Annotated in this window: 48 protein-coding genes (1 of these 48 cut by a window edge); 27 read left to right on the top strand and 21 right to left on the bottom strand. The window is 46.1% G+C overall.

Going from position 1 to position 47,931, the window contains the following annotated elements; all coding sequences use genetic code 11:
• Window positions 1-135 precede the first annotated feature (135 nt).
• Window positions 136-465, bottom strand: a complete 330-nt coding sequence (locus IEW88_RS15635; protein WP_147904855.1) for an EscU/YscU/HrcU family type III secretion system export apparatus switch protein — start codon at window positions 463-465, stop codon at window positions 136-138.
• A 5-nt stretch (window positions 466-470) separates the two neighbouring features.
• Window positions 471-2,399, bottom strand: coding sequence for a hypothetical protein (locus IEW88_RS15630; protein WP_188713514.1), 1,929 nt, complete (start codon window positions 2,397-2,399; stop codon window positions 471-473).
• Between the two features lie 159 nt (window positions 2,400-2,558).
• On the opposite strand from IEW88_RS15630, the gene ccmA reads away from it, so the two are divergent.
• The 12 genes from ccmA to IEW88_RS15570 all read left to right on the top strand — a co-directional run bounded on the left by ccmA (window position 2,559) and on the right by IEW88_RS15570 (window position 13,481).
• The gene (gene ccmA, locus IEW88_RS15625; RefSeq protein WP_221411438.1) at window positions 2,559-3,185 is read left to right on the top strand and encodes a cytochrome c biogenesis heme-transporting ATPase CcmA; all 627 of its coding nucleotides are present in this window, start codon (window positions 2,559-2,561) and stop codon (window positions 3,183-3,185) included.
• Entirely contained in the window at window positions 3,179-3,844 is a 666-nt protein-coding gene (gene ccmB, locus IEW88_RS15620) for a heme exporter protein CcmB (protein ID WP_053424669.1), read from the top strand. Before ccmA ends, ccmB begins: the two co-directional genes overlap by 7 nt.
• A gap of 1 nt (window position 3,845) precedes the next feature.
• Window positions 3,846-4,598 carry a heme ABC transporter permease gene (locus tag IEW88_RS15615; RefSeq protein WP_053424670.1) on the top strand — a complete coding sequence of 251 codons (753 nt, stop codon included), beginning with the start codon at window positions 3,846-3,848 and terminating at the stop codon, window positions 4,596-4,598.
• Window positions 4,598-4,798 (top strand): heme exporter protein CcmD, encoded by a 201-nt coding sequence (gene ccmD / locus IEW88_RS15610; RefSeq protein WP_147904852.1) that lies wholly within the window; start codon window positions 4,598-4,600, stop codon window positions 4,796-4,798. The genes IEW88_RS15615 and ccmD overlap by 1 nt, the downstream gene beginning before the upstream one ends.
• Window positions 4,799-5,341: a cytochrome c maturation protein CcmE gene (gene ccmE / locus IEW88_RS15605; protein ID WP_147904851.1), complete on the top strand. Its 543-nt coding sequence runs from the start codon at window positions 4,799-4,801 to the stop codon at window positions 5,339-5,341.
• The gene (locus tag IEW88_RS15600; protein ID WP_147904850.1) at window positions 5,338-7,305 is read left to right on the top strand and encodes a heme lyase CcmF/NrfE family subunit; all 1,968 of its coding nucleotides are present in this window, start codon (window positions 5,338-5,340) and stop codon (window positions 7,303-7,305) included. Before ccmE ends, IEW88_RS15600 begins: the two co-directional genes overlap by 4 nt.
• Window positions 7,298-7,867 carry a DsbE family thiol:disulfide interchange protein gene (locus IEW88_RS15595; protein WP_053424673.1) on the top strand — a complete coding sequence of 190 codons (570 nt, stop codon included), beginning with the start codon at window positions 7,298-7,300 and terminating at the stop codon, window positions 7,865-7,867. Before IEW88_RS15600 ends, IEW88_RS15595 begins: the two co-directional genes overlap by 8 nt.
• A 3-nt stretch (window positions 7,868-7,870) precedes the next feature.
• A complete protein-coding gene (locus IEW88_RS15590; RefSeq protein WP_053424674.1) occupies window positions 7,871-8,353 on the top strand; it encodes a cytochrome c-type biogenesis protein in 483 nt (160 codons plus the stop codon).
• Window positions 8,353-9,570 carry a c-type cytochrome biogenesis protein CcmI gene (ccmI, locus tag IEW88_RS15585; protein WP_147904849.1) on the top strand — a complete coding sequence of 406 codons (1,218 nt, stop codon included), beginning with the start codon at window positions 8,353-8,355 and terminating at the stop codon, window positions 9,568-9,570. The genes IEW88_RS15590 and ccmI overlap by 1 nt, the downstream gene beginning before the upstream one ends.
• Window positions 9,571-9,813: 243 nt before the next feature.
• Window positions 9,814-11,232, top strand: a complete 1,419-nt coding sequence (locus IEW88_RS15580; protein ID WP_147904848.1) for a peptide MFS transporter — start codon at window positions 9,814-9,816, stop codon at window positions 11,230-11,232.
• 65 nt (window positions 11,233-11,297) lie between these two features.
• Entirely contained in the window at window positions 11,298-12,284 is a 987-nt protein-coding gene (locus IEW88_RS15575) for a Kelch repeat-containing protein (protein ID WP_185148627.1), read from the top strand.
• Between the two features lie 132 nt (window positions 12,285-12,416).
• Window positions 12,417-13,481, top strand: coding sequence for a linear amide C-N hydrolase (locus tag IEW88_RS15570; protein ID WP_147904847.1), 1,065 nt, complete (start codon window positions 12,417-12,419; stop codon window positions 13,479-13,481).
• 68 nt (window positions 13,482-13,549) lie between these two features.
• Here IEW88_RS15570 and IEW88_RS15565 read toward each other — a convergent pair whose 3' ends face one another.
• The 6 genes from IEW88_RS15565 to tsaA form a co-directional block, all read right to left on the bottom strand.
• Window positions 13,550-14,299 carry an MlaA family lipoprotein gene (locus IEW88_RS15565; protein WP_229670541.1) on the bottom strand — a complete coding sequence of 250 codons (750 nt, stop codon included), beginning with the start codon at window positions 14,297-14,299 and terminating at the stop codon, window positions 13,550-13,552.
• 157 nt (window positions 14,300-14,456) lie between these two features.
• The gene (locus tag IEW88_RS15560; protein WP_082335753.1) at window positions 14,457-15,260 is read right to left on the bottom strand and encodes a TetR/AcrR family transcriptional regulator; all 804 of its coding nucleotides are present in this window, start codon (window positions 15,258-15,260) and stop codon (window positions 14,457-14,459) included.
• A gap of 9 nt (window positions 15,261-15,269) precedes the next feature.
• Window positions 15,270-15,563: a DUF6170 family protein gene (locus IEW88_RS15555; protein WP_082335754.1), complete on the bottom strand. Its 294-nt coding sequence runs from the start codon at window positions 15,561-15,563 to the stop codon at window positions 15,270-15,272.
• A gap of 61 nt (window positions 15,564-15,624) precedes the next feature.
• Window positions 15,625-17,397 (bottom strand): proline--tRNA ligase, encoded by a 1,773-nt coding sequence (locus IEW88_RS15550; RefSeq protein WP_147904845.1) that lies wholly within the window; start codon window positions 17,395-17,397, stop codon window positions 15,625-15,627.
• Window positions 17,398-17,462: 65 nt separating this feature from the next.
• On the bottom strand, window positions 17,463-18,557 hold the full coding sequence (locus IEW88_RS15545; protein WP_147904844.1) for a Kelch repeat-containing protein: 1,095 nt from the start codon (window positions 18,555-18,557) through the stop codon (window positions 17,463-17,465).
• Window positions 18,487-19,236: a tRNA (N6-threonylcarbamoyladenosine(37)-N6)-methyltransferase TrmO gene (tsaA, locus tag IEW88_RS15540; protein WP_053424719.1), complete on the bottom strand. Its 750-nt coding sequence runs from the start codon at window positions 19,234-19,236 to the stop codon at window positions 18,487-18,489. The genes IEW88_RS15545 and tsaA overlap by 71 nt, the downstream gene beginning before the upstream one ends.
• A 282-nt stretch (window positions 19,237-19,518) precedes the next feature.
• Here tsaA and purU point away from each other — a divergent pair, with 282 nt between their 5' ends.
• The 3 genes from purU to IEW88_RS15525 all read left to right on the top strand — a co-directional run bounded on the left by purU (window position 19,519) and on the right by IEW88_RS15525 (window position 21,443).
• Window positions 19,519-20,352, top strand: coding sequence for a formyltetrahydrofolate deformylase (gene purU, locus IEW88_RS15535; RefSeq protein ID WP_147904843.1), 834 nt, complete (start codon window positions 19,519-19,521; stop codon window positions 20,350-20,352).
• 81 nt (window positions 20,353-20,433) lie between these two features.
• Window positions 20,434-20,916: an acyl-CoA thioesterase gene (locus IEW88_RS15530; protein ID WP_147904842.1), complete on the top strand. Its 483-nt coding sequence runs from the start codon at window positions 20,434-20,436 to the stop codon at window positions 20,914-20,916.
• Complete coding sequence (locus tag IEW88_RS15525) at window positions 20,913-21,443, top strand: hypothetical protein (protein ID WP_147904841.1); 531 nt, start codon at window positions 20,913-20,915, stop codon at window positions 21,441-21,443. The genes IEW88_RS15530 and IEW88_RS15525 overlap by 4 nt, the downstream gene beginning before the upstream one ends.
• A gap of 6 nt (window positions 21,444-21,449) precedes the next feature.
• Here the strand turns inward: IEW88_RS15525 and can are convergent, their stop codons facing one another.
• On the bottom strand, window positions 21,450-22,106 hold the full coding sequence (can, locus tag IEW88_RS15520; protein ID WP_053424685.1) for a carbonate dehydratase: 657 nt from the start codon (window positions 22,104-22,106) through the stop codon (window positions 21,450-21,452).
• 187 nt (window positions 22,107-22,293) lie between these two features.
• Between can and galU the strand changes: the two genes are divergently transcribed.
• Entirely contained in the window at window positions 22,294-23,196 is a 903-nt protein-coding gene (gene galU, locus IEW88_RS15515) for a UTP--glucose-1-phosphate uridylyltransferase GalU (RefSeq protein WP_053424686.1), read from the top strand.
• Between the two features lie 191 nt (window positions 23,197-23,387).
• A complete protein-coding gene (locus IEW88_RS15510; protein WP_053424687.1) occupies window positions 23,388-23,915 on the top strand; it encodes an H-NS family histone-like protein in 528 nt (175 codons plus the stop codon).
• 62 nt (window positions 23,916-23,977) lie between these two features.
• Here the strand turns inward: IEW88_RS15510 and IEW88_RS15505 are convergent, their stop codons facing one another.
• Window positions 23,978-24,721: a YciK family oxidoreductase gene (locus tag IEW88_RS15505; protein WP_185148626.1), complete on the bottom strand. Its 744-nt coding sequence runs from the start codon at window positions 24,719-24,721 to the stop codon at window positions 23,978-23,980.
• 220 nt (window positions 24,722-24,941) lie between these two features.
• On the opposite strand from IEW88_RS15505, the gene IEW88_RS15500 reads away from it, so the two are divergent.
• From IEW88_RS15500 to IEW88_RS15490, 3 genes are all read left to right on the top strand, one after another.
• Window positions 24,942-27,329 carry a VolA/Pla-1 family phospholipase gene (locus IEW88_RS15500; RefSeq protein WP_147904840.1) on the top strand — a complete coding sequence of 796 codons (2,388 nt, stop codon included), beginning with the start codon at window positions 24,942-24,944 and terminating at the stop codon, window positions 27,327-27,329.
• A 193-nt stretch (window positions 27,330-27,522) separates the two neighbouring features.
• The gene (sohB, locus tag IEW88_RS15495) at window positions 27,523-28,512 is read left to right on the top strand and encodes a protease SohB (protein WP_221411440.1); all 990 of its coding nucleotides are present in this window, start codon (window positions 27,523-27,525) and stop codon (window positions 28,510-28,512) included.
• 2 nt (window positions 28,513-28,514) lie between these two features.
• A complete protein-coding gene (locus IEW88_RS15490) occupies window positions 28,515-29,165 on the top strand; it encodes a thiopurine S-methyltransferase (RefSeq protein ID WP_147904839.1) in 651 nt (216 codons plus the stop codon).
• 99 nt (window positions 29,166-29,264) lie between these two features.
• Here IEW88_RS15490 and IEW88_RS15485 read toward each other — a convergent pair whose 3' ends face one another.
• Window positions 29,265-30,572 (bottom strand): dicarboxylate/amino acid:cation symporter, encoded by a 1,308-nt coding sequence (locus tag IEW88_RS15485; RefSeq protein ID WP_147904838.1) that lies wholly within the window; start codon window positions 30,570-30,572, stop codon window positions 29,265-29,267.
• A 168-nt stretch (window positions 30,573-30,740) separates the two neighbouring features.
• Here IEW88_RS15485 and IEW88_RS15480 point away from each other — a divergent pair, with 168 nt between their 5' ends.
• On the top strand, window positions 30,741-32,945 hold the full coding sequence (locus IEW88_RS15480) for an Ig-like domain-containing protein (RefSeq protein WP_147904837.1): 2,205 nt from the start codon (window positions 30,741-30,743) through the stop codon (window positions 32,943-32,945).
• A 91-nt stretch (window positions 32,946-33,036) separates the two neighbouring features.
• Here IEW88_RS15480 and astB read toward each other — a convergent pair whose 3' ends face one another.
• The gene (gene astB / locus IEW88_RS15475; RefSeq protein WP_147904836.1) at window positions 33,037-34,380 is read right to left on the bottom strand and encodes an N-succinylarginine dihydrolase; all 1,344 of its coding nucleotides are present in this window, start codon (window positions 34,378-34,380) and stop codon (window positions 33,037-33,039) included.
• Window positions 34,381-34,743: 363 nt separating this feature from the next.
• On the opposite strand from astB, the gene topA reads away from it, so the two are divergent.
• On the top strand, window positions 34,744-37,341 hold the full coding sequence (gene topA, locus IEW88_RS15470; RefSeq protein WP_147904835.1) for a type I DNA topoisomerase: 2,598 nt from the start codon (window positions 34,744-34,746) through the stop codon (window positions 37,339-37,341).
• Between the two features lie 302 nt (window positions 37,342-37,643).
• Here topA and IEW88_RS15465 read toward each other — a convergent pair whose 3' ends face one another.
• Both IEW88_RS15465 and IEW88_RS15460 read right to left on the bottom strand, forming a co-directional pair.
• Complete coding sequence (locus tag IEW88_RS15465; RefSeq protein WP_147904834.1) at window positions 37,644-38,405, bottom strand: hypothetical protein; 762 nt, start codon at window positions 38,403-38,405, stop codon at window positions 37,644-37,646.
• A 105-nt stretch (window positions 38,406-38,510) separates the two neighbouring features.
• On the bottom strand, window positions 38,511-39,203 hold the full coding sequence (locus tag IEW88_RS15460; protein ID WP_147904833.1) for a sensor histidine kinase: 693 nt from the start codon (window positions 39,201-39,203) through the stop codon (window positions 38,511-38,513).
• A gap of 158 nt (window positions 39,204-39,361) precedes the next feature.
• Here IEW88_RS15460 and cysB point away from each other — a divergent pair, with 158 nt between their 5' ends.
• Both cysB and IEW88_RS15450 read left to right on the top strand, forming a co-directional pair.
• Window positions 39,362-40,339 carry an HTH-type transcriptional regulator CysB gene (gene cysB, locus IEW88_RS15455; RefSeq protein ID WP_053424697.1) on the top strand — a complete coding sequence of 326 codons (978 nt, stop codon included), beginning with the start codon at window positions 39,362-39,364 and terminating at the stop codon, window positions 40,337-40,339.
• Window positions 40,340-40,604: 265 nt separating this feature from the next.
• Window positions 40,605-41,483 (top strand): LysR substrate-binding domain-containing protein, encoded by an 879-nt coding sequence (locus IEW88_RS15450; RefSeq protein ID WP_147904832.1) that lies wholly within the window; start codon window positions 40,605-40,607, stop codon window positions 41,481-41,483.
• On the opposite strand, the gene queC is transcribed toward IEW88_RS15450, so the two are convergent.
• A complete protein-coding gene (gene queC / locus IEW88_RS15445; protein WP_053424780.1) occupies window positions 41,471-42,148 on the bottom strand; it encodes a 7-cyano-7-deazaguanine synthase QueC in 678 nt (225 codons plus the stop codon). The genes IEW88_RS15450 and queC overlap by 13 nt on opposite strands.
• 87 nt (window positions 42,149-42,235) lie before the next feature.
• On the opposite strand from queC, the gene queE reads away from it, so the two are divergent.
• From queE to IEW88_RS15430, 3 genes are all read left to right on the top strand, one after another.
• The gene (queE, locus tag IEW88_RS15440; protein ID WP_147904831.1) at window positions 42,236-42,901 is read left to right on the top strand and encodes a 7-carboxy-7-deazaguanine synthase QueE; all 666 of its coding nucleotides are present in this window, start codon (window positions 42,236-42,238) and stop codon (window positions 42,899-42,901) included.
• Between the two features lie 414 nt (window positions 42,902-43,315).
• Window positions 43,316-43,453, top strand: a complete 138-nt coding sequence (locus IEW88_RS15435; protein WP_185148625.1) for a hypothetical protein — start codon at window positions 43,316-43,318, stop codon at window positions 43,451-43,453.
• An 11-nt stretch (window positions 43,454-43,464) separates the two neighbouring features.
• The gene (locus tag IEW88_RS15430; protein ID WP_185148624.1) at window positions 43,465-43,614 is read left to right on the top strand and encodes a hypothetical protein; all 150 of its coding nucleotides are present in this window, start codon (window positions 43,465-43,467) and stop codon (window positions 43,612-43,614) included.
• Between the two features lie 189 nt (window positions 43,615-43,803).
• On the opposite strand, the gene IEW88_RS15425 is transcribed toward IEW88_RS15430, so the two are convergent.
• The 6 genes from IEW88_RS15425 to IEW88_RS15400 all read right to left on the bottom strand — a co-directional run.
• A complete protein-coding gene (locus IEW88_RS15425; protein WP_147904830.1) occupies window positions 43,804-44,394 on the bottom strand; it encodes an LON peptidase substrate-binding domain-containing protein in 591 nt (196 codons plus the stop codon).
• A gap of 55 nt (window positions 44,395-44,449) precedes the next feature.
• Window positions 44,450-44,878, bottom strand: coding sequence for a DUF2069 domain-containing protein (locus IEW88_RS15420; protein ID WP_147904829.1), 429 nt, complete (start codon window positions 44,876-44,878; stop codon window positions 44,450-44,452).
• Window positions 44,875-45,462: an NAD(P)H:quinone oxidoreductase gene (gene wrbA / locus IEW88_RS15415; protein WP_147904828.1), complete on the bottom strand. Its 588-nt coding sequence runs from the start codon at window positions 45,460-45,462 to the stop codon at window positions 44,875-44,877. The genes IEW88_RS15420 and wrbA overlap by 4 nt, the downstream gene beginning before the upstream one ends.
• Complete coding sequence (gene arsC / locus IEW88_RS15410; protein ID WP_147904827.1) at window positions 45,459-45,806, bottom strand: arsenate reductase (glutaredoxin); 348 nt, start codon at window positions 45,804-45,806, stop codon at window positions 45,459-45,461. The genes wrbA and arsC overlap by 4 nt, the downstream gene beginning before the upstream one ends.
• 19 nt (window positions 45,807-45,825) lie before the next feature.
• The gene (gene bepA, locus IEW88_RS15405; RefSeq protein ID WP_229670539.1) at window positions 45,826-47,247 is read right to left on the bottom strand and encodes a beta-barrel assembly-enhancing protease; all 1,422 of its coding nucleotides are present in this window, start codon (window positions 47,245-47,247) and stop codon (window positions 45,826-45,828) included.
• Between the two features lie 329 nt (window positions 47,248-47,576).
• Window positions 47,577-47,931, bottom strand: the 3' end of a protein-coding gene (locus IEW88_RS15400) for a TonB-dependent receptor family protein (RefSeq protein WP_147904825.1). It continues 1,676 nt past the right edge of the window; the window shows 355 of its 2,031 coding nt (coding positions 1,677-2,031); its start codon lies off the right edge, out of view; the stop codon is at window positions 47,577-47,579.

Raw genomic sequence — 47,931 nt, 5'->3', positions numbered from 1 at the left:
CGAACACCATGAATGTTCTCACTTACTTAATTTTTTGTATCACCTCTATGATTTTACTCATATTTTTGTGGGGATACCTCAGGGTCAGATCACATTGTTAACTGTTAACAATGTGATCTGACCCCATTTTTAGAGTTAGCTTTTTAAATCGATACGCTGGTGAATATTGTGCCACTCGTCCGGGAATTTGCCCTGTAACACATAAGAGAAGGCGATGAGCTCGGCGATGATGATGTAGAGCTCTTTGGGGATATCCGTACCAAGTTCGATACGTTGCAATACTTTGACCAGCTCTTCATCTTCATGCACCAACACCCCATGCTCTTTGGCTGTGGCAATAATATCCTGCGCCAGTTCGCCATGGCCTTTGGCAACTATTTGGGGGGCATTTTTGCCATCATAAGCCAGGGCTACAGCACTGGCGCCCAGGTCTATCGCATCGGAATTTTTCGTCACGTCTTTCATTGGTTCTACACCCGAATGGCCAGCAAGCTGGTGGTTTTTGGCATTAAGCTATCCGGAATTTTGCCGAGCTGACAATGGGCTTCTTTCACATCAATGCCCTGAGCTTTGCATCTGTCTTTTAATAGTGGCAGGTATTTTTCTGCCAGCAGTTTTAGCATGCTGGTGTCGGTATACAACTGCAACGACAAGGACGAGCCGGATAACTTACTGATCGCCAACAATTGTCCCAGCTGTTTTAAATCAAATTTCATCGACAACTGCCAGGCCACAGACTTACCTTTGCCATTTTCCTGCTCTTCTTCCTGCTGGTTGATGGCTATCTGACAAAAGTCTGAGACTTGCTGGTTTTGGATCGGTAAGGTCAAGAAAATCTGCTGCAACGGATCTTTACTTTGTTGCTCCAGGGTCGCGAGCTGGGCATGTTGCATTGAAGAGCTGTGGCTGGAGAGTTGTTTAAGCAGTTGACTACTTTGGGTTTGATCGAGCTGTGCGACAAACTCTTTGAGCTTATGATCTTTATTCGGCCCTTTGTCATTTTGCGGCAAAGTCTGCCCCAGACGGCCTAACAATAACTGAATAGCGACCGCCAGAGTACCAGCTGCGGTTTGCGGCATAGTGACGTTTTGCAGTGGATTAAACTGCAACAAGGCCTGTAACTGAGCCGGTAGCTGCGCCAGATTGCTTAGTTTGCTGGCATCCGGCTGGCTTTGCCGTACTAACTGCAAAATTGCTTTGACTGCTTCAGGCAACTCCGGTACGTCAGCCAGATTTTCCCACTGCGGATCCAGCATAGGCAATAACTGGCGCCAGGCCTGATTTAGCACTGCAGGTTCTACCTGAGGTTTTACAAACTTTGTGGCTTCGATAGGGCCTGACACAGCCTGATTTGCTTCTGTTTTTGAACTTTGCAGTTGCAGCACTTTAGGCTGAGCTTCAATCACTATGGTTTTTTGTTCAGGGATAGCTTTGAGTTGTAGCTGACCTTGAGGCGTGAGTTGCAGCTGATAGTGCGGATCGGCCAGTTGCTGTTTGGTCGCTGCGGGCAAGGGCAGTTGTTTTAACTCATTTAAACTCAATACTGTGCCTGATACTGCATGGGTTAACTGCGGTACGACCAAAGGCAAAATGCGCTGCTGCACTGGGGCAGGCAACGGAATAATAGTTTGCTGTTGTGCTAAAGCTGGTGTTTTTATCTGTGCCTGAGTTTGTACCGCTGCTACTGGCTGACTTTTCTGGGGGATCGATGTAGATCCAGTTTTAAGCGGTACCGTAAGCAATTCAGGCGCAGCTTTTGGATCCACAGTCGTTGGCAGTAAGGCCGCTTTGGGCAACACCAGACTGAGCTGGCCAGCTTTTAGCTGTAACTTAGCGTCCAGCCATTGGCTTGCGGGCAAAGCCTGTAAAGCAGCAGGTAAAGGCAACTGCACTTTAGTTTGTCCCAATTGCAATATCAGTTGCTGATCCTGGCGCTGAATTTGTACCTGCACTTGTATAACTTTTGCCAGATGAGTACTTGATTGTGTTTGCAGCTGGGCCGTTAATTGTGAATTAAGTTGAGCACTGAGTTGCGAATTGGTTTGCGTTGAAATGTGCGCACTGAGTTGGGTTACCAATTGTTGCAATTGCGGCTGAGTCAGTTGTACTGGCATGGGCTGGGGCCCATTTTGGCTCAGTTTTAATTGCAACTGACCTGACAAAGCCTGAGTTAATTGCACCATTAGCTGCCCTTGTAAGGCAGGTAAATTCAGTTTTGCATCCTGGATCAGTACCATACCAGACGGGCCTTGCAGCTTTAATTGGCCTATACCATCTTTGCCAATATTCAGCAGCGCCTGATAGTTATGTTCTTCTACCAGCACAGCAGCAGGTACTGACCCTTTGGTTTGGGCGCTTAACGCACTATCTAGAGTGATCTGGTTCACTGGGCTGTACATCCATTGGTTGCCATCAGGGCTTCGCTCAATTATATCGGCGCTTGTGGTTTTGATCTAAAACATTAATTTCTATAAAGCCCGCTGTTTCAAGGTTATAGCGCATTCGTATTCTATTGCCAATATGCTAAGATGCCGCGACTTTTTTTGGGAGTTTGCCCTTTGTCGATAATTTTGGCCGCCGAAGCATTAAGCTGTGTCCGCCAGGACAGAGTGTTGTTTGAAAACTTAAATTTTCAGTTGAGTGCAGGGCAAGTGCTTTATATACAAGGAAAAAACGGTGCCGGTAAAAGTTCGCTGTTGCGACTGCTGGCGGGTTTAACTTTGCCTGAAGACGGTCAGATTTTATTCCGCGGTAAACCTCTGTCCGGGCAATCCGAAGAGTTTGCCGAGCAGTTGCTGTTTATTGGCCACCACAGCGGTATTCATCCGCAGCTCACAGCCTTACAAAACTTAGCCTTCTGGTCGGCGTTATCTGAACAAGCTGTGGCAGATCCTTACCAGTTATTGGGCTCTCTGGGCTTGGCCGGTCTTGAAGATATTCCTTGTTTTATGCTCTCTGCCGGTCAGCAGCGTCGCGTCTCTTTAGCTCGTTTGTGGTTTAGCACGAAACCTGTGTGGATATTGGATGAGCCTTTTACTTCTTTGGATCAGCAGTTGATCGCTACACTGGAACAGCATTTTTTACAGCATCTTGCCAAAGGTGGTCTTATTGTATTGACCAGCCACCAGAGCTTGTCAGCTGATTATCCGGCACTTCAGGCGATAGAACTGGAGTACAGATGGTGATGTGGCGCGCTTTAGTCCAACGTGAGTTACAGCTGTTGGGGCGGCAAAAGGCCGACTGGCTGAATCCATTGGTGTTTTTTTTATTGGTCTTAAGCTTGTTTCCGCTTGGGATAGGTCCTGAACCCGGCATGTTAAAACAAATAGCGCCAGGTTTGGTCTGGATAGCGGCGCTGTTAAGTGTGTTGTTATCGGCTGAACGTTTGTTTAAAGATGACTACCGTTATGGGGTGATTGAGCAGTTAGTGGCAGGTCGTCAGGGATTGTTTAGTTATGTTACGGCCAAAATTTGTTGTCACTGGTTATCGACCGGTGTGCCCTTAGTGTTGGTCTCTCCGCTTATTGCGGTGTTATTGGGGCTCGATTGGCAAAGTTGGCAGGTTTTAGTAGTGACCCTATTACTGGGTACGCCCGTATTAAGCCTGCTGAGTGTGCTGGGGGCGGCGCTGACTATGGCTGCAGATAAAGGCGGTATTCTGCAGGCGCTGATTATTTTACCTTTGTATATTCCACTGCTGATTTTTGCCAGCGGTGCTATGGAAGCCGCAGCCACAGCGTTGCCTTACACAGGGCAGTTGGCTGTATTATTAGCTTTTTTATTGTTTGCCTTAGCGCTGGTGCCTCTGGCCGTGCGTCAGGCGCTTCGAATGAATGTGGGGTAGTATGTTCCGTTGGTTAGATCCTTATGCTAAACCTGAAACTTTGTACCATCTGTGTGGCCGCTTATTGCCTTATTTGATGGGACTGGCTTTGTTTACATTGCTGCTCGGTAATATTTGGGGCTTAGCCTTTAGCCCTTCGGATTATCAGCAAGGAGATAGTTACCGCATTATTTACATTCATGTGCCTGCAGCCATTTGGTCCATGGGGGCTTATAGCAGCATGGCCATTGCTGCTTTTATAGGTCTGGTCTGGCAAATACGTGTTGCACAATGGGCCGTATTGGCGATTGCACCTATAGGCGCTGTCTACACCGTCATCGCATTATTGACTGGCGCTGCCTGGGGCAAGCCGATGTGGGGCACCTGGTGGGTCTGGGATGCACGTTTAACTTCCGAGTTAGTGTTGTTGTTTTTATATCTGGGTGTGATTGCGCTTGCCGGCGCCTTTTCAGAAGCAGCGCGCGGTATCAAAGTCGCCTCCTTACTGGCGATAGTGGGCGTGGTTAATCTGCCTATCATTCATTACTCTGTTGAGTGGTGGAACACCCTACATCAAGGCGCCACTATTACTAAATTTGCTAAACCTTCGATTGATCCCTCGATGTTATGGCCACTTTTGATCAGCCTTTTAGGTTTTGCCTTGCTGTTAGCGGCTTTAACCTGTTTACGTTTACGCAGTCAGATTTTAATTTTTGAACAGCACAGACCTTGGGTCCGGCAGTGGGTGGATCAACAACAAGGGGAGCGAGGCTAATGGCTTTTACATCCTGGGCAGACTTTTGGTTTATGGGCGGTTACGCGCTTTTTGTCTGGTTATCTTTTGGTTCTACCTATCTGTTGTTGCTGGGCTTGTGGTGGTACAGCAAGCGACAACATAAACAAATACAACAACAAATCCGCGCCAAAGCAGCGCGGGAGCAACGGGTGCGGCAACATCAGGAGAGAGAGAAGTAGATGAATCCGAGACGTCAAAAACGCTTAGTGGCTGTCGTGGCCTTTGTGTTGTTGTTAGGTGGTGCCATTGGCGCCATGTTGTATGCATTGCAGCAAAATATTGATTTGTTTTACACGCCAAGCCAATTGATTGAAGGTATGGGCGATGACAAAGTAAAACCTGAAATTGGCCAGCGGCTTCGGATTGGTGGCATGGTGGTGAAAGGCTCGGTAAGGCGCGACCCGAATTCACTCAAAGTCAGCTTCGATTTAGTCGACACAGGCCCGATAGTCACTGTGGAATACGAAGGCATATTGCCGGATTTATTCCGTGAAGGGCAGGGCATTGTGGCTCAGGGCGTATTAGTGGATGCAAAGACCATATTGGCTTCTGAAGTGTTAGCCAAACACGACGAAGAATATATGCCGCCTGAAGTAGCTGAAGCCGTTAAAGGTATTAAACACGTGGCGCCAAAAAATATGCAGTCTTATGGTCAGCCTAAAGTTTCTGAGCCTGAGACTACCACGCCAGAACAAGGCAAACCTGCAGGTCAACAGCCATGATCGCAGAATATGGTCAATTGGCGCTGACCTTTGCGCTTTGTATTTCTTTGGCTTTGGCCATAGTGCCTTTGTATGGCAGCTTTAAAGGTCATCAGACTGCACTACAGTTAGGTAATCCACTGTCTTATGCCTTGTTTTTACTGACCGCCTTTTCATTTTGGGCTTTGTCTTACGCCTTTTGGTCGAATGATTTTACTGTGGTCTATGTCGCGACCAACTCCAACTCCTTATTGCCCTGGTATTACCGTCTGACTGCAGTCTGGGGTGGGCATGAAGGTTCGATGTTGTTGTGGTTATTAACCTTGTCCGGCTGGATTGCTGCCGTGGCGCTGTTTTCCCGCAGTTTGCCTTTACAGTTTCAGGGCAGAATTTTAGGTGTAATGGGCTTAATAGCTGTAGGTTTTTATGCCTTTGTGCTCTTTATGTCTAATCCTTTTATGCGCAGTCTGCCGTATTTCCCGGTCGATGGTCGTGACTTAAATCCGTTGTTGCAAGACTTTGGCATGATCATTCATCCGCCTATGTTGTATATGGGCTATGTTGGTTTTGCTGTGTCTTTTGCTTTTGCCATAGCAGCCTTGATGGGCGGCAAGTTTGACAGTACCTGGGCGCGCTGGGCCAGACCCTGGACTTTAGCAGCCTGGATGTTTTTGACTCTTGGTATCATGCTTGGCAGCTGGTGGGCTTATGCTGAATTAGGCTGGGGGGGCTGGTGGTTCTGGGACCCGGTAGAAAACGCCTCCTTTATGCCATGGTTGGTCGGCACTGCGCTTATTCACTCGTTAGCTGTGACTGAAAAACGTGGCACCTTCAAATCCTGGACAGTGCTTTTGGCTATAGCTGCATTTTCGTTAAGTTTATTGGGCGCCTTTTTAGTTCGTTCAGGCGTGTTGGTATCAGTGCATTCTTTTGCTGCTGATCCGGATCGAGGCTTGTATTTACTGGCGTTTTTACTGGTGGTGGTCGGTGGCTCATTACTGCTGTATGCACTACGGATGCACTCAGTACGCAGTCAGGCCCGCTATGAATTGTTCTCCCGCGAAGTACTGTTGTGGGGCAATAACATTTTCCTGCTCACCGCGACTTTAGTGGTGCTGCTTGGTACTTTATTTCCGCTGGTACATAAAGAACTTGGCTTAGGCTCAATCTCTATTGGCGAGCCGTTTTTTAATCAGCTGTTTTATTATCTGGTGATCCCTTTTGCCTTGTTGCTGGGTTTAGGCCCCTGGGTGCGCTGGAAACAACAGCAAGTGCAACCTTTACTGAAGCCAATGAGTTTAGTGGCGATAGCGACTTTGATTCTGGCGCTGGGCACTTTGGCGGCGACACAAAGTATTCAGGCCAATTTAGCCTTGTTAGGTTTATTACTCGGTGCCTGGGTCGGTTCTTCCGCTATTTTTGAATTGTTGCAGCGCTTGCAGCAGTTCGGCTCAGTCAAACAAGGCTTAACTAAGCTCAACGCCAGCCATTTTGGCATGACGCTGGCGCATATTGGCTTTGCGGTGCTGGTGGTCGGTGTGGCTATGACCAAAACCTATAGTGTCGAAACTCAGGTCAGAATGAAAGCAGGTGAGCAAGTGGAGTTGGCTGGTTATCAGTTTAAGCTAGTCGAAGTCTATCCACTGAATGGCCCCAATTACACAGGCGAAGCGGCTGAGCTGGATGTTAGCTACCAGGGCGACTATGTCACTCACTTACATGCAGAGAAACGTTTTTATACAGTGCAGCGTACTGTGATGACAGAAGCTGCTGTGCATGCCCGTTTAAGTCGTGACTTGTATGTGGCGTTGGGTGAATCCTTGTCTGATGACAGCTGGGCCTTAAGTTTGTATGTGAAACCTTTTGTACGCTGGATTTGGCTGGGTGGCTTATTAATGGCGCTGGGCGGTTTGATTGCATTGTGCGATAAACGCTACCGTCGTAAAACTGCACCTGGGGAACTGAAGGAGACCGCAGATGCGTAAACTTGCATTTTTTATCCCATTTGCACTCTTTATTGGTTTGTCAGTGTTTTTGTTCAGTGGTTTATTCTCTAATCCTATGGAGCGAGAGTCTTCAGTGATTGACAAGCCATTGCCTGCATTTGCCTTACCGGATTTACAGCAGCCGGAAAAGATTTGGACGCCTGACAGTGTCAAGGGCAAGCCGTTTTTACTTAATGTTTGGGGCACTTGGTGTGTGACCTGTAATGCCGAGCTTGCCTATTTAACGGAGCTGCGCGAACAGGGGGTGATGATTGTCGGTTTGTATTATCAACAGCCGGTCGACGCTGCGTTTGGTGAGGTGTTTAACCTTGCCGCTTTGCAGCAGGAAGTGGCATTAAAACTGGAGCAACAAGGCAACCCTTATCAGTGGAATATTCTGGATAAAGACCGCACACTGATTTTTGATTTAGGCGTCACTGGTGCGCCGGAAACCTTCTTAGTGGATGCCCAGGGTATTATTCGTCAGCACCATATTGGTGATATTAACCCGCAGGTCTGGCAGCAAAAGCTGGCTGCTGCTTATCAAAGCTTGCAGGAGTAGGGTATGAAGTACTTTTTTCTAAGCCTGCTGTTTCTTATCAGTGCAGCACAGGCGACCCAAGTCTTAATAGAGTTTAAAAGCCCGGAGCAGCAAGCTTTATTTAAGGAGCTGACGCACGAATTGCGTTGCCCTAAATGTCAGAACCAGAATATTGCTGACTCTAATGCTGTTGTTGCCGTAGATATGCGCAATAAAACATTGGAGCTGGTGCAGCAGGGACAAGACAAAGCACAAGTGCTGGAGTATATGAAAAGCCGTTACGGCGATTTTGTGCATTACCAGCCGCCGCTGAATAAATTCACCTTGATTTTATGGTTATTGCCAGCGCTGATGGTGGTCGGACTGATGGTATTACTTTTGGTACGTCGTAAAGCCCAAGGCAAAGCTGTGGTGTCAGAAGCCGCAGATCAGGCTCAGATGCAGTCAGAGCCAGAACTGGAACAGCAACTGGATCAACTGATTGAGCAGTACAGGAGAAAAAGCTGATGCTGATGTCGTTAAGTTTTGCCGCAGCTTTGATGCTGGCGCTTGTTCTGATATTGCTGTTATTTTTCCGCCGCCAGGGGGAAGAAGTACAGTTAAATCCGGTGGTGCAGTTCGAAGATAAACTACGTTTGTTGTCACAAGCTCGTGACAATGGCGAACTAGCAGAGCAGGATTTCACTCAGGCCGCTACGGAATTAAAAGCTCAGTATTTGCAATCACAGCAAAGTCAGCAAACGACTTCAAGCTCTGCAACTGCCTGGGTGCTGGGCACTTCGTTGCTTGTGGTTGTGGGCACAGTAGCACTGTATAGCCAGACAGGCCATTATACGCAACTGAATAACTGGCAGACTGCGCAGCAGCAGCTCCCGGCTTATGGCGAGCGCGCCTTGTTAAATAAGGGAGAACCCTTAACAAACGAAGAAATAGAGTTATTTGCGTTGGCGCTGCGGACAAAAATCAGCAAAGAAGGTGATGATGCAGTGGCCTGGTTTGTAATTGGCCGCATTTGGTTGTCTAAAGGCATGCTGGATGATGCTATTGAAGCTTTTGAAAAAGCATTGGCTTTAACCCCGAACCGCGTCAATGTGTTGATTAGTTACAGTCAGGCACTGTTGGTCGGCGGCAGCGAGGAACATCTTGCTAAAGCGGTTCGGAGTTTAGCCAAAGTGCTGCAACAGGACCCTGAAAATACCGACGCCCTGTCTATGCTGGGTATGGTGGCTGAAGAGCGTGGCGATAAAGAACAAGCTCAAAAGGCCTGGCAGTTGTTATTACCGAAACTGGATAAAGCCGATCCACGCTATGCCCTGGTGCAGCAGAAACTTGGGCTGACTTCAACACCAGAACAAGCCGAAGCGCCGAATACAGCCGCTGTATCTGGTCGTCAGATTTCAGTCCAGCTGAGTATCAGTCCAGAGTTAGCGGAGCAATACAAAACAGGTACTCTTTTTGTATTTGCTAAAGCTGTGGATGGTCCGCCTTTGCCTTTAGCAGTGCAAAAGCTGGCTGTGTTTAATGGCACTCAAAGCATTGAACTGAGTGAAGCTCAGGCCATGCAAGCTGGCTGGACTTTGGCTAACGCAGAACGTATCCAAATCAGTGCCCGTTTGTCTTTATCAGGACAAGTACTGAATGACGAAAATGGACCCCAAGTGCAGTCTGAAGTGCTTAGTTTTACTGAGCCAAAGCTGAAGCTGAGTCTGGAGCTAAAGCCTTAACTCAGGCTGAAGTCTTGCTTAAATATCTGCTGAAACTGTCGATTAAATAAGCAAAAGGTCAGGCTCTGGCCTTTTGCGTCGGCGTTCTGCCCCTTTGCCTCTTTTCATTTGCTGGCCAATAGGCTATAACACGGCAACTTTGAGAAGTCTGTCCGGTGTTTGGACCTGCACATTGCAGTCTGCACCTGACAGTCAAGTCGCTTCAACCATAATTAAAATAAACCCACAATCTAGGATCACGTTATGAATCAACCGCCAGCTTCGGGGACTTTATTCGGTCATCCGAAAGGACTCTTCCTGCTTTTTTCCACAGAAATGTGGGAGCGTTTTTCCTACTATGGGATGCGCGCTTTACTTATTCTGACTTTAGTTGCCGCCACTGAATCGACCAACCCAGGTTTTGGCCTGAGTCACGGCGATGCCTTGTTGTTATACGGGTACTACACAGGCCTAGTGTACGCCGCCACTTTATTTGGTGGTTTGATTGCAGACAATCTGTTAGGCCAGCGTAAATCTATTATTCTCGGTGGTGCTTTAATGGCCATAGGCCAGTACACCTTGTTTGCGGCGACACCTCACAGCATGTCGCTGTTTTATGTGGGTTTAGGTTTTATTATTGCTGGTAACGGTTTATTTAAACCGAATATCTCTGCGATAGTGGGTGACTTGTATCCACAAGGTGATGCCCGTCGTGACGGTGGCTTCACTATTTTCTATATGGGTATCAACTTAGGTGCCTTTATCGCGCCATTAGTAACCTCGTCTTTAGGTGAAAGCGATGCATTCGGCTGGCGTTATGGCTATTTAGCTGCTGGTATTGGTATGACTTTATCTGTGGTGATCCAATTATTGTTTGCACAAAAATACTTAGGTGATTTAGGTAAAGTGCCGGGTCGTATTTTGTCACGCAGCTCATCAGGTACTCCGACTCCTTTAACTAAAGTTGAGTTTGATCGTCTGCGCGTGGTGTTATTCCTGTTTATTTTCGTGACTATGTTCTGGCTGGCTTTTGAGCAAGCGGGTGGTTTAATGAGTTTGTTTGCTTCTGAACACACAGACCGTATGGTAGGCACTTTTGAAGTTCCTGCAGGTTGGTTCCAATCGTTAAACCCGCTGTTTATTCTGATGTTTGCTCCTGTATTTGCCTGGTTATGGGTGAAACTCAATGCAATGAATAAACAACCTGACGCCCCTATCAAAATTTTATTTGGTATGTTGTTAACTTCTATCGGCTTCCTGTTCCTGATCGCAGGTATATTTGAGATGCAGGTCAACCCTTCTGCTAAATCCAGCATGATGTGGTTAACTTTAGCGTTTTTATTCCACACTTTAGGTGAGTTGTGTATTTCTCCTGTGGGCTTGTCCTTAATGACTAAACTGGCTCCGGTGAAACTGGCGTCGCTGATTATGGGCGTCTGGTTCCTGATGCCTGCAGTAGCTCATTATCTGGCTGGCTTTGTGGGGGCTTATTCTGATACTGCTGGTGATAACCCTGCTGTCGTTGAATTTGCCGCATCCTTTGGTGTACAGGCCGCTCACGCTGGTTTACTGGTAGTGTTTGGTGGTATAGCTGTAGCGCTGGTCGTTTTTGCTGCTGTGCTTTGGATGTTGTCCGGTACTTTAGTACGTTGGATGCATGGCGCTGAGCGTATGCAAAGCTAAGCTTTTAAGTAGCTTTAGAAGGCCAGCAGGAGCAATCCGCTGGCCTTTTTTTATTGGAGTTTCTTATGAAGATTGTTGGTATTTTGTTGATGGTGTTTAGTGCGCAGCTGCTGGCTGCTAGTTTGAACTGGCAGAGGCAGGCCGATATGCTTTTGCCTGTGCAGGAGATTTACCCTGCCGTATTTAAGGGCGAAATCTATGTCGCCGGTGGCTTAAGTTCTGAATTACCAAAACAACAAGGCCAAATGACGGCACTAGTGCAGATCTACAATCCAAAAACCAACACATGGCGTTATGGGCCAGCTTTACCTGAAGGGCGCCACCATGGTCAGTTAGTGGCTGTGCTCGACCAGCTGTTTTTATTTGGTGGTTTTATTCAGGCGAATGGTGGGCACTGGAGTGCCAGTGCTGACGTATTGCAGTTAAATCTGAAGCAGCAACGTTGGCTAAAAGTTGCGACCTTGCCTGCACCTTTGAGTGAAACCGTTAGTTTTGTGCTGAGTGATAAAGTACATCTTGTATCCGGACGTTCTCCTGCAACAGAGGCAAATGCCCAGTGGCACGATCAGACTGATGTAGCCATCCACTGGATTTTTGACCCAAAGTCATTAAAAACTGAAATGGGGCCAGTTTTGCCGGAAGCTAAAAATAGTGCCGCAGCTGTGGTATGGAATGATATGGCTTATCTGATGGGGGGGCGGCAAGTCAAAGCTGGCAACAAAGCTGGCGTTCATAGGTTTAATCCAAAAAACCAGCAGTGGGCTTTGGAAAAAGCTATGCCTGAAGCACAAGGCGGTTTAGCCGCTGCGGTACTTCATCAACAGCTCTGGGTATTTGGAGGGGAGTTTTTTGAGCAGGGCGGCGGAGTGTTCAGTAAAGTCTGGGCTTATTCTGCTGCAGAAAATAACTGGCAGCAGCATGGAGAAATGCCGCTACCCCGTCATGGTTTGGGTGCTGTTGTACTGGATGAGGCTATTTACGTTATAGGCGGGGCTACAGCTGTGGGTTTAAAGCAGACCAGCGCTGTGTTAGAGAAAGTATCTGTAAAATAAAAATGATCTGCCTCCTTTATTCTTAACTATTTTTAATGCATCACAAAGCCGAAGTGACTGTTAAATCGTAGATTTTTCAACGGAAAAACGGTCCCATGGATACTCATATAAAAATAGCGAAAGGAGAGGGTGATGAAATATTCGATTTCTATACTGTTCGGTTTAATCCTGGCATGTCTTGGTGCCAGTTTTTATCCCGTCCAGGCTTGTACCCGATTAGTTTATATTGGTCCACAAGATACGGTATTAACAGGCCGAAGTATGGATTTCTCCATAGATATTCCCGCTAATTTGTGGATATTTCCCCGGGGAATGCAGCGCAGTGGACAGGTAGGGCCTAATTCTATTTCATGGCGCTCCAAATATGGCAGTATCGCGGCCAGTTCCTGGGACATCGCAACCCCTGATGGCATGAATGAAAAAGGTCTGGTGGCAAATCTGCTGTGGCTGGTTGCTTCTGAGTATCCCAAATTTGAGTACCATGGTGACAAGCCAGGCTTAACCATAGCGGCCTGGGCTCAATATGCTCTTGATAACTTTGCCACAGTAGAGCAGGCTGTGGCGTTCTTCCGTAAGGAAACTTTTGCTATTGTCTCCGACTTTATTCCTGGTACAGATAAATTTACTACGGTGCATTTGTCCTTGTCTGATGCGACAGGGGACAGTGCGATCTTCGAATATATAGGCGGTAAACTGGTGATCCACCACGATAAAAGCTATCAGGTGATGACTAATGATCCGCCGTATGAACAACAACTTGCGGTGAAAAGTTATTGGGATTCTGTGTCAGGACAGGCCTTTTTGCCAGGAACAGCAAGAGCGTCCGATCGTCTGGTCCGAGCCTGGTATTACTTGAACATGATCCCACAAACCAGTGATGCGAAAATTGCGGTGGCCAGCGTCTTTAGCATTGTTCGGAATGTGTCTGTGCCTTATGGTATAGGCACAGCGGACCAGCCTCATTTATCCAATACCAGATGGCGTGTGGTGGCCGATCAGCGCAATCTTGTTTACTATTTTGAGAATGTGCTGTCACCTAACGTGGTGTGGGTAGATTTTCGTAACATAGATTTTAGAGAGAGTGCTCAGGTTAAGAAGTTGAATCTGGATGCTGGTCAAATTTATGCGGGGGAAAGCAGTGCATCTTTTGTTAATGCTAAACCTTTTGATTTTAAAGGGTTAGAACTGGAAAATTAGAATAAGTCTGAGCTTTGAACAACAAAAAAGGCCAGCTGATGCTGGCCTTATTGATCAGTAATACAAGGTTATGGCAAATACTCGTCTAAATACTCTTCGTCTTCTTCTTTCTGTGGTGGATTGCCATCGTGAATCTTAAACTCGATCCGCTGGAAATAGGCTTCTTTGATAAAGGCATAAGGATCAACAGATTCGTTGAGTAATTGTTCCATCGACATCAGTTGCTCTCGTCCATCCAGTGCTGAGACAGTAAAACGGGTGATCGTCAGATTCGAATTTAACAAACCCAGAGGGAAATAAAGGCCGTCGACAACTCCGGCGACCAGACCTCTTGTGGTGGTAGGGCCCAGCGCAGGAACCATCAGATACCCCCCATCACCCAGTCCCCATACCGCCAGAGTCTGGTTAAAATCTTCATCCTGTGCTTTAAGATCAATGCGGGTTGCAACATCAAATAAGCCGAACAACCCCAGTGTGCTGTTCAGCACAAAACGTCCAAGACTAATAGCTGCGCTTCTGGGTTTCGCTTGTAACAAGGCGTTGACGAAACTTGCTGGTTCACTCAGGTTGTTGACCATATTCGCTACACCAGTACGGGCAGGCTTAGGTACTACCGTCATATAACCTACAGTAACAGGACGCAGCACATAAGCATCCAGTACGTCGTAGTTAAAATCCCAGATATCCCGGTTCACCGATTCAATAGGGTCTCGTGGGTCCTGATAATTAGTTTGAGCTTGTTGCTCATCCGCTGCTTTTTTGCTGGCACAGCCAGTGACCGCCAGTAACAACAGGCACGACATTAAAACAGGCTTCATGCGTAAGACCATAAATTTGCATCCGTTAGGGGAAATAACATCTTGATTATTATACTGGTAAAGCATGATCTGGATCATCAGCTTTGCTGCATTGATTTGTGTTAAATAGTTGAAAAAAGTTGCATCGCTACAGAAATATAGCCGATCTATGCTTTAGTTAACTTAATGTCAGTGGTAAGCCTGTGGCGAGCTGCTGTTGTTCGGCACTAAAGATTTCTTTCTCAATCCTCAGCCAGCTCTGGCAATAATCCCAGTCCGTGCTCAGTGGCAACCAGTTCATGCCATCGAGCATGCAGTTTAGGTTGAACAAAAATGGATGGGTTCCCTGCAGACGTTCTATGCTGTACGTTTCGCTGGCACTACTTAAAAGTGCTATGCCACCAAAAGAAATTGCCCAATTGGCAAAGGCCATCAGATCTATGGTTGCTGCGTTTTTCGGCTGCAACTCGTTGGCATCTATGGCTTGCTGCAGCAACAGATCGACCATCTGTGTCACTTCCTTTTCAAGCTCTTGTTGCACAGTTAAGCGCGCAGGCGAGCTTTTTTCCTGCACCCAGGGCGACTTAGCCGTCAATAAACAACTAAACAAAATGGGCTGCATTTTTGCCGACAATAAATAGGCCTGATGCAAAGCTAAGGCTTTTTCCCTGCTGCTGCCATTAAATAATTCTGCTTTTTTAAACAAGCTGATTTCATGGCGTAAAGCAGAATTACAAAGGGCAGTGATCACATCTTCTTTACTGGAAAAATGATTGTAGATGGTGCCTTTGGAATAAGGGCTGGCCGCTGTCAGTTTATCCATCGTCAAATTAGCGTAACCTTCGGCCTTCACCAATTGATGGGCGATGTGCAGTAATTCCTGCTCACGGTCCGCTATGGCTTGCTGTTTTTTGCTAAACCTTTGCTCCAGAGGACAGCTGCGGCCTTCTTTGTTGGTTATGTCACATAAAAATTTCAGCATGAGGCGTTACTAGAGCCGCAGTTTAGTGCGGGCTTGCTGTAAGTAGGGGCGACACAAGGCAAAGGTCAGAGGCCTTGTCAACAAAGGGTAGGCAGCCAGCAATACAATGATAGTGACAGTACTTTGCCATGATTCCCATTGAGCTATGACTAAAAACAGCGGAATTAAAATGGCCAGTTTGAGCAGGTTCAATAAAAGTTTTTGTGGAGTAGGGACTTGCTCAGTGGCTGCGCGGATCACTTGCATCCGCTGTGCAAATTTAAGTCCAGCGAGCTCAGGAATGGAATGACTACCAAAATACATCAAAGACTCCTTAAAAAAACAGGCCCCGTCAGAACAGGGCCTTGTAGATGACTGACTGTAATCAGAGCGATTTTATCTGAGCTACCACATCAGATAAGGCCAGCATCAGCTTTTCACCAGTCAGACGATTTTTCAGCTCTACTTTCTGCTCATCCAGATTACGTTCGCCTACAATAATGTGATAAGGCACACCTAACAGCTCCATATCAGCAAACATCACACCAGGACGCTCTTTTCTATCGTCAAATAAAACTTCAAAGCCAGCTGCGCTCAGTTCTTTATACAGCTGCTCAGCCGCTTCCTGAATACGTACTGATTTGTGCATATTCATCGGCACTATCGCCACCTGAAATGGTGCTATAGCCACTGGCCATTTAATACCGTATTCGTCATGGTTTTGCTCAATAGCAGCCGCAACAATGCGAGATACGCCGACACCGTAACAACCCATGGTCATAATCTGGTGTTTGCCTTCTTCGTTTAGTACACCGGCTTTCATGGCAGATGAATAACGATCACCCAACTGGAAAATATGACCTACCTCAATACCGCGGCGTATGACTAACTTGCCTTTACCGCATGGGCTTGGATCACCTTCAACCACATTTCGTAAATCAGCCACTTGATACGTGGTGATATCCCGGTCGAAGTTCACGCCTGTGAAGTGGAAACCGTCTTTATTGGCGCCAGTAACAAAGTCTGCTAAATGCGCTGCAGCATGGTCGACAACCACAGGGATAGTTAAACCCACAGGACCGACAGAACCTGGTTTAGCACCAGTGACAGCCAATACATCTTCTTCACTGGCAAATTGCAGCGGAGAAGCCACTAGTGGGTGTTTTTCAGCTTTGATTTCGTTTAACTCATGGTCGCCACGTATTACCAAGGCAACGACTTTAGATCGCCAGGTGTTTTCAAGAACGTCGGCATCTGCATTCGCCAGCAGCGCTTTTACTTCATCAAAGCTTAATTCCGGGTTCAGTTGCACCAGTAAGGTTTTAGCAATAGCCGCGGCATCTCGCTTTAAAAAGGCTGCCACCTCATCAATGCTTTTCGCGTTGGGTGTTGCCACTTCAGTTTTGGGTTGAGTTGCAGCAGGGCGCTGACCTTGTGGTGGCAGTGCTTCTGCTTTTTCGATGTTAGCGGCATAATCGCTCTCATCAGAGAATACAATCGCATCTTCACCAGAAGCGGCCAGCACATGGAATTCGTGCGACATGCTGCCGCCAATAGCGCCTGTATCGGCTAACACAGGGCGGAAATCTAAACCTAAGCGGGTGAAGATATTGCAGTACGCCTGATACATAGCATCATAAGTTTGCTGCAAACTTTCCTGACTTAAATGAAAAGAGTAGGCATCTTTCATTAAAAATTCGCGCGCACGCATCACACCAAAACGTGGACGACGTTCATCACGGAACTTAGTTTGAATTTGATACAAATTAATCGGCAGCTGTTTGTAGCTGCTGATTTCTTTACGCACTAAATCGGTGATCACCTCTTCGTGCGTAGGACCCAACACAAAATCGCGCTGGTGACGGTCTTTAAAACGCAGCAATTCAGCGTCCATCTTTTCCCAACGCCCGGATTCCTGCCACAGCTCGGCATGCTGCACAACCGGCATTAACACTTCAATAGCACCGGCTTTGTTAATTTCTTCACGGACAATTTGCTCTACTTTACGTAAAACCCGCAGGCCACTGGGCAACCAAGTGTACAAACCTGACGCCAGACGACGCACCATACCGGCGCGTAACATCAATTGATGGCTAATAATTTCGGCATCAGCCGGGGTTTCTTTCATCGTAGAGAGTAAATACTGACTTGTCCGCATAAATAGTTCCGTGAGTTTTAAGTTTAATAATTCTGTGAATGGCCGCTATTCTACCAAGCCTGTTATTAGGGCAGTAGCTTAATCTGATGTTTTATCCATTCTGTGGTCAGATTTTGCCCTGCAACCATGCCACCTAAGCTGTAAAGCTCGTTGTTCATGCTCACCAGTGTGCGTAAATCCATCACAGCTCTGGTGTTTTCTGCTTTTAACCAACTTTTGTCTGTTAATGAATACACCCAGACTTCAGCAGAAGGTTGTGCTGGTGTACCGTTGTAGCCAATACCATTGTAGTTATAAGCGGTTTCACTGCCGCCTATAAAGACAATCAAGTCTTTACCGTCCTGTTGGACAGCAGCTGCCGCCATACGATAACGGGCTTTACCTGTTGGATGCTGGATTTGTTGCCAGCTGATACGGTTGGCGTCTGATTTACTGATTTCACCTAACCAGCACTGAGCTTGCGTCTGATACTGACGCGGTAAGGTTTGATAGCTGACTTTGACCCCATCACAAAGCAGCATACTACTCCCGGACAAGGCACCAGCCAAACCAAAAGTCGGAGTGCCGGGAAAAGGAGTTGCCTGACTCCATTTCTGCGTAAAATTATCAAAGACTTGCACCAGATTAACATTGCCATCTTGCGACCAGCCGCTGGCCAGATAAATGTATCTGTTGTTATAAGCCAAAGCCACACTGTCGTCGACAGCGACCGGCATGTCCGGCAGCTTGTTATAGGCTTTGGTGACCGGGCTGTAGCGGTAGCCCTCTGCGCTTGATACTTCTGTGCCATTGGCGGCCACTGTATAACCACCAAAGATAAAAAAGTGGTTTTGCAAGGTGACGCCAGAGCTTGCAAGTCGGCCACTTAAGCGCTGACGACTAGGTACGGCTGGAGCTTTTAGCCAGGTAGGTTCACCCACAGTCCATTGCCAGACTCTGTTATGCACATCGGCATGGGTCTTTCCTGAAGCCAATCCCATAAAGCTGGCGACATAAGTGCGGCCAGCCACAGTGGTGGTCATGACCAGATTGTTACTGACCGGTTCCGGTAAGGGGGGGAGCTCAGCGGCATAAAGCCATAAAGGAGCGCTAAGCGTCAGACAGAGGCTGAACGTCATGCTCCTGTTGTTTTTCTTTAACATGCCTGATCTCTGTAACATGATTGTGTACTCCATTCACTGTCCATTTGATATTAAAGTGATACAGCGTCATGCCATAGCTCTGTTGCTCCGCTTTTTGTTTTTTGTACTGGGGGCGCGGATCTTGTTTTAACACCTTTTCTATCAATACTGCTAATTCAGGCTGATCTTTTTGCCGCTGACAAAACTGCAGAACAGCAGGTTCAAAACTGACTGTCATATCGGTTTCAGGCGCCGCGTCAGCAAAACCACCGGCAGCATTTGGTAAAGCGTCGGCGTAGGGCAGGTAAGGTTTAATATCCAATATTGGTGTACCGTCCAGCAGATCGACTCCGGAGAGCTGAATAATCAAACGGCCTTGTTTACGTACCACACCTTCAAGTTTTACGACAGAAAGTCCAATTGGGTTTGGTCGAAAGGTCGCCCTGGTAGCAAAAACCCCTTTTTTTTCATTGCCACCTAATCGTGGTGGCCGCACTAGCGGTGACCAGCCTTTGTTGGCTGTTTCATGAAAAACAAACACCAGCCATAAATGGCTAAAAGCTTCAATGCCACGGACAATAGCGTCATCGTCATAACCGGGTTCCAACACCAGTTCAGCTTTGGCTTCAGCTATCAGGCCTGGCTGGCGGGGAATAGCAAACTTTTGTTTATAGGGTGAGCGGATGGTGCCCAGCACCTGCATTTGATAAGAGGGCATCAGTTCCTCAAAATACCAACAGAAAAAAATGAGGACCATTATGGCGTCCGCATGCACAAAGGACAAGCAAGGCCCAAAAAGCACTCTGATAGAAAATCACTTTACAATAGTGTTAAAACTTGGGATTAATAGCAGACAGTTGTTCGATGCAATCTACAGCCAACACCCAAGAGCGGTTTAAACCGCCGTTTATAGAAAAACAACCAAACCACCTGAATCCACTTGATTGACACATCACCTTAGTGCTGTGTTTGTTTTTGCTATGGCGTGACGAGAGTTGATATGGAAAAGAAAGTTTTATTAATTGAATGCCCGGATTCAAAAGGTTTAATTGCCCAAATTACCAACATTTGCTACAAGCATCAGTTGAATATCATTCGGAACACCGAATATGTTGACCCGGAATCAGGTCAGTTTTTTATGCGCACTCAGCTGGAGGGGATTTTCAATGACAAAACCCTGATGCTGGATTTAGACAGAGCTTTACCGCCAGGTAGTACTCGGCAGCTGGTGGCTGCAGGACGAAAAAAAGTAGTGATACTGGTGACCAAAGAGGCGCATTGCCTGGGTGATATTTTAATGAAGGTGTACGACGGCTCATTAAAACTGGATATTGCAGCTGTTGTTGGCAATCATCCGGATTTACAAAGCCTGGCCGAAAAGTTTGATATTCCCTACCACCTGGTCAGTCACATCAACTTAAGTCGTGAGCAGCATGAAACCGAGCTTCGACAGGTGATAGACCCTTATCAGGCCGATTATTTAGTGCTGGCAAAGTTCATGCGTGTATTAAGCCCGGCTTTTGTCGCGCATTACAAAGAGCGCATTATCAACATTCATCATAGTTTTTTACCGGCTTTTATCGGTGCTAATCCATACCATCAGGCGCATAAAAGAGGCGTGAAAATTATTGGCGCTACCGCCCATTTTGTCACGGACGATCTGGATGAAGGCCCTATTATTAAGCAACTGGTGACCCCTGTGGATCATACCTACAGCGCTATGGATATGGTAAAAGCGGGTCGGGATGTCGAGAAAAACGTGTTAAGCAAAGCCTTGCAACTGGTGCTGGAAGACCGGGTTTTTGTGCATGGCAATAAAACAGTGATCCTATAAAAAATCATTTATATCAGTGGTTTGGTTCGTTTTTTTCGAAAAACAAACTATGCTGATAAAAAACAATAAGGATAAGATTTTATGTCGGGTAAAAGGACAGTTGAATTCCGATTTTTAGCCGAGCCTACTCATGTCAACTTTGGCGGTAAAGTGCATGGCGGTATGGTGATGAAGTGGATTGACCAAGTGGCCTATGCCTGCGCAGCCGGTTGGAGTGGATTGTATTGTGTGACTGTGTCTGTCGGCACTATCCGCTTTCGCAGACCCATCTTAGTTGGGCATCAGGTCGAACTAATAGCCCGCATCGTCTATACCGGTACTACCAGTATGCATGTGCTGGTACAGGTACGCTCTGGTGACACCAAAGGCGGTGAAATGCTGGAAACCAATCATTGTATTATCAGCTTTGTCGCTTTAGATGCAGAGGGCAATACAGCGGCAGTGCCAGCCTGGGTTCCGCAAACGGAAGAAGACAAATTTTTGCAGCACTATGCTATTAAAACCAAGGCCTTTTCGCAGGAGGTTGAGCAGGATATGCTGGATTATTATCAGGAGAAATCATGATAAAAATATTTTGGTTCATAGCCGCAGTCTTTGCTTGTACAGCGGTCGCAGCACCACCTGTATTACATCCTGAACTGGAAATTTTCCGGCCCTTTTTAGACAGCCACTGGGAAGGGGATTTGACTGAACCAGGTAAAGAGAAAAAACTGATTGACCGCTCCATATGGAGCAGGGCGTTAAATGGTCAGGCGATTAAAACTGTGCATTCCATCAATGATGGCGAATACGGCGGTGAGACTATGATTTTCTGGGATCAACAGCAGAAAAAAATTGCATATTATTATTTTACTACCGCAGGTTTTTATACCCACGGCACTATGACCTACAATCCTGATACAAAAAGTATTGAAGCATTGGAAAAAGTAGAAAACAATGCTCAAGGCATCACGCAAGTGCGCTCCCATTCGGTACTGGATCCAACGGGGATGCTTCAGATCAGTTCGGAGTATTTACAGAATGGAGAGTGGGTAAAAGGGCACAGCGCTACTTATAAGCGAGTGCCCAAAACCGAAGTCGTTTTTCATTGAAGGTTGTTATTTTTCAGTACTAAACTCTTCCGTTGGCTCCAGTGCATAAATATTGTCTATCTGTGTCGCACTGGAGTGGCTGACTCTTAAATCTTTTATATGACCGTTACGTAAGCTATAGACCCAGCCATGTACAGTCAGTTGCTGGCCACGCTCCCATGCGTCCTGAACAAAGCTGGTATGACAGACATTGCGTACCTGTTCCATCACGTTCAGTTCACACAAACGATTGACTCGTTGGCCATCGTCTTCAAAGCTGTCCAGCTCATCTCTGTGCAGTGCATAGACATCTTTAATATTGCGTAACCAGTTATCAACAAAACCAATACGTTGTTTGTTCATCGCAGCGGCTACACCGCCACAGCCATAATGGCCACAGACAATAATATGTTTGATTTTTAAGATATCGATAGCGTACTGAAGCACAGACAAGCAATTAATGTCGGAGTGTAATACCAGATTAGCCACATTGCGATGAACAAATAGTTCACCCGGCAATAAGCCCACTATTTCATTGGCAGGAACCCTGCTATCGGAGCAACCGATCCATAAGTATTCAGGAGCTTGTTGCTCTGACAGTTGTTTAAAAAACCCGGGAGCTTCCTGCTCAACCCGCTCAGCCCACGCCGTGTTATTGGCAAATAAGTGTTTTAAGGAACGCATGGAATCACCTTGTAGAAAACTGGCGCTACGATAACAGATCTGACCTAAGGTGGAACACCGACCAGCAATCTCTTTGTTAAATGAGCAGAGCAACAAATTCAGCAGAGGTAAATCTGTTTGGCTGCTTACTGACGCTCAGGTTATGATAGAACAATAAGTTAAGATTTTTCTGAAGGAACCATAGTCTATGGTGAAGTTAAAAAAAGCAGTGATCCCTGTGGCAGGTTTAGGCACCAGAATGTTGCCGGCGACTAAAGCTATCCCAAAAGAAATGTTGCCTGTAGTGGACAAGCCGTTAATTCAGTATGTGGTGGAAGAAGCTGCAGCTGCTGGTATTACCGAGATTGTGCTGGTGACTCATTCCAGTAAAAACTCGATAGAAAACCACTTTGATACCAGTTTTGAGTTGGAGAACCAGCTGGAAAAGCGGGTAAAGCGCTCCTTGCTGGAGGACGTGCGTTCTATTAACCCAAAAAATGTTACTGTTATTTCAGTGCGTCAGCCTGTGGCTCTGGGGTTGGGTCATGCGGTACTTTGTGCTGCTCCTGTGGTTGGCAATGAACCTTTTGCGGTGATACTGCCGGATGTTTTGATTGATAAGTATCATGCAGACGCCCGTATTCATAACTTAAAAGCCATGATCCAACGTTTTGAAACCACAGGTGCAAGCCAAATCATGGTAGAACCTGTGCCAGCGCTTGAAGTAAATAAATACGGCATAGTAGATATTTCAGGTGAACAGTTAGTGCAGGGGCAATCGGCTTTAATTCGTACTATGGTCGAAAAGCCAGAGATTGAAGATGCACCGTCTAATCTGGCTATTACCGGACGCTATGTGTTGTCAGCTAAAGTATGGGATTTATTACGTCACACAGCTCCTGGCGCTGGTGGCGAGATTCAACTGACAGATGCTTTACATCATTTATTATTAGTTGAACAAATCGAAGCCTATCATTTACAAGGTAAGTCGCATGACTGCGGTAGTAAAATAGGTTATCTGAAGGCTGTTGTTGAATATGCGCTCCAGGATAAAAAGTTATCAGACGAGTTTCGCAGTTACTTGAAAAATCTTCATCTATTAAAAGACTAAAGACTATAAAACGCTGATTTTTATTGGCCTGATCATTTTTTCATTCCCAGTAAGTAAGGAGTGAATAAAGTCAAAATCAGGCTAAAACAGGCATTTTTTATTTTATTTACTAAATAAGATTATGTTTGAGCTTTAATTTGTAAGAATGATTCTGTACTATCATTCTTAGTATTTATCCACGGGAGATTTTCATGTCATTGTTACTTGATAAAAAAGAACTGAAAAAAGCCGCTAAAGAAATCACGACTGTTAAATTACATGAAGTAATTGAAACGTTAAATTCTGTATTGGCCGAACGTCAAAAAGAAACTGAAGTGTTGTCTCAAATCCGTGCTTTAGCTAAAGCTCAGGGTTTTACTCTGGAACAACTGGGTTATCAGCTCAATGCAGATGTTGTCGTTAGTCATGATGATGATACTGAGTCAAAAGGCAAACGTCCGGTTAAACCAAAATTTAAAACGATCAATAAAGAAAGTCAGTTCTTTTATGTTGATGCCGGTAAATTACATTTGCTGAAAACTCATACCATGAAAAAGTCTCTTGTAGACCGCGGTATTAAAGTTGTGCCATTCCATAAAGTAGATGGTAAGTACAGCAAAGATATCGAGGCTTTGTTAGCTGAAGCAGGTACTCAGGCTATAGAAAACTTCAATAGCAAAGTCGATGTATGGAACGCTTACGCTCAGGCAAACGGCGAAGAGATACTGTCGAAGAAGTAATCATCTGTGAATATAAAAAAACCGCCAGTTTCAGTAGTGAAGTGGCGGTTTTTTTTTAGCCTTTATTTCTGCTGCGCATCCAGCGACTGGCCATTCACAGCTTTGCTGTCATCACTCATTAAATACAGATACAGCGGCATAATTTGCTCAGCTGTTGGCAAACTTAACTGGTCTTCGCCCGGATAAGCTTTGCTACGCATTTTGGTACGGGTGGCACCAGGGTTAATCGCATTGACCCGCAGCGAGGTCCCTTCGTATTCAGCCGCCATCACCTGCATCAAACCTTCGGTAGCGAACTTAGATACTGCATAGCCTCCCCAGTAGGCTCTGCCCTGACGTCCAACACCAGAGGAGGTAAATACAACAGAAGCTTGTGGCGCTAGCTTTAATACCGGAATGAGAGCCTGACTCATCAACATTGCCGCCGTTACATTGACCTGCATAATGTCCTGCCAGGTCGGTAAATCCAGATGCTCAAATGGACTTAATACGCCAAGCAGACCCGCGTTGTGTAATACACCGTCCAGCTTGCCAAACTCTGCTTTAATAGTGGCTGCCATGTCTTTATAGTGCTTCGCTGTTGCCCCTTTTAAATCCAGCGGCACAATAGCGGGTTCAGGCCAGCCTGCTGCGACTATTTCATCGTAAACTGCGGTTAACTTGTTAGTGGTTTTACCTAACAATATAACGGTAGCACCATGTTTGGCATAACACAGTGCTGCTGCTTTACCTATGCCGTCACCAGCTCCTGTGACCAGAATAACTTTATCTGCCAGAGCCTGAGGGGTTGCTTGATAGTTGAACATAAATAGGAGTCCCAGCCGTTTAAAAACGGCGGCAGCATACCTGCTCTGTATTAATTTTGCACCTTTCTTCAACAAGCTTGATTTTGAGCTAGCGAATTTTTTCTGATTGGGTTAAGTTTAACTGGTCGTAGCTGTTAAACGCTAACATCACAAAAACGAATGACCTCTTTAGGTAACTATCGGGGCAGAATAAGAAAAATACAGGACACGGGGAGAAGATATGAACAAGCTTTTGCTTAGCTTTGCCATTGCCAGTGCATTAGGTTTAGCCGGTTGCGGTGGTGAAACACTGGACGAAATTAAAGACAATACTCAAACAGGTGGTGAGGTTCAAATCCCTTTATCACGTGTAGTTTATGACCCTGCTAATGGTGTGTTATCACCTCCAAACGATTTGTTATTACAAGGTACTAATGATGGTACCTTGTTTATGCCCGGCGAAAAAAATGCAGCTGGTGCACATATTGATGCACCGAATTATGCAGACCCTTCTACTGCTTTAGGTGCATTAGATGGCTGGTCAACTCAGAACCCATTTACTATTGCACTTAATCTCAGTTCTGGCGTGACCTTAGATGCTGCCAGTGTGCAGCAAGCAGGTGCTGTGTACTTAGTGGAGACCCTGATGGGCGACCCTGCGTCACCTGATGCAGATTGTCGCGCAGTGCCTCGTGGTGCCGCTTGTAAAGCAGTTGGCAGTCTTACTTTTGGTGTGGACTTTATCACTCGTGCCAGTGGCAACAGCATTGCGGTTATTCCATTAAAACCATTAAAAGCTGCCACCACTTATATTCTGGTGTTCACTGATGCGTTAAAAGACAGTGAAGGCCGTTCAATTGCTCCTTCTGCCACCTATGAGTTGGTGAAACAGGACATTACCACTAAGCCATTAGGTACCGCTGCTCAGCTGGCTTTACAAGGCGTGATCAATAGCTTTGAAAACGCAGTGTCTGCAGAGTCGATAAATAAAGACGGCATTATTTACACTGCAGCTATTACTACGCAGTCTACAGCGCCGGTATTTGCTGCGGTGAAGAGTTTATTAGGGGCGAAGTTACAAGCTGCATCGGCCACAAGCACGCCACTGCTGACATTAGCTAATTCAGGCGAAACAGCTCAGGATCGTCTTCCAGCTCCTGCTAATACGGATCCTCGTTTTCAGGCTGCGCTGGTTTACGAAGGCAGTATCAAATTGCCTTACTACTCAGCAATTCCCACCACTGCTGATCCAAGAGCGCCGTTAAACCAAAGTTGGAAAGCGCGCTGTGACTCAGGTGCTATTATCGCGGCATTAACGGATGCTGAAAAAACTGCACTCGAGGGCAGAATCACTGACCCTGCTCAGGCGGCTAATGATGCATTTTGTAAGGCTGCATCCAATGGTGCTTTACGTGACTTTGGCTTAGATAAACAACGTCATTTAACTAAATTTAATACGCTACCAAAAGAAACTGCAGTACTTTCGGTGCCTGTATTGGTGACTGTGCCTAACGAAGCGCTAACAGGCAAAACCAAACCTGCCGCAGGTTGGCCTGTTGTGATTATGCAGCATGGTATTACTTCGAAAAAAGAAGATATGTTAGCAGTGACTGCATCTTTAGCCGGTCAAGGTTTTGCCACTATAGCTATTGATCATCCACTGCATGGTGAGCGTGGTTTCGGGCCGATCAATGCGTCTTCCTCAGCGACAGCTACTGTGTATATGAACCTGTCTAATTTACTGGTCACTCGTGATAACCTGCGTCAGAGTATTGCCGATATTTTAGCTGTTCGTATTGGTTTACACGCGACCAATTTACCTGGCTTATTAAATAGAAACGATGTGCAATTTTTAGGCATATCTTTAGGGTCTATTACTGGTATATCCGCTGTTGCATTAGCAAATACCCCAGTGGGTATTGATACTTTAGACCCATTGTTCCCGATGCGTTCTGCTGCTTTCTCAGTGCCAGGCGGTGCGGTAGCTAACTTCTTATTAGACTCTGTTGCTTTTGGTGACACTATCAAAGCCAGCGTTTTACTTGGCGCTGGTGGTACTACAGCGCAGTCGTATACTAACTTTGCTACAACTCAAAATGGTTGTGGTGGCAGTGCAACGGCGCCTTTTGCTAGTTGTTTCAAACCTTTCCTTCAGTATTTAACCAGCATCGACAGGGGCGCTGATGTCGCCGCTATTAATGCCGCTTTATCACAGTTTGTTTTTGCAGCACAAACGATCACTGATGCAGGGGATCCAAACAACTTTGCAGCTAGTTTTGTGGCTACAGAAACACCAGCTTATATCGCAGAAGTGGTAGGGGATGGTGGTAGCAATCTGCCTGATCAGGTGATTCCTAACGGTAAACCTGGTACTTCAACTATGCCTTTGGCTGGTACAGAACCATTAGCACGTCTGTTGGGCGCTGTAGCTGTGAATAATGTAGCAGGAAGTTATCCTGTAACAGGTACTGCACTGAGCCGCTTTATCGCCGGTGAGCACGCGTCCCTGTTAAGACCTACAGTACCAGCTGTGACTACTGAGATGCAGACACAAGCTGTAAGCTTCTTTACCACCCGAGGTGCAGGCCTGCAGGTTGCAAACGGTGCTGTAATGGCTCCAGCTAACTAAGATTCAATACCTATCAAAAGCCCGGCTAAGTGCCGGGCTTTTTTATATCCATGGACGGATGGTATGTCGAAAATGCAGGAAGCATAGTTTCGACGATATCCATGGACGGATGGTATGTCGAAAATGCAGGAGCATAGTTTCGACTTATTTATTAGCATCAGGCTACAATGCCAATAAATTTTCTTAAAAAGGAATAGAAGTGGAATTCTTATATCAATACGGCTTATTTTTAGCAAAAACAGCCACAGTAGTGATAGCTGTTGCTGTGATTATCGCCCTGATTGTCTCTGCTAAACAAAAGGCAAAAAAAGGTGAGCTGGAGTTTAGCGATTTGTCGCTAGATTACCGTGAGCTGACTGACGATTTACAGCAACAGCTCTTGGATAAAAAAGCTTACAAAGCCTGGTCAAAAAAACAAAAACAACAGGACGAGCCAAAAGAGCGGCTTTTTGTACTGGATTTTAATGGCAGTATGGATGCACATGAAGTGGAGGCCTTACGTGAAGAAATCACTGCTGTACTGGCTGTCGCGACAGCGACAGATGAAGTACTAATCCGACTAGAAAGCCCTGGTGGGGTAGTGCATGGGTATGGTCTGGCGGCGTCTCAGCTTGACCGGATCAAACAACAGCATATTCGTCTGACGGTCGCTGTCGATAAAGTAGCCGCCAGTGGCGGTTATATGATGGCTTGTATTGCCGATCGTATTTTAGCTGCACCTTTTGCCATTGTTGGCTCTATTGGCGTGGTTGCTCAGTTGCCTAACTTCCATAAGCTGTTAAAGAAAAACCATATAGATGTTGAGCAATTCACTGCAGGTGAATTTAAACGCACAGTTACCGTTTTTGCTGAAAATACCGAAAAAGGCCGCGAAAAATTTCAACAGGAACTGGAACAGACTCATGTTCTGTTCAAAAACTTTGTTCATAAACACAGGCCTGTCCTTCAAATCGATCAAGTGGCAACCGGTGAGCATTGGTTCGGTTACCAGGCGCTGGAATTAAACCTGGTTGATCAGTTACAAACCAGTGACGATTATCTGGTGCAGCAATTTAGCAGTAAAAAAGTTGTGCAGGTGAAGTATCAGATCAAACGTAAACTGGCAGAAAAAGTAGGTTTGGCTGCAAGTACGGCCTTAACAACAAGTCTGAACACCTTATCTAACCTAAGCTTTTGGCGTTAAGTATGGAGTCTGAATTCTGGCACAATTGTTGGCAACAACAACGTATTGGTTTCCATCAACAGGACATTCACCCGCTGTTGCCAATAGTGTTTTCACAACTGAATTGGCAACCGTCTGGCGCAATTTTTGCGCCTTTATGTGGTAAAAGTCTGGATTTGTGGTGGTTATCTCAGCACAGCAAGGTTATAGGGGCTGAACTTTCTGCATTGGCCTGTCAGCAGTTTTATCAGGATCAGGCTCAGTCATTTGCAGTCTCAACACAAGGCCAGTTCCAGCGTTTTAGTCATCCCGCTGTGGATATTTGGCAAGGCGACTATTTTGACCTGAAGCAAGAGCAACTAGGTGATATAGGGCTGATTTATGACAGGGCTGCCTTCATAGCTTTACCTTTGCAAATGCGCATTGACTATGTAAAACAATTAAAATACTTATGTCCAGGACCTGTTTCATTGTTACTGCTTAGTCTGGAGTATCCACAAGAGGAAATGTCTGGCCCGCCGTTTTCGGTGACTGAGTGTGCAGTCAGGCAGTTATTTGATTTCGCTGCCTCTGTTGAACTTCTGGCGATACGAAATCTGACCGGACGACCTTTTGCGCAGCGCCAGTTTAAGGTCAGTCATCTGATCGAAAAGGCATTTTGGATTTGCTGGTGAGTTAAGACGATAAAAAACGCCGCATGAAGCGGCGTTTTATGTGCATGGAAGGACGGTATGTTGCAACTGTCGGGAAGGTTGTTGCGACGATTTCCTTTATTAACTGTTTCTGCCCGCGTCCGGATTGTTAAAACAAGCTTCATCAAACTGATTTTCGCTTTTGGCAACCAGACAAGACACCATCGCATCACCTGTAATATTGACGGCGGTACGGGTCATATCCAATAAACGGTCGACACCAATAATCAGGGCAATACCTTCGACAGGTAAACCCACCTGCTGTAACACCATTGCCAGCATAATTAAACCTACACCTGGGACGCCAGCTGTGCCTATCGACGCTAAAGTGGCCGTCAGGATCACCATCAGGTAATCCATAGTGGTTAACTCAATCTGAAACACCTGAGCAATAAAAACAGTAGCCACACCCTGCATAATAGCAGTTCCATCCATATTGATAGTGGCGCCTAAAGGGATGGTGAAGGATGCTATATTGTTGCTTACCCCAAGTTTTTTCGTGGTCGTTTCCATATTCACCGGAATAGTAGCGTTGCTGCTGGACATGCTAAAAGCAAACAAAGCGGCGTCTTTCATTTTTCTGAAAAACATGAACGGATTTAAGCGGCCAAAAATCGAGATAAAACCGCCATAGACGATAAAACCATGAAAACACAATACAAAAAGCACAGTACCAAAATACCAACCCAGACTTTCTAAATCCTTTAAATCTAATGTGGTAAAGAGTTTCGCCATCAGGAAAAACACACCATAAGGGGCTAAAGCCATCATAAAGCTAACCAGCTTCATAACCACTTCATTTAGATCATTAAACAAAGCCCGCACTCTGGAACCTGCTTCTCCTGTTAACGCTACAGCTAAACCAAAGAGTACTGAAAACACAATGATTTGCAGCATTTCCCCTTTCGCCATGGCCTCAACCGGGTTGCTTGGGAACATATTGATAAAAACCTGAGTAATAGAAGGCGCTTGTTGCACACTAAATTGTGTATCAGAGGTCATCTGAACTCCGGCACCAGGTGATACCAAAATTGCGAAAAATATGGCAATGGCAATGGCGATAGCTGTGGTCAGAATATAAAGACCAACCGACTTACCGCCCAATCGGCCTAACGTACTGCCGTCACTTAATGAGCTGGTGCCGCAGACCAGTGAAACAAAGACCAAAGGGACAACCAGCATTTTTAAGCTTGCAACAAAAATTTGTCCACCAGCATGAAAAATACCGTCCACAAAAAATGCCCGTAGGCCCAGTTCTGCACCAAACAAACTCAAAGTTCGTTCTGCTTCACCTGCCAACAGGAATTTAAAGAATGCGCCAACCAGAATACCCAGCGCCATGCCGATCAGAATACGTGGGGTAAGACCTAATTTCTTTTTTGCAGTCATTTTTTATCTTTTATTTGCCCGAAAAATGCCGCTTAGCCTACCAGTTTGTGAGCCAAAAGAAAAACTGCAACTGAGGGAATTATTTTACGCCTTGGCTTAGCCCGTTCCTTAAGTTTCTACTAAGCTAGAGTAATTACAATAAGTTAGTGCATCCAATGGAGAATCCAGATGCTCAGAATCCGCTGCTACTTTGCTATCATCGTTTTGGCGTTATTAGCTGCATGTGGAGGAGGTGGCGGCACTATCAGTGACGATGACGGCGGTGAAACGACCGAAGTGATCAGCATCCGTCTGGCTTTAAGTACTGGATCGGGTGTCGCTTCAGTGGAGCTAAGCAAAGCACAACCTCTGACCTTAACTGCCACCTTGTCCTCATCCACTGGCAGGTCTATGGCGGGGCAGTTGATTAGTTTTAGTGTCAATGATGAGTTATTAGCTGGTTTTAATAATCAAGCGGGCACAGCTCAGACCAATGGCGACGGTGTCGCAACTATTGGGGTTCTGGTTGGCTCTAAAAGTGGTGCTGGTAACATCACCGCTACTTTAACAGGCGGGCAATCCGCTACTGTTAGTTTTACATCCGCAGGAGATGCAGATGATGTTGCGCCGGAAGAGCCCGTCGGATCGCTACGCCTTATTGCAGATAACTTGCAGCTAGGGTCGGGTGGAACGGCGCAAGTGGCTTTATCAGCCGTGGTTTTAGATTCCAATAACATATTACAACCCGGTGTCGCAGTGCAGTTCGCTGCCAGTTCGGGTGAATTACAGGTGGTTAGTGCATTAACAGAAGCGGATGGCGTCGCCAAAGCCACCTTATCAAGCAGTGTGGACTCATCATTACGCACAATCACTGTAACGGCATCTGTCGGTGATAAAACCGCGACGGTCGAGGTTGATGTGGTTGGTACCTCAATTTTAATCAGTGCTCCCCGTTCTATGGTGTTGTCTGATGAAGTGACTATGACTGCTGATTTAACTAACTTTGATGGCAAAGGTATCCAGGGCCAAACCCTAACCATCAGCTCCGCTTTAGCAAATCCAATAACCAGTAGTTCTCTGGTTACATCAGGGAATAGTGGTCGTGTATCTTTTAATTACAAAGCTTCTCAAGGCGGCACGGATGAGATCCGGGTGACAGGGCTAGGCGCTACGGCCATTGCGCCTGTTATTATTCAGTCTGATCAGTTCAGTTTTCTAAATACCGAAGTGATTGAAGTGCCACTTGGAACCGAACAACAGCTCAGCTTAGAGTGGTTGGTGAATAATTTACCTAATGCAGCTAAAGCGCTGAACTTTACAACAACCCGAGGACAGGTTGGGGTAATGACGGGTAACCTGACTCAGATTTCTGTCGATCAGACCACCAATGCTCAGGGGCTAGCTACAGTATTAGTCGCATCTGATTTCGCTGGATTTGCCAATATTTCTGCGACTGAGATCCGCGCCGGTGCTACTGATCTGTTGACGACTCAAACTCAGGTTGAGTTTATTGCGACAGTGCCGGATAACATCACAGTCTCGGCATTTCCGGCACAACTGGGACCTGGTGAGCAAAGTGTGGTGCGTGCCGTAGTTCGGGATCAAAATAATAATCCGGTGAAAAATCGCTCTGTTGCCTTTACATTAGACGGAGCCCCTGGTGGGTTGATTGATCCTGCTACCGCTATTACAGACTCTCAGGGGCTTGCCAGTACAGTGTTTACCGCTGATAACACTACGGGCGCTGGCAGTGGTGCGAATCTGAATGTGACAGCAACGGTACTGAATACCACACCTGCCGTGAGTGCGAATACGCCTGTCGCTGTTGGGACCAGAACCTTGTTTTTCCGTTTTGGTACAGGTAATTCTATACAATCGCCCAGTAATTCTTTGTTTGCGCAAGAGTTCTCAATACTGGTGACTGACTCGTCAGGTAATTCTGTTGCTGGACAGGAGCTGAATGTTTCTGTTGTGCCTGTCAGCTATAACAAAGGTTCCTGGGTCGCTGTACCCGATTTGGCAGATTTCGAATACTGGGACGATGTGATTAGCAGCCCGACCTGTCAGAGTGAGGATATAAATAACAACGGGATTTTGGACCAGGGGGAGGACTTCAACGCTGACGGGCAGTTAACACCTGGTAACGTCGCCTCAGTGCCCCGAACTGTGCAGGCGGACGAAAATGGTATAGCAACTTTTGATTTAACTTATACCAAAGATATTGCACCATGGACCAGAGTCATGATTTCTGTAACGGGTTTTGCTGAGGGGACCGAAAACATCGCAAGTCGTGAATACCGTACTTTGGTTTCAGGTGAATATACCTCAGATGAAACTGCAGCTCCGGCTCGCAACCCCTTTGGTGAAGGAGCGCTTTGCAGCGATACTGACTAAATTTGGTATAACGACAGATCAGAGCTGCGGTAAATGACTGAACACATAAAAAAGGCGGAATTAAATTCCGCCTTTTTGCGTGTTGTTCTGATTAATCGCGTTGGAACTGATAAACAGAACCCAGTTTTAAGATTTGAGTCAGTTCATCAAGCGCCTGACGACTTTCAATCAACAGCTGTGGATCGGCTAAGTCGGCTTCGCTGATCTGGTCGCGATAGTGTGTATCCACCCACTGATTTAACCGGACAAATAAACTCTCGTTCATCAGCACCGCCGGATTGACAGCCTGATGTTCCGCTTCACTCATGGCCACACGCAAGCGCAGACAGGCCGGTCCACCGCCATTTTGCATACTTTGTTTTACGTCAAAATAATGCACCTGACGGATAGGCGTGCCACGTCCTGTCAACTGTTCCAGATAGGCGGAGACCGTTGCACTGTCGCGACATTCTGTTGGCGCAATAATCGCCATGTCGCCGTTGGCCAAAGTCACCAGTTGAGTGTTAAACAGATAGGTCTTCACCGCTTCAGAAACCGATACTTCTGAAGTTTTCACTTCAATAAAATGCAAATCTGCAGCAGAGCCAAATTTACGACGAATTTCGTCCAGCTTAACTTGTGTATCGACAAAAGCCTGTTCGTGGAAAAACAGTACGTTTTGGTTACCCACTGCAATCACGTCATTGTGAAAGACGCCCTGATCGATCACATCTGGATTTTGTTGCATCATCACGGCAGCATTTTCTGATAAACCGTGCAAACGAGCGACTGCCTCACAGGCTTCCAGTGTATGGCGGGCAGGAAAACGTTTAGGTGCAGGCTTTGAAGAATCAAAGGCATAGCGACCATACACAAAAAGCTCTACGCCAGCTTTACCATAATCACTACATAAACGGGTATGGTTGGCTGCGCCTTCGTCACCAAAGTGATCGTTATCCGGCAAATGCTGATGATGCGCAAAATACTTGTCATCACTAAACATAGCTTTGAGGATCCGGCCCGTGGTTAAAGGCTCCAGTGAGCGGTGAAACTTATTGGTTAAGTTAGCCGGCGTAAAATGAATTTTACCGTCGGCAGTATCTGCACTGGGTGAAATAGTTGCGGCGTTGGCCGTCCACATACTGGAGGCTGAACAGACGGCTTTGAGCACTGCGGGCGCTTGTTTTGCCGCTTTGCTTATCACTTCACTGTCTGTTCCGGTAAAACCCAGACGTCTTAATGTATAAACGTCAGGCCTTTCCTGTGGTGCCAGCACACCTTGTATTAAACCCAGTTCAGACAAAGATTTCATCTTCTGTAAGCCCTGCTTAGCGGCTTGTTTTGGGCTGGAGGTGTTTTTGGCGTTATTGAGAGAGGCAACATTACCGATAGATAATCCGGCATAGTTGTGCGTCGGCCCGACGAGGCCGTCAAAGTTTGCTTCAAAGAACTTCATTTTTGTTTTATTCCTTCATTTTTGGGAAGGGGCACTGCTTTTATTGTTATTGCGGCCGTTGCTTCATTTTTTTCACTGGGCACTGAAAGCGGCAGCGTTTAAGGCTGTCACTGCAGTGATTCAGGGAAACTAACCTGCGTACTTATCGTCATAGTGTGGTTGCCAGCCGTTTAGCTTGCCTCTTTACTGTGACTTTTATCACTTTATGCAGGACCCGCTGTTTTATTCAGCGAAAAGTCACTAAATTGTGACCTTCTGGCATAATAATGAACTTATTCTCTTGTCACAACTTGAGTTTACGGATATACGTTAAAAAAGAAGTGCCCTGTGGCACGTTAAAAGGTCAGGGATCTCAATCATAAAATGGCGAAATCACTAGTCATAGTCGAATCACCAGCGAAAGCTAAAACCATTAATAAGTACCTTGGAAACGATTTTATCGTCAAATCCAGCGTCGGTCATATTCGCGATCTGCCAACGAGCAGCAGCAAAGATAAAGTCAAAGAAGACAAGACCAAGCTTAGCAAAGAGCAAAAAGAGTATCAGGCTCTCGTTGAACGTATGGGTATAGATCCAAACAACAACTGGCAAGCCCGCTACGAAATTCTGCCTGGCAAAGAAAAGGTCGTCAAAGAGTTGAAAGCTCTGGCTGAAAAAGCAGATACCGTCTATCTGGCAACGGACTTAGACCGTGAAGGGGAGGCGATTGCCTGGCACCTTCAGGAAATTATTGGTGGCGAACATCAAAAGTTTAAGCGGGTTGTGTTTAACGAAATCACCCAAAATGCCATCAAAAACGCCTTCGTTGAACCAGGTGAAGTGAATCAGCATCGTGTCAATGCGCAGCAAGCCCGTCGCTTTCTGGACCGTGTTGTGGGTTTTATGGTCTCGCCCTTGTTATGGAAAAAAGTGGCCAGAGGGTTATCTGCTGGTCGCGTCCAATCTGTTGCTGTGCGTTTAGTGGTTGAACGTGAGCGTGAAATTAAAGCTTTTGTGCCTGAAGAATACTGGACAGTTGCTGCGGATACACAAACCAAAACGGGTGTGGCACTGCAACTTGAGGTGGCTAAACAAGCCGGCAAAGCGTTTAAGCCTGAGAATAAAGCTCAAACGGATGCTGCTGTGGCTTTGTTACAAAAAGCCAGTTACAGCGTCACAGACCGTGAAGACAAGCCATCGAGCAGCAAAGCTCAGGCGCCTTTTATTACGTCGACCTTACAGCAGGCCGCCAGTACCCGTTTAGGTTATGGTGTGAAAAAGACCATGATGCTGGCGCAGCGTTTATACGAAGCCGGCCATATTACCTATATGCGTACCGATTCGACCAACTTGAGTGTGGATGCATTAACAGCGTGCCGCTCGTACATCGAGCAGAATTTTGGCGCGAAGTACCTGCCAGAGCAGCCATTAAGTTATGGTAGCAAAGCCAATGCCCAGGAAGCGCACGAGGCCATTCGTCCTTCTGATGTTTTTGTACTGGCGAGTAGCCTGCAGGATATGGAGGCTGATGCCCGTAAGCTGTACGAACTGATTTGGCGTCAGTTTGTTGCCTGTCAGATGCCCTCAGCTCAGTACGATGTCACGACCATTACGGTCTCAGCCGCTGACTTTGAATTAAAAGCCAAAGGCAGGGTACTACGTTTTGATGGCTGGACTAAAGTACAGCCGGCACAAAAACGCAAAGACGAAGAAGAGCTGGTGTTGCCGGATGTGAAGCCTGGCGAAAACCTGCAGCTGGAACAGTTAGTGCCAGCTCAGCATTTCACTAAACCACCAGCCCGTTTTAGTGAAGCCAGTTTGGTTAAAGAACTGGAAAAGCGTGGCATAGGGCGTCCTTCGACTTACGCGGCTATTATTTCAACCATTCAGGAACGTGGTTATGTCAAAGTGGATAATCGTCGTTTCTATGCTGAAAAAATGGGTGAAATAGTCACAGACCGTCTAGTCGAGAACTTCAGCGATTTAATGAGTTACGATTTTACCGCCAATATGGAAGTCCGGCTGGATGATATAGCCCAGGGTGAACTGCAATGGCGCAAGGTGTTGGATCAGTTTTATGGTGATTTTTCTACTCAGTTAAAAACAGCTGAAGCTGACCCGGAACAAGGAGGCATGCGCACCAATCAGTTTGTTTTAACTGATATTGCCTGCCCAACCTGTGGCCGTCAGATGGGGATTCGAACTGCATCTACTGGCGTATTTTTAGGCTGCTCAGGCTACAATCTGCCGCCAAAAGAGCGTTGTACAACGACGATGAATCTGACCCCCGGTGATGATGCGGTCGAAGTCGCTGATGATGACGAATTAGAGACAGAAGTGCTGCGTCACAAAAAGCGCTGTGCTAAATGCGGTACTGCTATGGATCATTACCTGATTGATGAGCATCGTAAGCTCTATGTTTGTGGTAATAATCCTGGTTGTGACGGTTATTTAGTTGAATCCGGTGTATTTAAACTCAAAGGCTATGACGGCCCACTGATTGAATGTGAAAAGTGTGGCTCAGATATGCAGCTCAAATCAGGTCGTTTTGGTAAATACTTTGGGTGTACCAACGATGCCTGTAAAAACACCCGTAAGCTGTTGAAAAATGGTGAAGCTGCGCCACCTAAAGAAGATCCGGTGCATTTGCCTGAACTTAAATGCGAAAAGTCAGATACCTATTTTGTCCTGCGTGATGGCGCTGCAGGTTTATTCCTTGCTGCCGCTACTTTTCCTAAATCGAGGGAGACACGAGCGCCATTAGTGTCTGAGCTGGCTCGCTTTAAAGATCGTATCATGCCAAAGTTTCACTATCTGGCAGAGGCTCCAGCAGCAGATGCTGCTGGAAATCCGACTATTATCCGCTGGAGTCGTAAGACCAAGCAGCAGTATGTAATGACGGAAAAAGATGGTAAAGCCACAGGCTGGTCCGCTTGGTATGAAAATGGCCATTGGGTTGTAACGAAAGAAAAAGCGAAGTAATTTTGGTGTTATAAAAAAGGCGCTTAGGCGCCTTTTTTACTGTCTGAGTAACTCTACTCAAAGTCATTGGCGTTGCAGCGCGGCGACAAGGGATTGAGACCCCAGGAGCATAGCTACCTATGTGACTGGGACGAGAGCACGCAGTCAACAAAGCTGCAGCTTCGGGCTGAAGGGGATATCCCCAAAGTTATTGGAGTTGCAGCGCGGCGACAAGGGATTGAGACCCCAGGAGCATAGCTACCTATGTGACTGGGGGGAGAGCACGCAGTCAACGAAGCTGCAGCTTCAAGGACGAAGGGGAGTTACCACTTACGTTTAGGGGCGAATAGCACATCCAAATCGTTATTTTCCTGCTCTGCTTTTTTCTGTCTGTCACGCAGGTTGCCTTCTTTTAATTCAGTTGCAATATCTTCCAGGATTGTCATGACTTCACTTTTACGATTGGTAATGTAGTCATCGGCATGAGCGCAGTTGGACATGGTGGTCAACGCTTTTTCGTAGCATTGACGGGCAGAACCTAACATATTACCGGCGCGAGCCTGGTTACCGCGTTTAATCTGACTTTCTACATTAATACGCAGTTGCAGCATCTCCAGGCGTCGGTCTTCCTGCACTACGGTTTGAGTATCAATATTACCGCGTGCATGCTCAGCCCGCAAAATGGTGCGTAGTTTTTTTATACCCTGAATCATACTGATAATTTGTTTATCGTTATCTGGCATAGTTAAACCTTCGACGGTCATCTCACCGGCCGCACTATCATTTAATCTGGCTTCTGTTTCTCCAATGCGTTTTTTTAACTCTTTTGAATTAGGCTCCAGCTCCAGCATGGCTTTGAGTGTGACTACTATACGTTTGAGCAGCATTTGCACTATGCCTTTGGTGATAGGCACATTAGCAGCGTTCAATAGAATGTCTTCTGTGTCTTCCAGCAGCGTTCTGAGTTTGGAAAACTCAGCACGTTTAAGCGATGCCAGTCGCTCTTTGTGTTGCTGCACTGCGTTGACAATCACGGCGATAATCACCAGTGCAACAACCAACACTATGATAATAGTAAAAAGCATCCACACTCCGTTGACCCCAGGCATTCAGGGGCTTTTCTGTTAAAACTGCTATTTAGCCAGTCTGCAAAACTTCTCTGCTTTCAAAACTTGTGTACTCAAGTCAAATCATGGCAGAAACAAACTAAACATAGCTCCGCCATACAAACCACCATTACTTAAGCGAATAAAACCTGTTTTACCATGATTCTTATGTGCTTTTGCAATTAAGCTTGCAAAAAACAGGCCTAAACCAGTGCGGCCTGCGGCTAAATTTAAGTCTTTCATCAGGGTATCGGCATTTTCCAGCATAAATTCAGGATAACCCGGGCCGTCATCATGCAATTCGATAGCCAGACCATCTTCGGTCCGCTCTGCACGTAATACTAATTTACTTTTGGTATAACGTAGCGCGTTGACAAACATGTCGTTGATCAGATTGCTGATCAGATCGCTATCAAAATACCAAAGCAGATCAGAGTCAGCCTGTATTTCAATCTGAATGTTTTTTTGTGCGCTGTACATTTCATTTTTTAACTGAACTTCTTCAAATAAATCAGAAATATAATACTGATCGATTTGCAAAGGTAACTGATTTTTTTCGATGCGATACAAAGACAGTAACTGCAATAAATTAATATTCAGGCGGTTCGCTTCGTAATGAATACGGGACAACTCCTCGCGGCCATTGCCATCCAGTTGCTGCTGCTGTTGTTGCAGGTTATCAATCGACTGGATTAATAAGCACAAGGAGTTTTTCATATCATGTGCAGCAGATGCCAGCACTGTCGCAAAGTCGATGGATGAGTCTGAGCCTGACATACTGTCCCCGATGATCCCGTTGTACCGCCACTGGTGTGAACATGGCAGTTTTTTTAGTTACTATTGGTTATATATTCCAACTAAATTAAAATAAGTTGGAATATCCAAACGAATATGTATAGTGTTTATAGCATATGCCAAGAACGGATCACTGACACATGAAATTACAACAGCTACGTTACATTGTTGAAGTTCTCAATCATAACCTGAACGTCTCTGCCACAGCGGAGAGTTTATACACCTCACAGCCTGGTATCAGCAAACAGGTGCGGATGCTGGAGGATGAACTGGGTATTCAGGTGTTTGGCCGTTCAGGTAAACATTTGACCCATGTTACACCAGCCGGCAGAGATGTTATTGAAATCGCTCAACAAATACTAGGAAAAGTTGAGAGCATCAAGGCAGTCGCCAAAGAACATACCTTGCCGGATCAAGGCAAACTGAACATAGCCACTACTCATACTCAGGCTCGTTATGCATTGCCTCCGGTGATCAGCGGTTTTATGAAAAAGTTTCCGAAGGTGTCTTTGCACATGCATCAGGGGACGCCTTCACAAATTGCTGAAGCAGCGTCTCGAGGCGATGCTGATTTTGCGATAGCAACCGAGGCTATGCATTTATTTAACGATCTGGTGATGTTGCCTTGTTATCACTGGAACCGCAGTGTGATTGTACGTCACGATCACCCGCTGGCAAATTTGAACCGTAAAATTGCAGTAGAAGATGTGGCTGAACATCCGATAGTGACTTATGTCTTTGGTTTTACCGGCCGTTCTGAATTGGATCGTGCTTTTGGTGAAAAAGGTTTAGAACCTAAGATTGTATTTACAGCCACTGACGCAGACGTGATTAAAACCTATGTTCGTTTGGGTTTAGGTGTCGGTGTGATTGCCTCAATGGCGATGGATAAAGAGACTGACAAAGATCTTGTTTCCATTGATGCAAGCCATCTGTTTGCCGCATCCACCACTAAAATTGGTTTTAGAAAAGGTACATTCCTTCGTACTTATATGTATGATTTCATTGAGCGTTTTGCTCCACATTTAACCCGTGAGGTCGTGGAAAAAGCCAATATGCTGCGAAATCAGGACGATATAGACAGAATGTTTGCTAAATTTGAGCTACCCATTAAGTAGCTGCATCCGGATACGACAGAGGGCCTACTTGGCCCTTTTTTTATTTGCAGCTACAGCACAGGGCAAGCTTTTGCCACTCTGCCTGACAGACTTTTCCCCCGCCTTATCATTTGAAGGTTGCTTATATCCCTCGAGTCAAAACTTACTTTATTGTTTGCATGGACATCTAGATGTTTACATGTCTAATATCTGTGGTTATGCTAAAGCAAGTACAATGAGTTCATTGCATGATGCGTATGAAGATGACTCAAGTGAGGTATGAGGCATGATAGATTTAAAACTGCTGCGAACTTTACAGGCACTGCAACAGACCGGTACTTTGGTGGCCGCTGCTGAACAACTGTGTTTGACCCAGTCGGCGTTGTCGCATCAGCTCAAAGAGGCAGAGTCTTCGCTCGGGACGACGCTTTATCTGCGTAAAAGCCAGCCGGTGAGTTTTAGCGCACAAGGCCAGTTGTTGTTGGATTTAGCCGCACGAGTATTGCCTTTGGTCGCACAGACAGAAGCACAACTTAAAGGGAGGAGTTTAAGTGGTATTCGACTGGCTGTGGAGTGCCACGCTTGTTTTCACTGGTTAATGCCTGCTGTTAAAGCTTTTGGACTGATAGAACCGAACTGCCCAATAGAGTTTTCTGCAGAGATAGAGCACAACGCGCTGGATGCTTTATTAAGTGATGAACTGGATTTGGTGCTGACGACAGATCAACGTGATCTTCAGGGCGTTTTTTTCGAAGCTTTATTTGAAATGCAGCTTTGTCTGGGGGTGAGCACCGATCATCCGCTGGCACAGCACGCTTTTGTAGTAGCGCAGCAGCTCAGACAAGAGACTTTATTAGGCTATCCTTTACCTCTGGAGCGACAGGATTTATATCGGTACGTGTTCGCTCCCGCAGGTTTGGAAGTCAAATTCAGAACCGTAGCTCAAAGTAGTCAGATCCTGCAGTTAATTGCCGCAGGGCAGGGGGTGGCCTTGTTGCCGCGGTGGCTGATGGAGCCTTATCGAGCTCAGGGCTTGCTGGCGGTTTTACCCATAGGTGAGCAGGGCTTGTTTCGAACTATGTATGCGGCTTGTCGACAGGGGCAGCAAGAGGCGACCCCATTACGACAGTTATTGGAACAAATCAGCCAGCATCAGCCTTCGTAGGCCAGCGGGTCTGTCGCTTGGTTTAGCTCAAAAGCTTCCAGGCGTTCCTGACAGGAGCCACATTTGCCACAGGCTTTTTCACGGCCGTTGTAACAAGTCCAGGTTTTGCTGTAATCCAGCCCCATGGCTAAACCATCACGCAAAATCTCAATTTTGGTCTGGCTTAAATAAGGGCTGACAATGTCCACAGGTTCGTAGTTAGCCACCTGGCAGACATCGTTCATTTTGTGCACAAATTCAGGACGGCAATCCGGATAGATAAAATGATCGCCAGAGTGTGCGCCGTAATACACAGCGCGGGCATTCAGTGAGACGGCATAACCCACGGCGAGAGACAATAAAATCATATTGCGGTTGGGCACCACTGTCGATTTCATGGTATCTGCAGCGTAATGACCCTCGGGAATTTGGATATCTTCATGTGTACTGTCTGGCGCCATCAGGCTGGAACCTGCCAGGAGCTGATTAATGGCAGAAATATCCACCACCTTATGAGGCACGCCTAATTCTTCACAGACGTTTTTAGCACAGAGCAGTTCTTTGACATGGCGCTGGCCATAGTTAAAAGACAGGGCATAGACTTCATGTCCATCAGCTATGGCTTTGTGCAACACGGTAAATGAATCCATACCGCCGGAATAAATCACAACAACTTTTTGCGGCATCTGTTCGGCTCTCTCGCTATAATGGGCAAAATTTCGGGCGCGCATTGTACTGTATCTGAGCCCGTAGCTAAAGGAAAACCCCATAAAGTGTATAAAGTAAACGAGATTTTCGAGACCATTCAGGGTGAAGGTAGTTACACCGGTACTCCAGCTATTTTTCTGCGTTTACAAGGTTGTCCTGTAGGCTGCTCCTGGTGTGATACCAAACAGACCTGGGAAATCGATCCCGAGTTGCAATTAAGTCCTGCCGCAATTTTAGAGAAAAAAGCCGATTCTGATCATTGGTGCAGTTTAACCTCAGAGCAAATAGTGCAACTCTTTGCTGACAAAGGCTACCGTGCTAAACATGTGGTGATCACAGGTGGCGAGCCTTGTATGTATGATTTACGACCTTTGTGTGAGCTGTTGCATGCACGGGGGTTTTCAACACAGATTGAAACCAGTGGGACCTTTGAAATTCTGGCGCCTGTCAGTACCTGGGTGACTGTTTCACCTAAAATAAATATGAAAGGCGGCTACGAAGTGCTACGCACGGCGCTGGAGCGTGCCAACGAGATTAAGCACCCTGTAGCTATGGAAAAGCATATCGACGAGCTGCTGGAGCTGTTACAGGGGCTGGATTTAAGCACTACACTAGTGTACCTGCAGCCTATCAGTCAAAAAGCCAAAGCCACTCAGCTGGCTATTGAATTTTGTAAACAATACAACTGGCGCTTAAGTGTGCAGGTCCATAAGTATCTGGGTATTAATTAATCACCCCTTTAAACTGCAGCGTTGCTTTGACATATCGCTGCTCCATCTCATGTCATCCAGCCGGAGACTGCGCCGCGTGTTCATAAAGTGGTCAGTCTCTACGAGTCAATCGTCGATGTTTTTGCGTTTACGAATACAGCACATTACAGATTTACAATTCAATAATGCTGCATTAACGAGTGACAAATTAACAAGACCAGCAGCGACTTGTCTTATTAGTTTGTGTTGCATCATGTCATAGTGAGGGAGCTCTGATATTTGCTAATTTATCTATCCGAGGGAGCAGCGAGCTACCTGATATAGTAAGTCTGTAAGATTTTACAGGTTGTTAAAAAAATACAGAGTCTTATGATGTGTGTGTCGATGGCTTGCTGGCCTCGACAGACACATGAATACTTAATGGAGATCAATGATATGAATGAATTAAATTTGAATGAACTTAGTGATGTGAATGGTGGTGCGGTAGTTGCCATTCCGTTGGCTTATAAAGTTTTTGTTGCTGGCTTCACAGCTGGCTCTGGCCTGGTAATTGCTGCTTATAAGATGCTGTAAGGAGTATTAACATGAAAGAACTGCAAATTAAGGATATTACCGAAGTAAGCGCTGGTGCCGGTCCCCTGCTGCTTGTTGGTTACTTTCTCGGAGGTGTTGCAACGGGCGGTGCCGCAGCGGCTGGCGCTATTTGGGTAGCTAAGCAGTTAAAGGCTTTGTAATTATGCAGGAATTGCTTCAGGAACATAAATTGGTGGTTTTTCTGACCGGCTTTATTTGTGGCGCCTTACTGCTTTTTATCGCATATTTTACAAACTAAATTATAAGCCTCTGATGCAAAAAGGCTCCATTAGTCTTGCTGATGGGGCTTTTTTTCACCAAAGGACTGGCCTACGAATTTAAACAATTATTTAGCTAATTTCTTCCAGACTATCTTCCAGCCATATCTCAAGGTCTTTGGCTGTGGTAGTTAAATCCTGCTTTAACCACTGACGTTTTAAGTGGGGAGTCAGGGGAAGAAGTTCCATCCAGCGCGACACCAGCCAACATAAATTCTGATGCTCAGGCTCAGGGTAAAGTCTGGCCAGTTCAGGGTATTGTTTAAATACCAGCTGCAGTTTATGCCAGAGTGGCTGGTGTTCTATTGCGGTGTTCTCTGCAGTCCAGAAGCGGATAGGTTCAAGCTCAGCGACATGCAGTTGATCCTGCTCTTGCCATCTTTTCATAATTTGATAACGGCCTAGCCCTTCGACAGTGATACCCAGCAAACCATCAGGTAATTGTTCAAAGTCAATAATAGAGACCAGGGTCACCTCAGGACAGATGCGATCAGCGTGATGCTGACTAACAAGCGGATTGATGCTTGCCATCGCAAAGGGGCGTTGACCACTACTGGCTTCTTTCATCATGCGTAGATAGCGCGGTTCAAACAAACGCAGACGCATTTTGCCTTCAGGCAGTAATAAGGTATTTAGTGGAAATAAAGCTATTATAGGGTTCATAACCGCAAGTCGTTAACTACTCTGCGGTTATGTACGCTGTGGCTGGGCTTTCAGATTAGTCTTTTGCAGTTCTTATCGGATCGTCTTTCAATTTAGGGATTTTTAAGCCCAATTCTTTGCCTCTGTTGCGGGCGTAGTAAGTGCAGCCAACAAACATGAGGCCAGAAAACAGTAGCTCAAGCAGAGCCAGAAAAAACTCAGTACCTACGCTGACCCATAAATGTGTCAGGCTGTGGACCATGTACAGCATTACAATAAAGTTAGCCCAGGCAAAGGTATAAGCTTTACCTGTGATCATGCCCCAAAGTGGGAACCACAAAGGCGTCCACAGCAAGGCAAGCAGAACCTTAGCACTGCCCAGTTCTGGTGGTGCTAACCATAAAACCCAGACAGGGATCAGGATAAAAAGCCCGACAAAACCAATACGGCCAAGCCATAGATAAAGACGGGTGGAAGGAGCCATGGCCACAGATAGATCGTTCATAAGGTACTGAATCCGGATGTTTTTAACGCAATAGCGGCTAAAGCAAGCCGTTTACCAAATTGAATAGCCAGTTGATGTTCATCTTTACTCAAATGGCTTGCACCTGATAAGCCACTGACATGGCTTGGGCCATAAGGTGTGCCGCCCGTTTGAGTATGATGCAGTTCTGGTTCCAGATAAGGCAGGCCTATCACCAGCATGCCGTGGTGCAACAACGGCAACATCATACTGAGCAAATTAGCTTCATTACCGCCATGCATACTGCCAGATGATGTAAATACTCCAGCTGGTTTATCCATCAAAGCGCCTTTAAGCCAGAGACTACTAGTGTTATCCCAAAAGGCTTTTAATGGGGCTGCCATATTGCCAAAACGTACAGGACTGCCAAAAGCAAAGCCATCGGCGTCGAGCAAGTCTTGTTCTGTAACTTGCGGATGTATGCCAACGGCTGAGCCATCCAGAGCGGGCACTGTACGCAACATAACTTCTGCACCCGCTTGCTGAACACCAATAGCAATTTTTTCCGCTAAGGCGGCAACAGAGCCATGGCGGGAATAATATAAAATTAATAGCTGAACACTCATGCCAGCAGCGCCAGCATTTTATCGGCAGGCCTTGCTATCACTGCGTTGTCACCCACCTGAAGCACTGGTCTTTCCATCAGCTTAGGGTGTTGTACCAAGGCAGAAATTAATTGCTGTTCGGACAGAGCAGGATCAGCCAGGCCTAAGTTCTTGTATTCATCTTCCTTACTGCGTAATAAATCCCGTGCTGGCAGTTGCAGCGCTTTGAGTAAGGCGGTCAGTTCAGCAACAGACAAAGGCTGCTCGAGATAATAACGCACAGTAAAAGCTTTACCGCTTTGTTCCAACAGCGCCAACGCTTCCCGACTTTTTGAACAGCGATTGTTATGGTAGAGCGTAATCATAAAAAATTATACCTTGGTGTTACAAACGTTTCAGACGATTGAGTTCGGTTTGCCATTGTTTTTTCTTAGCTTCAAGACGTCTGTTTTCTAAGGTGTTATTTTTGCCTACATGGTTTAATGCTTCGTTTAAATCGTCAATAGCTTTAGGGTAAACCGCCATTTGATAATACAAGTCGGCTCTTGCCTCGTAATAACGGGCATAATCTTCCATGGCTTTGTACGTGTCGGCCAACATTTCATAAGCCAAAAAAATGTCATTTTTGTAATAGAGTAAATTTCTTAGTAAATGGACCGCTAATCTGTACGCTTTGCCCTGAAGCGCGGCATTGGCATAGTTGAGCGTAATGACCTGATTATTAGGCTTGAGTAAGTAGTGCTGTTCCAGCATCGACATAGCCTGCTCAGCTTTACCTTGTGCCAGCAGAATATCGGTATAGGCGTCTATATAAAACAAGTTATCCGGCTCTTGCTGTCGTAATTTACTGATAATCTGGTCGGCTTTCTCTACTTGCTTGTCATCAAAATAAGTCAAAGCTAAACCATATTGGTTGGCTTTGGTATTGCCACCAGGCTCTGCCAGTTTACGTAGAAAGTAACTCTGTGCATCTTTTGTCTGGTAATGATAACGCGCCATGACTCTGGCTTTTACCAGGGTGTAGTCCTGACTGTCTGCAACAAAACGCTTGGGAAATTGCTCAGCCCTTAAGCGTGAATCCGCGACCCGGGATTGTGACAAAGGGTGAGTGTACAAGAAGGCCAATTGAGTATTGGCAAAGCGACTTTTTTCAGCCAGTTTATTAAAGAACTCCGGTACGGCATAAGGGTTATAACCTGCGTCCGCCATCAGTTGAATACCAATACGGTCGGCTTCCTGCTCGTTACTGCGGGTAAAGTTAATAGCGCTTTGTTGTGCCAGCCCCTGAGAGGCCATAATACCGGCCATACCCGCTTCCGGATTGACTGTAGCAAGCAAAATTGACCCTAATATTCCCGCCAGAGTGAGAGGGCCGTTTTCAGACCGAGCTTCTACAGAACGTGCAATATGGCGCTGTGTGACGTGGGATATTTCGTGCGCTATGACAGAGGCAAATTCACTTTCACTGTCTGACACAGCCAGCGTACCAGTATGAGAGACGATGTTGCCGCCCAGAGTCGCGAATGCGTTGATGTTTTTATCATTCACCCAATAAAAGCGGAATGGAAATTTGACATCCTGAGCTTTGGCGACCATTTGGTTGCCCATAGAGTTCAGGTATTCGTCCATTAGCGGGTCATACACCATAGGCAACTGGCCCTTGGTTTGCCGCATCATCACGTCACCCAACTGCTTTTCTTTGTCTGGTGTTAAGGTTGAAAAAGCGTTCCCGCCAATATCAGGTAAGGCATTATTGGCTTGAAGTGAGGTACTGCTCAAAGCCAAACCAATACTGAACAAACTCATTTTAATGAGTTGTTTTTTTACTGCAAATCGCTTCATTTATTTTTTGAACTCAGTCATACCGGCTTTAAACACGGATAATTTTAATTCACTTGGTCCGCTTACCCCAGCTTTTTTTGACAAAGCTGCAACAGTCGCGACATCTTCAGATGTGCACTGTTGAGACTCTCAAAGCCAGAATAAGACAGAGTGTACAGTGGTTCAGTTGAAAGTTGTTAAACCACTGATTAATTTCACTGTATTTGGCAAAAAAAAAGCTGCGAAGTTCAACTTAATATAAGCTTTAGCTTCAGTCAGAGCTTATTGTTCAGGCAATAAGCTCAATTCCGGCATTAAAAGCTAAGATTTAATCCCAAAGAAACAGAACGTGGCAATGCTGGTTCAAAAGCACGGCCATTGGCCTGATTGACCACTACAGCCCCGACATAATTTTTATCGGTCAGATTATCTACACCTAGCCAGTAGCGCAGCTGCAGATTGGATAATGCAGTTTCGGTCACTAGTTTCAGATGATAGACAGTAGCTGAAGGGGCAAATAACAGGTTTTGATCGCTGGTAGCTATTTTGCCGCGATACAAGGTATCAAACTGCAACATCCACTCGCTGCTCTGTAGCGGCATCCAACTGATTTGCCATTGAGCCTGTTGTTTGGCTACTCCAGGTAGTAACTTGCCATCCAGAGCACCT

This window comes from Rheinheimera tangshanensis, from assembly GCF_014645135.1.
Lineage (GTDB): Bacteria > Pseudomonadota > Gammaproteobacteria > Enterobacterales > Alteromonadaceae > Pararheinheimera > Pararheinheimera tangshanensis.
Note: the sequence above shows the minus strand (reverse complement) of the source record. Positions and strands in the feature narration are given on the sequence as shown.

Coding starts and splice junctions, on each gene's coding strand:
- IEW88_RS15480 (WP_147904837.1), top strand. CDS start 30,741: ATGCTCAGAATCCGCTGCTACTTTGCTATCATCGTTTTGGCGTTATTA.
- ccmI (WP_147904849.1), top strand. CDS start 8,353: ATGCTGATGTCGTTAAGTTTTGCCGCAGCTTTGATGCTGGCGCTTGTT.
- ccmE (WP_147904851.1), top strand. CDS start 4,799: ATGAATCCGAGACGTCAAAAACGCTTAGTGGCTGTCGTGGCCTTTGTG.
- IEW88_RS15435 (WP_185148625.1), top strand. CDS start 43,316: ATGAATGAATTAAATTTGAATGAACTTAGTGATGTGAATGGTGGTGCG.
- topA (WP_147904835.1), top strand. CDS start 34,744: ATGGCGAAATCACTAGTCATAGTCGAATCACCAGCGAAAGCTAAAACC.
- IEW88_RS15560 (WP_082335753.1), bottom strand. CDS start 15,260: ATGCTGAAATTTTTATGTGACATAACCAACAAAGAAGGCCGCAGCTGT.
- IEW88_RS15615 (WP_053424670.1), top strand. CDS start 3,846: ATGTTCCGTTGGTTAGATCCTTATGCTAAACCTGAAACTTTGTACCAT.
- purU (WP_147904843.1), top strand. CDS start 19,519: ATGGAAAAGAAAGTTTTATTAATTGAATGCCCGGATTCAAAAGGTTTA.
- IEW88_RS15425 (WP_147904830.1), bottom strand. CDS start 44,394: ATGAACCCTATAATAGCTTTATTTCCACTAAATACCTTATTACTGCCT.
- IEW88_RS15505 (WP_185148626.1), bottom strand. CDS start 24,721: ATGTTCAACTATCAAGCAACCCCTCAGGCTCTGGCAGATAAAGTTATT.
- arsC (WP_147904827.1), bottom strand. CDS start 45,806: ATGATTACGCTCTACCATAACAATCGCTGTTCAAAAAGTCGGGAAGCG.
- cysB (WP_053424697.1), top strand. CDS start 39,362: ATGAAATTACAACAGCTACGTTACATTGTTGAAGTTCTCAATCATAAC.
- IEW88_RS15630 (WP_188713514.1), bottom strand. CDS start 2,399: ATGTACAGCCCAGTGAACCAGATCACTCTAGATAGTGCGTTAAGCGCC.
- IEW88_RS15525 (WP_147904841.1), top strand. CDS start 20,913: ATGATAAAAATATTTTGGTTCATAGCCGCAGTCTTTGCTTGTACAGCG.
- IEW88_RS15600 (WP_147904850.1), top strand. CDS start 5,338: ATGATCGCAGAATATGGTCAATTGGCGCTGACCTTTGCGCTTTGTATT.
- IEW88_RS15545 (WP_147904844.1), bottom strand. CDS start 18,557: ATGTTACAGAGATCAGGCATGTTAAAGAAAAACAACAGGAGCATGACG.
- IEW88_RS15500 (WP_147904840.1), top strand. CDS start 24,942: ATGAACAAGCTTTTGCTTAGCTTTGCCATTGCCAGTGCATTAGGTTTA.
- IEW88_RS15460 (WP_147904833.1), bottom strand. CDS start 39,203: ATGTCAGGCTCAGACTCATCCATCGACTTTGCGACAGTGCTGGCATCT.
- ccmB (WP_053424669.1), top strand. CDS start 3,179: ATGGTGATGTGGCGCGCTTTAGTCCAACGTGAGTTACAGCTGTTGGGG.
- IEW88_RS15465 (WP_147904834.1), bottom strand. CDS start 38,405: ATGCTTTTTACTATTATCATAGTGTTGGTTGTTGCACTGGTGATTATC.
- IEW88_RS15530 (WP_147904842.1), top strand. CDS start 20,434: ATGTCGGGTAAAAGGACAGTTGAATTCCGATTTTTAGCCGAGCCTACT.
- IEW88_RS15490 (WP_147904839.1), top strand. CDS start 28,515: ATGGAGTCTGAATTCTGGCACAATTGTTGGCAACAACAACGTATTGGT.
- IEW88_RS15570 (WP_147904847.1), top strand. CDS start 12,417: ATGAAATATTCGATTTCTATACTGTTCGGTTTAATCCTGGCATGTCTT.
- IEW88_RS15430 (WP_185148624.1), top strand. CDS start 43,465: ATGAAAGAACTGCAAATTAAGGATATTACCGAAGTAAGCGCTGGTGCC.
- IEW88_RS15635 (WP_147904855.1), bottom strand. CDS start 465: ATGAAAGACGTGACGAAAAATTCCGATGCGATAGACCTGGGCGCCAGT.
- wrbA (WP_147904828.1), bottom strand. CDS start 45,462: ATGAGTGTTCAGCTATTAATTTTATATTATTCCCGCCATGGCTCTGTT.
- IEW88_RS15550 (WP_147904845.1), bottom strand. CDS start 17,397: ATGCGGACAAGTCAGTATTTACTCTCTACGATGAAAGAAACCCCGGCT.
- ccmD (WP_147904852.1), top strand. CDS start 4,598: ATGGCTTTTACATCCTGGGCAGACTTTTGGTTTATGGGCGGTTACGCG.
- can (WP_053424685.1), bottom strand. CDS start 22,106: ATGCGTTCCTTAAAACACTTATTTGCCAATAACACGGCGTGGGCTGAG.
- IEW88_RS15510 (WP_053424687.1), top strand. CDS start 23,388: ATGTCATTGTTACTTGATAAAAAAGAACTGAAAAAAGCCGCTAAAGAA.
- bepA (WP_229670539.1), bottom strand. CDS start 47,247: ATGAGTTTGTTCAGTATTGGTTTGGCTTTGAGCAGTACCTCACTTCAA.
- tsaA (WP_053424719.1), bottom strand. CDS start 19,236: ATGCCCTCTTATCAAATGCAGGTGCTGGGCACCATCCGCTCACCCTAT.
- IEW88_RS15420 (WP_147904829.1), bottom strand. CDS start 44,878: ATGAACGATCTATCTGTGGCCATGGCTCCTTCCACCCGTCTTTATCTA.
- IEW88_RS15565 (WP_229670541.1), bottom strand. CDS start 14,299: ATGAAGCCTGTTTTAATGTCGTGCCTGTTGTTACTGGCGGTCACTGGC.
- IEW88_RS15595 (WP_053424673.1), top strand. CDS start 7,298: ATGCGTAAACTTGCATTTTTTATCCCATTTGCACTCTTTATTGGTTTG.
- IEW88_RS15590 (WP_053424674.1), top strand. CDS start 7,871: ATGAAGTACTTTTTTCTAAGCCTGCTGTTTCTTATCAGTGCAGCACAG.
- IEW88_RS15485 (WP_147904838.1), bottom strand. CDS start 30,572: ATGACTGCAAAAAAGAAATTAGGTCTTACCCCACGTATTCTGATCGGC.
- queC (WP_053424780.1), bottom strand. CDS start 42,148: ATGCCGCAAAAAGTTGTTGTGATTTATTCCGGCGGTATGGATTCATTT.
- astB (WP_147904836.1), bottom strand. CDS start 34,380: ATGAAGTTCTTTGAAGCAAACTTTGACGGCCTCGTCGGGCCGACGCAC.
- IEW88_RS15555 (WP_082335754.1), bottom strand. CDS start 15,563: ATGTATTTTGGTAGTCATTCCATTCCTGAGCTCGCTGGACTTAAATTT.
- IEW88_RS15575 (WP_185148627.1), top strand. CDS start 11,298: ATGAAGATTGTTGGTATTTTGTTGATGGTGTTTAGTGCGCAGCTGCTG.
- IEW88_RS15450 (WP_147904832.1), top strand. CDS start 40,605: ATGATAGATTTAAAACTGCTGCGAACTTTACAGGCACTGCAACAGACC.
- galU (WP_053424686.1), top strand. CDS start 22,294: ATGGTGAAGTTAAAAAAAGCAGTGATCCCTGTGGCAGGTTTAGGCACC.
- IEW88_RS15580 (WP_147904848.1), top strand. CDS start 9,814: ATGAATCAACCGCCAGCTTCGGGGACTTTATTCGGTCATCCGAAAGGA.